The sequence below is a fragment of the Synechococcus sp. J7-Johnson genome, from assembly GCF_024345795.1.
Taxonomy (GTDB): domain Bacteria; phylum Cyanobacteriota; class Cyanobacteriia; order PCC-6307; family Cyanobiaceae; genus Regnicoccus_A.
On sequence record NZ_JAGQBU010000001.1, the window covers coordinates 107,770 to 162,750 of the forward strand.

The 54,981-nt window shown below is 67.4% G+C and carries 53 protein-coding genes (2 of these 53 cut by a window edge); 17 read left to right on the top strand and 36 right to left on the bottom strand.

The genetic code is table 11. The features are described from left to right. Positions 1-561, bottom strand: partial view of a tRNA uridine-5-carboxymethylaminomethyl(34) synthesis GTPase MnmE gene (gene mnmE, locus KBY93_RS00635; RefSeq protein ID WP_255092279.1) — the start only. The gene continues 792 nt to the left of window position 1, outside the view; only the first 561 of its 1,353 coding nucleotides appear in the window; its start codon is at positions 559-561; its stop codon lies off the left edge, out of view. Here mnmE and KBY93_RS00640 point away from each other — a divergent pair. Further along, positions 542-1,063, top strand: a complete 522-nt coding sequence (locus tag KBY93_RS00640) for a DUF2062 domain-containing protein (RefSeq protein WP_255092417.1) — start codon at positions 542-544, stop codon at positions 1,061-1,063. The genes mnmE and KBY93_RS00640 overlap by 20 nt on opposite strands. Before the next feature lie 4 nt (positions 1,064-1,067). On the opposite strand, the gene KBY93_RS00645 is transcribed toward KBY93_RS00640, so the two are convergent. Further along, positions 1,068-1,256, bottom strand: a complete 189-nt coding sequence (locus KBY93_RS00645; protein WP_255092280.1) for a hypothetical protein — start codon at positions 1,254-1,256, stop codon at positions 1,068-1,070. Between the two features lie 232 nt (positions 1,257-1,488). Here KBY93_RS00645 and KBY93_RS00650 point away from each other — a divergent pair, with 232 nt between their 5' ends. Together KBY93_RS00650 and KBY93_RS00655 are read left to right on the top strand one after the other, a co-directional pair. Continuing rightward, on the top strand, positions 1,489-3,144 hold the full coding sequence (locus tag KBY93_RS00650) for a hypothetical protein (protein WP_255092281.1): 1,656 nt from the start codon (positions 1,489-1,491) through the stop codon (positions 3,142-3,144). Further along, positions 3,144-4,889, top strand: coding sequence for a hypothetical protein (locus tag KBY93_RS00655; protein WP_255092282.1), 1,746 nt, complete (start codon positions 3,144-3,146; stop codon positions 4,887-4,889). The genes KBY93_RS00650 and KBY93_RS00655 overlap by 1 nt, the downstream gene beginning before the upstream one ends. On the opposite strand, the gene KBY93_RS00660 is transcribed toward KBY93_RS00655, so the two are convergent. After that, positions 4,835-7,228 (bottom strand): bifunctional (p)ppGpp synthetase/guanosine-3',5'-bis(diphosphate) 3'-pyrophosphohydrolase, encoded by a 2,394-nt coding sequence (locus KBY93_RS00660; protein WP_255092283.1) that lies wholly within the window; start codon positions 7,226-7,228, stop codon positions 4,835-4,837. The genes KBY93_RS00655 and KBY93_RS00660 overlap by 55 nt on opposite strands. A 105-nt stretch (positions 7,229-7,333) precedes the next feature. Here KBY93_RS00660 and KBY93_RS00665 point away from each other — a divergent pair, with 105 nt between their 5' ends. Together KBY93_RS00665 and KBY93_RS00670 are read left to right on the top strand one after the other, a co-directional pair. Next, complete coding sequence (locus KBY93_RS00665) at positions 7,334-8,953, top strand: ABC transporter ATP-binding protein (RefSeq protein ID WP_255092284.1); 1,620 nt, start codon at positions 7,334-7,336, stop codon at positions 8,951-8,953. 3 nt (positions 8,954-8,956) lie between these two features. Then, positions 8,957-10,267 carry a chloride channel protein gene (locus KBY93_RS00670; RefSeq protein WP_255092286.1) on the top strand — a complete coding sequence of 437 codons (1,311 nt, stop codon included), beginning with the start codon at positions 8,957-8,959 and terminating at the stop codon, positions 10,265-10,267. Here KBY93_RS00670 and KBY93_RS00675 read toward each other — a convergent pair. Genes KBY93_RS00675 through KBY93_RS00685 form a run of 3 tightly spaced genes read right to left on the bottom strand, consistent with a single transcriptional unit; the run spans position 10,218 to position 12,525 of the window. Next, a complete protein-coding gene (locus tag KBY93_RS00675) occupies positions 10,218-11,222 on the bottom strand; it encodes an RluA family pseudouridine synthase (protein ID WP_255092287.1) in 1,005 nt (334 codons plus the stop codon). The genes KBY93_RS00670 and KBY93_RS00675 overlap by 50 nt on opposite strands. Beyond that, positions 11,219-12,142, bottom strand: coding sequence for a ribosome biogenesis GTPase YlqF (gene ylqF, locus KBY93_RS00680; RefSeq protein ID WP_255092289.1), 924 nt, complete (start codon positions 12,140-12,142; stop codon positions 11,219-11,221). Before ylqF ends, KBY93_RS00675 begins: the two co-directional genes overlap by 4 nt. Beyond that, positions 12,142-12,525, bottom strand: coding sequence for a universal stress protein (locus KBY93_RS00685; RefSeq protein ID WP_255092290.1), 384 nt, complete (start codon positions 12,523-12,525; stop codon positions 12,142-12,144). Before KBY93_RS00685 ends, ylqF begins: the two co-directional genes overlap by 1 nt. Before the next feature lie 137 nt (positions 12,526-12,662). Between KBY93_RS00685 and KBY93_RS00690 the strand changes: the two genes are divergently transcribed. Then, the gene (locus KBY93_RS00690; protein ID WP_255092291.1) at positions 12,663-13,868 is read left to right on the top strand and encodes a phosphoglycerate kinase; all 1,206 of its coding nucleotides are present in this window, start codon (positions 12,663-12,665) and stop codon (positions 13,866-13,868) included. Between the two features lie 8 nt (positions 13,869-13,876). On the opposite strand, the gene KBY93_RS00695 is transcribed toward KBY93_RS00690, so the two are convergent. After that, the gene (locus KBY93_RS00695; RefSeq protein ID WP_255092292.1) at positions 13,877-14,323 is read right to left on the bottom strand and encodes a hypothetical protein; all 447 of its coding nucleotides are present in this window, start codon (positions 14,321-14,323) and stop codon (positions 13,877-13,879) included. A 72-nt stretch (positions 14,324-14,395) separates the two neighbouring features. Here KBY93_RS00695 and KBY93_RS00700 point away from each other — a divergent pair, with 72 nt between their 5' ends. After that, positions 14,396-15,292, top strand: a complete 897-nt coding sequence (locus KBY93_RS00700; RefSeq protein WP_255092293.1) for an NAD(P)-dependent oxidoreductase — start codon at positions 14,396-14,398, stop codon at positions 15,290-15,292. Here KBY93_RS00700 and KBY93_RS00705 read toward each other — a convergent pair. Next, a complete protein-coding gene (locus KBY93_RS00705) occupies positions 15,282-16,037 on the bottom strand; it encodes a hypothetical protein (protein ID WP_255092295.1) in 756 nt (251 codons plus the stop codon). The genes KBY93_RS00700 and KBY93_RS00705 overlap by 11 nt on opposite strands. Positions 16,038-16,109: 72 nt before the next feature. Here KBY93_RS00705 and KBY93_RS00710 point away from each other — a divergent pair, with 72 nt between their 5' ends. Beyond that, positions 16,110-17,195, top strand: a complete 1,086-nt coding sequence (locus tag KBY93_RS00710) for a glycosyltransferase (RefSeq protein ID WP_255092296.1) — start codon at positions 16,110-16,112, stop codon at positions 17,193-17,195. Here the strand turns inward: KBY93_RS00710 and KBY93_RS00715 are convergent. After that, entirely contained in the window at positions 17,192-18,313 is a 1,122-nt protein-coding gene (locus tag KBY93_RS00715) for a histidinol-phosphate transaminase (protein ID WP_255092297.1), read from the bottom strand. The genes KBY93_RS00710 and KBY93_RS00715 overlap by 4 nt on opposite strands. 172 nt (positions 18,314-18,485) lie before the next feature. On the opposite strand from KBY93_RS00715, the gene KBY93_RS00720 reads away from it, so the two are divergent. Both KBY93_RS00720 and KBY93_RS00725 read left to right on the top strand, forming a co-directional pair. Continuing rightward, positions 18,486-18,782, top strand: a complete 297-nt coding sequence (locus KBY93_RS00720) for a hypothetical protein (protein ID WP_255092298.1) — start codon at positions 18,486-18,488, stop codon at positions 18,780-18,782. Positions 18,783-18,807: 25 nt separating this feature from the next. After that, complete coding sequence (locus KBY93_RS00725; protein WP_255092300.1) at positions 18,808-19,629, top strand: pentapeptide repeat-containing protein; 822 nt, start codon at positions 18,808-18,810, stop codon at positions 19,627-19,629. 24 nt (positions 19,630-19,653) lie between these two features. Here the strand turns inward: KBY93_RS00725 and KBY93_RS00730 are convergent, their stop codons facing one another. The 6 genes from KBY93_RS00730 to KBY93_RS00755 all read right to left on the bottom strand — a co-directional run bounded on the left by KBY93_RS00730 (position 19,654) and on the right by KBY93_RS00755 (position 26,943). Beyond that, positions 19,654-22,374, bottom strand: a complete 2,721-nt coding sequence (locus tag KBY93_RS00730; protein WP_255092302.1) for a secretin N-terminal domain-containing protein — start codon at positions 22,372-22,374, stop codon at positions 19,654-19,656. A 70-nt stretch (positions 22,375-22,444) separates the two neighbouring features. Continuing rightward, positions 22,445-23,287 (bottom strand): hypothetical protein, encoded by an 843-nt coding sequence (locus KBY93_RS00735; RefSeq protein ID WP_255092303.1) that lies wholly within the window; start codon positions 23,285-23,287, stop codon positions 22,445-22,447. After that, positions 23,284-23,997: a PilN domain-containing protein gene (locus KBY93_RS00740; RefSeq protein WP_255092306.1), complete on the bottom strand. Its 714-nt coding sequence runs from the start codon at positions 23,995-23,997 to the stop codon at positions 23,284-23,286. Before KBY93_RS00740 ends, KBY93_RS00735 begins: the two co-directional genes overlap by 4 nt. Positions 23,998-24,069: 72 nt before the next feature. Further along, entirely contained in the window at positions 24,070-24,918 is an 849-nt protein-coding gene (pilM, locus tag KBY93_RS00745; protein ID WP_255092308.1) for a type IV pilus biogenesis protein PilM, read from the bottom strand. 94 nt (positions 24,919-25,012) lie between these two features. After that, complete coding sequence (locus KBY93_RS00750) at positions 25,013-26,218, bottom strand: quinone-dependent dihydroorotate dehydrogenase (protein ID WP_255092309.1); 1,206 nt, start codon at positions 26,216-26,218, stop codon at positions 25,013-25,015. Continuing rightward, positions 26,215-26,943: a ribonuclease H gene (locus KBY93_RS00755; protein ID WP_255092310.1), complete on the bottom strand. Its 729-nt coding sequence runs from the start codon at positions 26,941-26,943 to the stop codon at positions 26,215-26,217. The genes KBY93_RS00750 and KBY93_RS00755 overlap by 4 nt, the downstream gene beginning before the upstream one ends. A 77-nt stretch (positions 26,944-27,020) precedes the next feature. Here KBY93_RS00755 and KBY93_RS00760 point away from each other — a divergent pair, with 77 nt between their 5' ends. Next, positions 27,021-27,731, top strand: coding sequence for a DUF3747 domain-containing protein (locus KBY93_RS00760; protein WP_255092311.1), 711 nt, complete (start codon positions 27,021-27,023; stop codon positions 27,729-27,731). A gap of 252 nt (positions 27,732-27,983) precedes the next feature. Here the strand turns inward: KBY93_RS00760 and rplL are convergent, their stop codons facing one another. The 8 genes from rplL to gloA all read right to left on the bottom strand — a co-directional run bounded on the left by rplL (position 27,984) and on the right by gloA (position 34,989). Next, a complete protein-coding gene (rplL, locus tag KBY93_RS00765; protein ID WP_255092313.1) occupies positions 27,984-28,367 on the bottom strand; it encodes a 50S ribosomal protein L7/L12 in 384 nt (127 codons plus the stop codon). A 62-nt stretch (positions 28,368-28,429) separates the two neighbouring features. After that, positions 28,430-28,960, bottom strand: a complete 531-nt coding sequence (gene rplJ / locus KBY93_RS00770; RefSeq protein WP_255092314.1) for a 50S ribosomal protein L10 — start codon at positions 28,958-28,960, stop codon at positions 28,430-28,432. 288 nt (positions 28,961-29,248) lie between these two features. After that, positions 29,249-29,956, bottom strand: coding sequence for a 50S ribosomal protein L1 (rplA, locus tag KBY93_RS00775; protein WP_255092315.1), 708 nt, complete (start codon positions 29,954-29,956; stop codon positions 29,249-29,251). Positions 29,957-30,076: 120 nt separating this feature from the next. Then, the gene (rplK, locus tag KBY93_RS00780; protein WP_255092316.1) at positions 30,077-30,502 is read right to left on the bottom strand and encodes a 50S ribosomal protein L11; all 426 of its coding nucleotides are present in this window, start codon (positions 30,500-30,502) and stop codon (positions 30,077-30,079) included. A 123-nt stretch (positions 30,503-30,625) separates the two neighbouring features. After that, a complete protein-coding gene (nusG, locus tag KBY93_RS00785) occupies positions 30,626-31,309 on the bottom strand; it encodes a transcription termination/antitermination protein NusG (RefSeq protein ID WP_255092317.1) in 684 nt (227 codons plus the stop codon). A gap of 63 nt (positions 31,310-31,372) precedes the next feature. After that, entirely contained in the window at positions 31,373-31,621 is a 249-nt protein-coding gene (gene secE, locus KBY93_RS00790) for a preprotein translocase subunit SecE (RefSeq protein ID WP_399212388.1), read from the bottom strand. A 68-nt stretch (positions 31,622-31,689) separates the two neighbouring features. Further along, complete coding sequence (locus tag KBY93_RS00795; protein WP_255092318.1) at positions 31,690-34,527, bottom strand: ATP-dependent Clp protease ATP-binding subunit; 2,838 nt, start codon at positions 34,525-34,527, stop codon at positions 31,690-31,692. A gap of 54 nt (positions 34,528-34,581) precedes the next feature. After that, positions 34,582-34,989: a lactoylglutathione lyase gene (gloA, locus tag KBY93_RS00800; protein ID WP_255092419.1), complete on the bottom strand. Its 408-nt coding sequence runs from the start codon at positions 34,987-34,989 to the stop codon at positions 34,582-34,584. Between the two features lie 139 nt (positions 34,990-35,128). Between gloA and eno the strand changes: the two genes are divergently transcribed. The 3 genes from eno to KBY93_RS00815 all read left to right on the top strand — a co-directional run bounded on the left by eno (position 35,129) and on the right by KBY93_RS00815 (position 38,192). Next, positions 35,129-36,424: a phosphopyruvate hydratase gene (gene eno / locus KBY93_RS00805; RefSeq protein WP_255092319.1), complete on the top strand. Its 1,296-nt coding sequence runs from the start codon at positions 35,129-35,131 to the stop codon at positions 36,422-36,424. Positions 36,425-36,485: 61 nt separating this feature from the next. Then, positions 36,486-36,965, top strand: a complete 480-nt coding sequence (locus KBY93_RS00810) for a hypothetical protein (RefSeq protein ID WP_255092320.1) — start codon at positions 36,486-36,488, stop codon at positions 36,963-36,965. A 165-nt stretch (positions 36,966-37,130) separates the two neighbouring features. Beyond that, a complete protein-coding gene (locus tag KBY93_RS00815; RefSeq protein ID WP_255092321.1) occupies positions 37,131-38,192 on the top strand; it encodes an autotransporter outer membrane beta-barrel domain-containing protein in 1,062 nt (353 codons plus the stop codon). Between the two features lie 14 nt (positions 38,193-38,206). Here the strand turns inward: KBY93_RS00815 and KBY93_RS00820 are convergent, their stop codons facing one another. Continuing rightward, positions 38,207-39,343, bottom strand: coding sequence for an FAD-binding oxidoreductase (locus tag KBY93_RS00820; protein ID WP_255092322.1), 1,137 nt, complete (start codon positions 39,341-39,343; stop codon positions 38,207-38,209). Positions 39,344-39,521: 178 nt separating this feature from the next. Between KBY93_RS00820 and KBY93_RS00825 the strand changes: the two genes are divergently transcribed. Beyond that, on the top strand, positions 39,522-39,857 hold the full coding sequence (locus KBY93_RS00825) for a YidB family protein (protein ID WP_255092323.1): 336 nt from the start codon (positions 39,522-39,524) through the stop codon (positions 39,855-39,857). Position 39,858: 1 nt separating this feature from the next. Here KBY93_RS00825 and KBY93_RS00830 read toward each other — a convergent pair whose 3' ends face one another. The 6 genes from KBY93_RS00830 to argJ all read right to left on the bottom strand — a co-directional run bounded on the left by KBY93_RS00830 (position 39,859) and on the right by argJ (position 45,920). Further along, a complete protein-coding gene (locus tag KBY93_RS00830; protein ID WP_255092324.1) occupies positions 39,859-41,541 on the bottom strand; it encodes an AarF/ABC1/UbiB kinase family protein in 1,683 nt (560 codons plus the stop codon). Further along, positions 41,541-41,882: a hypothetical protein gene (locus KBY93_RS00835; RefSeq protein ID WP_255092326.1), complete on the bottom strand. Its 342-nt coding sequence runs from the start codon at positions 41,880-41,882 to the stop codon at positions 41,541-41,543. The genes KBY93_RS00830 and KBY93_RS00835 overlap by 1 nt, the downstream gene beginning before the upstream one ends. 36 nt (positions 41,883-41,918) lie before the next feature. Continuing rightward, positions 41,919-42,428: a hypothetical protein gene (locus KBY93_RS00840; protein WP_255092327.1), complete on the bottom strand. Its 510-nt coding sequence runs from the start codon at positions 42,426-42,428 to the stop codon at positions 41,919-41,921. Positions 42,429-42,476: 48 nt separating this feature from the next. Beyond that, positions 42,477-42,611: a hypothetical protein gene (locus KBY93_RS00845; protein WP_255092328.1), complete on the bottom strand. Its 135-nt coding sequence runs from the start codon at positions 42,609-42,611 to the stop codon at positions 42,477-42,479. 176 nt (positions 42,612-42,787) lie between these two features. Continuing rightward, positions 42,788-44,503, bottom strand: coding sequence for a solute carrier family 26 protein (locus tag KBY93_RS00850; protein WP_255092329.1), 1,716 nt, complete (start codon positions 44,501-44,503; stop codon positions 42,788-42,790). Between the two features lie 148 nt (positions 44,504-44,651). Beyond that, complete coding sequence (argJ, locus tag KBY93_RS00855; RefSeq protein WP_255092331.1) at positions 44,652-45,920, bottom strand: bifunctional glutamate N-acetyltransferase/amino-acid acetyltransferase ArgJ; 1,269 nt, start codon at positions 45,918-45,920, stop codon at positions 44,652-44,654. Between argJ and coaE the strand changes: the two genes are divergently transcribed. Beyond that, positions 45,919-47,382, top strand: coding sequence for a dephospho-CoA kinase (coaE, locus tag KBY93_RS16105; RefSeq protein ID WP_315856370.1), 1,464 nt, complete (start codon positions 45,919-45,921; stop codon positions 47,380-47,382). The genes argJ and coaE overlap by 2 nt on opposite strands. Here the strand turns inward: coaE and KBY93_RS00870 are convergent. Genes KBY93_RS00870 through gatB form a run of 3 tightly spaced genes read right to left on the bottom strand, consistent with a single transcriptional unit; the run spans position 47,371 to position 49,756 of the window. Beyond that, on the bottom strand, positions 47,371-47,859 hold the full coding sequence (locus KBY93_RS00870) for a hypothetical protein (protein ID WP_255092332.1): 489 nt from the start codon (positions 47,857-47,859) through the stop codon (positions 47,371-47,373). The two genes, coaE and KBY93_RS00870, sit on opposite strands and share 12 nt — an antisense overlap. After that, the gene (locus KBY93_RS00875) at positions 47,849-48,259 is read right to left on the bottom strand and encodes a nucleotidyltransferase domain-containing protein (RefSeq protein WP_255092333.1); all 411 of its coding nucleotides are present in this window, start codon (positions 48,257-48,259) and stop codon (positions 47,849-47,851) included. The genes KBY93_RS00870 and KBY93_RS00875 overlap by 11 nt, the downstream gene beginning before the upstream one ends. 15 nt (positions 48,260-48,274) lie before the next feature. Further along, positions 48,275-49,756, bottom strand: a complete 1,482-nt coding sequence (gene gatB / locus KBY93_RS00880) for an Asp-tRNA(Asn)/Glu-tRNA(Gln) amidotransferase subunit GatB (protein WP_255092334.1) — start codon at positions 49,754-49,756, stop codon at positions 48,275-48,277. A gap of 136 nt (positions 49,757-49,892) precedes the next feature. Here gatB and KBY93_RS00885 point away from each other — a divergent pair, with 136 nt between their 5' ends. Then, complete coding sequence (locus KBY93_RS00885) at positions 49,893-51,125, top strand: FAD-dependent oxidoreductase (protein WP_255092421.1); 1,233 nt, start codon at positions 49,893-49,895, stop codon at positions 51,123-51,125. Here KBY93_RS00885 and KBY93_RS00890 read toward each other — a convergent pair. The 3 genes in view from KBY93_RS00890 to KBY93_RS00900 are tightly spaced (at most 38 nt apart) and all read right to left on the bottom strand, a layout consistent with a single transcriptional unit that may run on beyond the window. Further along, positions 51,022-52,905 carry an adenylate/guanylate cyclase domain-containing protein gene (locus tag KBY93_RS00890; protein ID WP_255092335.1) on the bottom strand — a complete coding sequence of 628 codons (1,884 nt, stop codon included), beginning with the start codon at positions 52,903-52,905 and terminating at the stop codon, positions 51,022-51,024. The two genes, KBY93_RS00885 and KBY93_RS00890, sit on opposite strands and share 104 nt — an antisense overlap. A gap of 15 nt (positions 52,906-52,920) precedes the next feature. Continuing rightward, positions 52,921-53,682, bottom strand: coding sequence for a FecR domain-containing protein (locus KBY93_RS00895; protein WP_255092336.1), 762 nt, complete (start codon positions 53,680-53,682; stop codon positions 52,921-52,923). A gap of 38 nt (positions 53,683-53,720) precedes the next feature. Continuing rightward, positions 53,721-54,981: the 3' portion of an adenylate/guanylate cyclase domain-containing protein gene (locus tag KBY93_RS00900; RefSeq protein WP_261355097.1), read on the bottom strand. 596 nt of this gene lie beyond the right edge of the window; 1,261 of the gene's 1,857 nt are visible here — the last part of the coding sequence; the start codon falls outside the window, past its right edge; it ends in the stop codon at positions 53,721-53,723.

Genomic DNA, 54,981 nt, shown 5'->3' on the forward strand with positions numbered 1-54,981 from the left:
CTGCAAATCCTCCTCGAAATCAACCCGCGCCTCCAGCTCCGCCAGCTGGTCGAGCAGGCGGCCGCGCAGAGCGCCGATCCGCCGCTGCAGGCCGCCATCGAGGCCGGCGACCGCCAGCTGGGCCGCCCGGCGGCTGCGGGCCGTGATCAGGTCGCTGATCGCCTCCGCACGGGTGAGATCGAGGCGGCCGTTGAGGAAGGCCCTCTGGCTGAACTCCCCCGGCCGGGCAAGGCGTGCCCCAGAGCAGAGCACCAGCTCCAGCACCCGCCGCACGGCGATCAGTCCTCCGTGGCAATGAAGCTCGACCACGTCCTCCCGCGTGAAACTGCGGGGTGCCTTCATCAGCAGCAGCAGGGCCTCATCCAGCCGCTCCGCGCTGACTGGGTCAACCACATGGCCATAGAGCACGCGATGGCTCCCCCAGGCCTGCTCACCGGGGGGAAGAAACAGATTGCGGCCGATGGTCTCCGCCTCGGGGCCGGAGATTCTTACGATCGCCACACTTCCCTCACCGGGCGCCAACGCCGTGGCGATCGCAGCAATGGTGTCGTCCGAATCCAAGGAGCCCAAAGGCCAAGGTCCACGCCAGTCTGGGTGGCGGCGCTGGAGTTCTGGCTTCCTGGCCAGGATCCGGCTCTGGATCCACTGGCTGTGGATGCAGGAGGGAAGCCATAGCCAGCGGGCCCGAGGGCTGGCGGCCGGGGTGTTCTGTGGATGCTTTCCTTTCTTCGGTTTGCAGACCCTGCTGGGGGTGGGGCTGGCCAGCCTGGTCAGAGGGAACCACCTGCTGGCGGCTGCCGGCACCTGGATCAGCAACCCCCTGACCTATGTACCGCTCTACTGGTTCAACTATCAACTGGGCTGCTGGCTGCTCGGCCCGGGGGAGGGCTGGCCCAGCCTTGACGCTCTCAAGGGTCAGGGCCTCTGGGAACTGGGCTGGTCGTTCTCGAGCCGACTGCTGCTGGGTTCGACGATCGTGGGCACGGTGGCCTCACTGGCGCTGGGCTTCGTTTACTGGCGCTGGTTAGAACGCCAGAGCGGCAGAAACTTGACCGGCAGCTGAGGGCTCAGCCGTTGCCGAACCCAGGGCAGAGCATCAGGTCGATGTGGCCTCCGCTCGGCTGACGCCACTCCCGGAACTCCTCGGCCAGTGCTTTGTGCTCACGCCGCTTCTGGACCGCATCAAGGGCCTGAAGCCTTTGATGCACCAGGTCAAGGGTGTCGTCGATCAGTTGGGCCGCTTGCTCGGAGGTCATGGCAGCACATGCCAGAGGGTCATCGATAGATGAATTCAGACAGAGCCCAACGGTGGACGCTGTAGCGCCGAGCACTCGGATCGTGCGCTGTGGCTGGATCCTCACTGGCCAACCAGGCGTCAGGCCAGGCCTGCCAGGCCGCCAGCGGCTCCAGGGCAGTCAAGGTGTTCCGCTAGGACCGCTGAAACTGCCCATCCATGCAGACTGTGCCCTGGACGACCTGCAGCGAAACTTGAGCAGACAACGCATCGTGCTGACGGCGCTGTGGCTGCTCACCCTGGTCAGCCTTGCCGTGCGTGTCTGGCGGGCCAGCACCATCTCCGGCAGTTACGATGAAGAGATCGATTCGCTCGTCTATCTCAGCCAGCGCTGGTTGCAGGGGGGGCTCCTTTACCAAGAAAGCTATCTGCGTCAGTGGCCGATCGTCCAGTTGCTCTACGCCCCCGCAGCCTGGCTGGGATCGATTCAGGCGCACCGGATCCTGGTCATGGGCCTCAACCTGCTCGGCGGCGTTCTGCTGGCCTCAGCGGTGCGGAAGTTCTCACGCGCTGGCCTCATCCAGCTGGGGCCCAAGTCCCTGGTCCCCCTGGCCAGTGGGGTCCTGCTGGTGATCCTGAGCCAGAAAATTCCTGGCGGGATAGCCGGGAGCCCGCACCAGTTCGCCAACACCTTTCTGGTGCTCGGCGTCTACATGCTGGGTCGGGGCCTGCCCGGTGCGAGGGAACTCCACGGGCGGCGGGCCTGGCTGGTAGCCACTGGGGCGATGGGGATGATGGCGGTGGCCTGCTTCTTCACCCTGATCTATCCCCTCACCCTGGTGAGTGTCCTGGTGCTGGTGCACCACCGTCAGCCGGGTCGGGCCGCAGGAGCCCTCGCTGGTGGCGCCGTCCTGGCAACAGCCCTGATGTTCCTGCCCTATCTGTTCGTGGCGGATGGGGCTAGCCACGCCTGGGCCGGCGCTGTGGCCCTGCCGCTGCAGTGGATCAGTCAGCAGATCTGGAGGGAAGCCGATGTGGGCTTCCTGTTCGGAGAACTGATCCGCACGCCGCTCGCAGGATTGCCGCTGTGGCTGCTTGCGCTGATGCCAGCGGCCGGGGTGGTCCTGATCGCCCGAAAGACGTGGAACGCGCCCGGGCGACGTCGCGAACGGTTGTTGCTGGTGCCTGGTCTGGCAGTGGTGTTCCTGCTCGAGCTCACCTGGTCGTTCCAGCGCACCGATTTCAACGGCCATGACGGCCAGTTGGTCGTGGTCCCCGTGGTTCTGTTCTTGGCCTCGGGGATGGCGGCTCTGGAGCGCTCCGGCCGACCCGCCGTTCGCCGGGCCGCCTTCAGTGGCACCTTGATCCTCTCGCTGATCCTGTTCAACAACATGTTCATCGCCGAGGTCTTCGGCGCCCCGTCACGACTCTCGAGCCGGGTGATCGCGCTGGAGCAGGACCGCACCATGCTGCGCACCTACCTGGCCTCCCTTCCCGCTGAAAACCGCGGCTTCACGGCGCCTCAGGATCCAGCTCTGCAATGGCAGTTGAACGTGCCGGCCACCACCGTGGGCATCGGCCCCGACTGGAGCCTCAATCCCCAGGGGATGAAAGCGTCCTGGGCCACCACCGTTATCGGCCTGCCGGTGGGGGCGGCCCAGACCTGCGCCCAGCTGCTTAAGCCCGCCAACGCTCACCTGGTTTGGAAGCGGGTCGATCCGGAGGGTCCGAACACCGAGGCCTTCATGCGCCAGTGCCTCAGCCAGGAGCCCGGGCGCTGGGAAGAGCTCACCCAGGATCTGGGGCTGCGCACCGGCGAATTCAAACTGTTCCGCCGCCAGGGCGACCCCATTTCGGGTTCGGCCCCTTCTGGCTTGACACGATCATCAGCGCGGCAGGATCCGCGCTGATGGACCACGGTGCAGCTCCGCATCGCCAATGGCTGGGGCTACTGGCCGTCACCTGGCTCCTGATTCTGGTCGGGATTGGCCTGCGGGTCTGGAATGCTCCCAGCAGCGTGGGGAGTTATGACATTGATATCGACACGTTCTTCTTTCTCGGCTGGAAGTTAACGCAAGGCAGCCTTCTCTACACCGATCACTTCGATTCGAAGTGGCCGATCGTTCAATATCTCTTCGTTCCATCGGCCCTGCTTGGTTCGATCCGCTCGCACCGGGTTCTGGTGGTCCTGCTCAATGCCGCGACGGCAGTGGTGCTGGCCCGCAGCGTCGGGAGCCTCAGGCGCAGCGGCTGGATCGCAGCTGCCCATGGGTACCCCCTGCCCTGGGTGGCCGCTGCGCTCTATCTCCTGCTCAGCCAGAAACTTGTCGGGGGTCTATCAGGCCACATCCATCACTACGCCAACTCGTTTCTGGTGTTCGGCCTCGCCTGCCTCAGCCGTGAGGTGGCACGGCGTGCGGATCTGCAGGCGCCGCCGCGAGCGGCCCGAGGCTGGCTGGTGGCGGCAGGGTTCTGGTTCTTCCTGGCTGCCGCAGTTCGCCCCAACCTGATCGCTCCGCTCCTGCTCACCACCCTGGCCTGCCAGTTGTGGCGATTCGCCAGTGGCCGGCGTCGCGGTCTGTCCACTGGCGCCCTGTTGATGGAGTGCATGGCCATGGTCGGTGGCGGTCTGCTCGGTGCCTTGCTGGTCTTCGCCCCCTACGCGTTCGTTCCCGATGGCCCTGCAAGAGCCTGGGCCGGAGCGGTCGAAGTCCTGCTGGAGTGGAGCGGTCAGGCGATGCAGGACCAGGGCACGATGCTCCACTTCCTGCGGCAGATGTCAGTGGTAGGCATCGCCGGCATTGAGGTCTGGATCCTGATGATCCTGCCCCTGCTGGGCATCGCCGGCTGGGTGCGTCGGGCGAACCGCCATGGCAGCGGCGGCCGCCTTCTGCTGCTGCCGGCACTGGCCACTCTGTATCTGGTGGGACTGGCGCTCTCTTTTGAGCACACCCACTACTGGGGGCACTACGACCTGATGAGCGTGCTTCCGTACACGCTCTTGATCGTCAGCGGCATCGGCCTGCTCACTGCCCAGCAACGGCAGGCACGCAGCCAGGCCTGGAGTGAGGCAATAGTTCTGGTGCTTTCGCTGATCCTGGCTTACAACATCGTGAGCGCCGAACTCTTGACGCCCTCACCCACAGGCCAGAACAGCCGCAAGCAGGCCGCCTCCGCCCGACTCGCAGGCGAATGGAGCCTGGTTCGGAACCACCTGGCAGCGCAGCCGCCGGAGCAGCGAGGATTCATCTCCCCTCAGGACTTCTCCCTGCACTGGCAACTTCACCAGGACGCCTCCACAGTCGGCAGCCATCCCAGCTGGAGCCTTGAGCCCTATGGCCTGACCGCCTCCTGGGCCACCCGCCGCCTCGGCCTTGCCATCACCGACGCCCAGGCTTGCGACCAGCTCGTCGCTGCTGAAAATCACACGATCGTCTGGAAGGCCACCGATCGCGGTGGGCGCCATTCAGAGAGCTTTCTGAAGAAATGCCTGGCCAGCCGAACGTCGCAGTGGACGGAGATCACCGCCAGGGTCGGCCTGAGCGGAGAGATCTACAAGCTGTTTGAACGTCACCCAGGTCCGAGGCAGGCACCCCCTGATCAGCCGATGCCGGTGCGGCAGAGATCGAGCACGTCGGCCATGGAGCGGATCTGATCCATGGTGGTCGCAAGCTGGCTGGCGCTGACGAGCTCCACCTTGAGATCGATGCGGGCGGGCTTGCCGTAGGCCGTGCGCACCCGGGCATCACTGACGTTGATGCGGCTGTCGGAGAGGCGCGTGAGGATGTCCTTGAGCACACCGACACGATCGAGCACCTCGATCCGGATCTGAACGGGGTAGCGACGACGCTGCTGGTCAGCGGCCGGATTCCAGCGCACCGGCAATCGCCGCTCCACCGGAACGGCAGCCACATTGGCGCAGTCCTGACGGTGAATCGTGATGCCGTGGTTGCCCAGGGCGACGCTGCCGACAATCGCTTCCCCGGGCAGGGGACAGCAGCAGCCTCCCAGCCGGTACTCCAGGCCCTCCAGCCCCAGGATCGGACTGCCGCTGCCATCCGCCGAGGATGGCAGCGGCAAACTGGCCTGATCAGACACGCTGCGGGCGAGGTCCTCGTTGCTGAGCACCGGGGCTGCCGCCGCTGTAGCGAGCCGGACCTCCTCACGCAGGCGGTTGACCACCTGCTGCAGGGTGACGCCACCGAAGCCGAGGGCCGCCAACAGATCCTCGGTGCCCACCAGGTTGCAGCGGCGGGCCACCTTCGCGATCGCCTCTCCGTTGAGCAGGGCATCGAAGCCGTCTCGGCCCAGCTCCCGCTCCAGCATGGAAGTGCCCCGCTGGATGTTCTCCTGGCGATGGCTGCGTTTGTACCACTGCCGGATGCGGTTGCGGGCGGTGGGGGTAGCAACGAAGTTGAGCCAATCGAGGCTCGGATGGGCCGACTTCGCAGTGATGATCTGAACGAAATCACCGTTGCGCAGTGGCGTGGCCAATGGGCAGAGACGGTCGTTGATGCGCACGCCCTGGCAGTGGTTTCCCACTTCAGAGTGAATGCGAAAGGCGAAATCCACAGCTGTGGATCCCTTGCGCAACCCCACCACATCCCCCTGGGGTGTGAACACGAAAACCTCCTCATCGAAGAGATCTTCCTTGATCGAGGCGAGATAATCGCTGCTGTCTTCGCCTCCATCGTCCTGCTGCCAGTCGACCAGCTGGCGCAGCCAATTGAAGCGATCGGCGGCACCGGCTGAGGCGGGTGAGCCTCCCTCCTTGTACTTCCAATGGGCGGCAATGCCGTACTCCGCCACCTGGTGCATCTCCGTGGTGCGGATCTGCACCTCGATCGGCCGATGACGGCCGATCACGGCGGTGTGCAAAGACTGATAGCCGTTGGGCTTTGGCAGACCGATGTAGTCCTTGAAACGGCCAGGAATCGGGCGGAAGGTGTCATGAACCACCGCCAGAGCGCGATAACAGCTCTCGAGATTGGGCGTCAGGATGCGCAGGGCCGCCACATCGAAGATTTCGTGGAAGGCCTTCTGCTGCATCTGCATCTTGCTCCAGATGCCATAGAGATGCTTGGGCCGGCCGCTCACCTCACAGTCGTGCAGACCCGCGCCCTGAAGCCGTTGCACCAGCAGGGCCACCGTGGCAGCCAGTCGCTCCTCACGGTCACTGCGTTTGCTGGCCACCTGCTGCTTGATCTCGCCATAGGCCTCTGGCTCGAGGATCTTGAAGGCGAGGTCTTCGAGTTCCCACTTGAAGCGGCCGATGCCGAGCCGGTTGGCGAGGGGTGCGTAGATCTCGCGGGTTTCACGGGCAATCCGCTGCTGCTTTTCGGGCTTGAGGGCCCCGAGGGTGCGCATGTTGTGCAGCCGGTCCGCCAGCTTCACCAGCACCACGCGGATGTCACTGGCCATGGCCAGGAACATCCGCCGCAGGTTCTCCGCCTGGGCTTCGGTGTGATTGGTGAAGTGAATGCCTCCGAGCTTGGTGACCCCTTCCACCAGAGCGCGCACCTCGGCGCCGAAGTGAAGCTCAAGCTCCTCGGAGGTGACGTCGGTGTCCTCGACCACGTCGTGCAGGAAGCCGGCGGCGATCACCCCGGCGCTGGCGCCGATGTCGCGCAGCAGATCAGCGACGGCGACCGGATGGATGATGTAGGGCTCGCCTGTGGCTCTTACCTGGCCGTCGTGGAGCTGGAAGGCGAAATCAAAAGCTGCTGCCAGCAGGGCTTCAGGGTCGGTAGGGCAGGTCTCCCCGTCGCCGGGGGGCACATGCACGATGCACTCCCTGAGCCAATCGGGGAGCTTCACCCCGTAGTCGTCGGGGGAGCGGATCGGCCGCCGTCTCAGAGCTGGGACCGCGTCGACCACCAGGGACGGCGGATCGCCACAGTCCTCAGCCAGGCCAGGGCAGTGGCCGACAAGCGTCCCGGCCTCCAGGCTCTCGCCCGCAACGTTGTCCTTGATTCCAACGGCGGTATCGAGCATCACCGGACACTTCTGACTCCATCGTATGCAGATCACGCAACAAAACCACGAGTGCACCCGCACGCCCCCCATGCTGTGCCAGCACGTCCTGATCCGCCGCGTCCCATGGCCGACACGCGTGCCGCCGAGCCGGTGCTGGAGATCAGCGACCTGGTCGTGAGCTACCCAGGCGGCAGCGCGGCCCCCACCCTCAATGGCCTCAACCTGCGCCTCTGCTCCGGTGACACCCTTGCCCTGGTGGGACCCTCCGGCTGCGGCAAAAGCACAGTGGCGCGGGCGGTGCTGCAGTTGCTGCCACCCGGCAGTCACTGCAGCGGACACCTGAGCCTGTCGGGCCAGGACCCCCGTGCTCTGAAGCGTCCGGCCCTGCGCCAGTTGCGGGGGGAAGCCGTTGGGCTGGTGTTCCAGGACCCGATGACAAGGCTGAACCCGCTCCTGCGCATCGGTGAACACCTCAGCGACACCATCTCGGCCCATCGTCCCGGCTGGGAGCGGGAACGGGTACGCCAGCGAGCGGAGCAGCTGCTGCAGCGGGTTGGCATCGGCCCGGATCGCTACAGCAGCTATCCCCATGAGTTCAGCGGTGGCATGCGCCAGCGGCTGGCGATCGCCCTGGCCATGGCCCTGGAGCCGGCCCTGGTGATCGCCGATGAGCCCACCACCAGCCTGGATGTGGCCGTGGCGGCCCAGGTGATGGCCGAGCTCACCGACCTCTGCCGCGAGAGTGGCAGCGCCCTGCTGCTGATCAGCCACGACCTCGCCATGGCGGGGCGCTGGTGCCAGCGCATCGCCGTGCTCGACCATGGGCAGGTGGTGGAGGAGGGGCCCGCCATCGAACTGCTGCGCTCTCCCAAGGCACCGCTCAGCCAGCGGCTGGTGGCGGCGGCCCGTGCCCGCGAAGGCAGCCACACCCCGGCCAGCGCCGAGGCGTCGCTGCTGCTGGAGGTGGAGGAACTCCGCTGCTGGCATCCGCTGCCCTCAGCGCCGTGGCGGCGGCGCTGGCTTAAGGCCGTCGATGGCGTGAGCCTGCGCCTGGGGCCGGGGGAAACCCTCGGGGTGGTGGGAGCGTCCGGTTGCGGCAAGAGCACCCTCTGCCGCGCCCTGATGGGGCTGACACCGGTGCGGGGTGGCCGGGTGAGCCTGGAGGGCCGCGACCTGCTCAGGATGGGCGGGGGGGAGCTCGCCAGAGCCCGCCGCAGCCTGCAGATGGTCTTCCAGGATCCGCTGGCCTGCCTCAATCCGAGCATGACGGTGGGGGAAGCGGTGGCGGATCCGCTGCTGATCCATGGCCTCGCCAGCAGGCTTGAGGCCCGCGCCAGGGCCCGAGAAGGGCTGGCCACCGTGGGACTTGAGCCGCCGGAGCTCTACGAGAACCGCATGCCGCGGCAGCTCTCGGGAGGCCAGCAGCAACGGGTGGCCATCGCCCGCACCCTGGTGCTGGAGCCGAAGGTGCTGCTCTGCGATGAGAGCGTGAGCATGCTCGACGCCGAAGTGCAGGCTGAGGTGCTGGCCCTGCTGCGGCAACTGCAGGGGCGCCTCGGTCTGGGGTTGATCTTCGTTACCCACGACCTGGCTGTGGCCGGCGGCTTCTGTCAGCGATTGATCGTGCTCGACGGGGGGCGAATCGTGGAGGAGGGGCCAGCTGGAGCGATGCTCGAGCGGCCCCAGGCCGTGATCACCCGCCAGCTGGTGGAGGCCTGCCCACGGCTGCCAGCGCCCGCCTGAACCATGCCCTTCCTCCGCCGGGTGTCATTGCGGAAGATCGCGAGCCTGCTGCGGCTGTTCCTGCTGGTGAATGCGATCGGCATCGGGGTGGCCCTGGCGATCTGGGTCTACGGACTGGAGATCCAGGCGGTGAATGCCCTGCGCCTCCAACTGGCCAATCACCTGCCCCGCTGGTTCGTGCTGCCCATGATGGGCGCGCTGGGGGGCGCCATCGCCGGAGGCCTTATCAGCGCTGTGGAGCCCGGTGCCAAGGGATCGGGGATCGTGCAGGTGATGCTCTGGCTGCGAGGGGTGCCGGTGCCCATGGGCTGGCGGGTGGCGGTGGTGAAGCTGCTGGCCAGTGGCGTGGCGATCGGCGGCGGCATCCCGGTGGGGCCTGAGGGGCCATCGATTCAGATCGGTGCCTCCCTGGCCAAGGAAGCCGCTGGTGGGATTTACCCCCACGACCACCAGCAACGTCTGGCGGTGGCCATCGGCAGTGGCGCGGGATTGGCTGCCGTGTTCCACTCCCCCCTTGGTGGAGCGCTGTACACGATCGAGGAGTTGCTCAAGCGCTCGGACGTGCGCACCAACGCCATCGCGGCCTTCGCCACCTTTGCCACCATCGCCTGGACCCGCCTGCTCTCGGCGGCTCCCGTGGGACCGGCCTGGCTGCGTGATTTGTTGCCGATGATCCTCTATCCCAGCCGCGTCGATGATTTCCGCCTGGTGGATGTGCCGATCCTGCTGCTGCTGGGAGTTCTCGCCGGTGGTTTGGCGGTTTTTTATCAGCGTGGCATCCTGCGCCTGCGCCTGGCCCTGAGGCAGCTGAGGCTGGAGGCCTGGCAACTGCTGCCGCTGGTGGGGCTGACGATCGGCCTGGGCTGGTCGCTCCTGCCCGGCAGCTTCGACAACCCTGACCGTCTCGACTTCGACGCCCTGCTGGGGCTAAGCGGCCCGTCCACCGCCCTGCTGGCCCTGGGGGTTCAAGGAGTGGGTACAGCCGTGGCGGTGGCGGCGGAGGCACCAGGGGGGTTCCTGGCACCGGCCCTGGTGGTGGGCGCATCCCTGGGCACCCTGGTGCAGCAACTCTGCCTGCTGCTGTTCTCCTATGCCCCGGCCACCCTGCTGTTCGCCGGGGGCGGCGCCTTCCTGGGCGCCCTCACGCGCACGCCGCTGACGGCGATCCTGCTCAGCTTCGAGCTGAGCAAGAACTACGCCCTGCTGCTGCCGATCGGCTTTGCGGTGCTCACCGCGATAGCCGTGGCCGACCAGCTCGAGCGCCTCACTCTGTTCGATGTGATGCTTGAGGAAGCCAGCCCTGGCTCCCGCTGACGGCTGGGTTGAGGCGCTGGCGCAGGGCGGTGAGCAGGGCCTCGAACACTGGCGGCAGTGGAGCCGCGAAAGCCAGCCGCTTGCCGCTGATCGGATGATCGAGACCCAGGGCCACCGCATGCAGGGCCTGCCCGGGCAGCTCCAGCGGCAACTTGCGGCAGCGGCTGTAAGTGACATCGCCCACGATCGGATGGCCGATGTGGGCGCAGTGGACGCGAATCTGATGGGTCCGGCCGGTGTCGAGCCGGAAGCGCAGCAGGGAGTAATCGCCGAGGCGCTCGATCAGGGTCCAGTGGGTGCAGGCGAAGCGACCCTTCTCATCGGCCACCACGGCGTATTTCTTGCGATCGGCAGGATGACGGCCGATCGCCCCCACGATCGTGCCGCTCTCGGCCGCAGGCGCCCCATGCACCACCGCCAGGTACTCCCTTGAGGCCACCCGCTTCTGGATCTGCACCTGCAGTCGCACCAGGGCCTCCTGGCTCTTGGCGACCACGATGCAGCCGGTGGTGTCCTTGTCGAGGCGATGAACGATGCCGGGGCGCATCTCACCCCCGATACCGGGCAGATCGGGGCAGTGGTGCAGCAGACCATTCACCAGCGTGCCGTCGCGGTTGCCCGGCGCCGGATGCACCGTGAGGCCGGCCGGCTTGTTGAGCACGATCAGGTGGGCGTCTTCGTAGAGCACATCAAGGGGGATCGGCTGGGGCAGCAGGTAGGGCAGCGGCTCAGGCGGCGGCATCCACAGCTGCACTTCGTCGTGGAGCCGCAGGGGAGTCTTGGCCCGGCCCGTGACGCCATTGACACGCACGTAGCCGGCATCGATGAACTTCTGGATGCGGGCCCGGCTCTGCTCCGGCCGCTGGGCCACCAGCCAGCGGTCGAGGCGCATCGGCAGCGGCTTCGGGTAGTGGAGCTTGACCAGTTCACCCTCTCCTTCGCCGAAGCCCGTCATGCCGGCTCAGGCGGCAGCTCGAGGGCGATCGGACCCAGGATGGAGCGGCGGAAGTCGTCAAGCAGGCGCTGGGCCATGCGGGCTGTGTCGCCACTGGTGTGGCGGGCGGCGGCGGCCTCCAGCCAGCCCCAGCCATCCACCACGTTGTCCTCCAGGCGTGTGATCGGCACGCCATATCGCCCAAGTACGCCGCTGGAGGAGATCCCAGCCGCCGGATGGACCTGCAGACCATCAAGCAGGCGCAGGAAGGCCACGGCCACGGCCTCGCCGTCGTAGGCGGCCTGGCCGATGTCATCGCAGAGGGCGAGCAGCAGGGCGGCGCGCTGATCATCCAGGCGCGGCGGCAGCACCCCGGGGGCATCGAGAAGATCCAGCTCCTGGCCAAGTCGCACCCAGCGCAGGGTGCGGGTCACCCCGGCGCGGCGGGCGCTGTCGACCACCTTCTGACGCACGAGGCGGTTGATCAGGGCCGACTTGCCGACGTTGGGGAAGCCGAGCATCAGGGCGCGCACCGGGCGCGGCCGCATGCCCCGTCCCGCCCGGCGGGCGTTGAGCTGCCCCCCAGCGCGGATGGCCGCCTCCTGGAGCTGCTTGACGCCGGTGCCCACCTTGGCGTCGCACCACCAGGGGGTCTCGCCGCGTTCACGCAGCCAGTGGTCCCAGGCCTGGCGTGCCGCTTCGTTGATCATGTCGCGGCGGTTGATCACCAGCAGACGCGGCTTGGCTTTCATCCAGCGCTGCAGGCGGGGGTGGCCGGTGGCCCGGGGGATGCGGGCATCTCGCACCTCGATCACCAGATCCACCTTGGCGAGCTGGGTGAACAGCTGCCGCTCCGCCTTGGCGATGTGCCCCGGATACCACTGGATCGCGGGGGCCGACTGGCTCAGACCCTCTCCGACGGGGGTGGCGATCCCCTCCATCAGGGCACCACCAGCACAGGGCAGGGGGCCAGCTGGATCACCCGCGACGCGGTGCTGGGCTGATCGGCATCGAGGGAAAGGCCGCGGGTGCCCATCACGATCAGGTCAGCATTGATCTCATCGGCCACATCCCCGATCACGAAGGCGGGCCGCCCTTCGCGCTCGATCACCTCGCAGGTCACACCGGCCTGCTCGAAGTGGCCGCGGGCCTGCTCCAGAAGCCGCGCCACGGCGGCGGCATCGTGCATGACACCCTCCTCAGGCTCCACCACGGAAAGCACCACCAGGCGGCTGCCGTGCTGGAGAGCCAGCTTCAGGGTCAGGGCCGCCGTGTCCATGGTCTGGCGGCTCTGGTCGATCGGAAACAGAACGGTGTTGAACATGGGTTCGCCATCAAGTGGTCGCCATCCCGGCGCAAGGGTCAGACAAAAGGTGCCGCCCCACTTGTCCTAGCGCCCGCCTCGAACCTGGGCCGAGGGCTGCGGGTTAATCTCGCCCATCCTCGATCACCCAGACCCCCATGGCGAAGCGATCCCTGACCAGCCTGTCCGCTGCCGATCTGCAAGGCAAGCGTGTTCTGGTGCGGGTCGACTTCAACGTACCTCTGGATGAGAGCGGTGCCATCAGCGATGACACCCGCATCCGCGCGGCCCTGCCGACCATCACCGACCTCACCGCCAAGGGCGCCAGGGTGATCCTGGCCGCCCACTTCGGCCGGCCCAAGGGCGAGGTGAATGAAGCGATGCGCCTCACGCCGGTTGCTGCCCGCCTGAGCGAGCTGCTGGGCAAGCCGGTTGTGAAAACTGAGAGCTGCATCGGCCCCGATGCCGAGGCGAAGGTGTCGGCCATGGCCGACGGTGATGTGGTGCTGCTGGAGAACGTGCGCTTCTTCGCCGACGAAGAGAAGAACGAGACCGAATTCGCCAGGAAGCTGGCTGCCCTGGCCGAGGTCTACGTGAACGACGCCTTCGGCGCCGCCCACCGGGCCCATGCCTCCACCGAAGGCGTGACCGAATTCCTCACTCCCAACGTGGCCGGTCACCTGATGGAGAAGGAGCTGCAGTATCTGCAGGGCGCCATCGATGAGCCGAAGCGCCCCCTGGCGGCGATCGTGGGCGGCTCGAAGGTGAGCAGCAAGATCGGCGTGCTCGAGTCGCTGATCGACAAGTGCGACAAGGTGCTGATCGGCGGCGGCATGATCTTCACCTTCTACAAAGCCCGCGGCCTGGCGGTGGGCAAGAGCCTCGTTGAGGAAGACAAGCTCGAGTTGGCCAGGGAGCTGGAGGCCAAGGCAAAGGCCAAGGGCGTGCAGCTGCTTCTCCCCACCGATGTGGTTCTGGCCGACGCCTTCTCCCCCGACGCCAACACCCTCACCACCTCGGTGAATGAAATTCCCGATGGCTGGATGGGCCTCGATATCGGCCCGGATTCGCTCAAGGCCTTCCAGGCCGCCCTGGCCGACTGCAAGACCGTGATCTGGAACGGCCCCATGGGCGTGTTCGAGTTCGACAAGTTCGCTGCCGGCACCAATGGTGTGGCCCACACCCTGGCCGAGTTGAGCGCTCAGGGCTGCTGCACGATCATCGGCGGCGGTGATTCCGTGGCAGCGGTGGAGAAGGTGGGGGTGGCCGAGAAGATGAGCCACATCTCCACCGGGGGCGGCGCCAGTCTCGAGCTGCTGGAGGGCAAGGTGCTCCCAGGCGTCGCCGCCCTCGACGACGCCTGAGGCCCCGCTCAGATCTTGTCGGCAGGGTCGCCCCAGCCCCCAGGGCCGCCCTTGCCACGGGAGCCCTCACCCCAGCCACCCTTGGGGGCCGGCAGTCCCAACCTTTGATGCAGGGCCCGGGCCTCCTGGCGGTTCCGGTTCATCAGCTCGCGCCTGGCCTGGCGTTCAGTCAGGCGGCAGCTACTGAGGGCCTTCAGGTCCTTGGCCTCGCCCAAGCAGCGCTCCCCCGTGCGAAGGATGGCGATCTGGTCGGTATGGGCCCGCAACGAGAGACTGCGCTGCCCCTTGAACAGCTCGCTTTCCTGGTTGGGGGTGAGCTGGATGCGGGCTGGAGCCTGCCGGGTGCTGGGGGCAGTGCCGGTCTGGGCCTGGCCCGAGCCCACCTGCAGCAGCATCGCCAGGGCGGCCGCGGCAGGAGGAATCAGCACAAGCTGGGCATTCCGTATGAACGACATGGCGGAAACGGTTCAGGCTCAACCATGCTCCCGTAGCCGGATCACCAGATCACAACTGAATCGGCAGGACTGATGACCAGATCTTTCGTGGCCTTCCTCGGTCTTGGAGCACTCGGGGCACCGATGGCAGCCCGTGTACTGGCGGCGGGGTTTCCCCTCATCGTCCACAACCGCAGCCGAGGGGCGGAAGAGCCGCTGGCCGCCTCAGGGGCCACCAGAGCGGCAACAGCGGCTGAAGCGGCGGCCTCAGCCGAGCTGATCGCCGTCTGCCTCAGCGATGACACCGCCGTTGAGGAGGTGCTGTTCGGCCCAGCCGGGGTTGCCGAAGGCGTGGCCCCAGGCTCCCTGGTGATCGACTTCTCCACCATCGCGGCAGCCACCAGCCAGCGTCTGGCCGCCCGCCTGGGCGAGCTGGGGGTGGGATATCTCGATGCCCCGGTCACCGGCGGCACCGAGGGGGCTCGAGCCGGCACGCTCTCCCTGCTGGTGGGAGGCTCCAGCAACCACTTGGAGCGCGCCCGCCCCCTGCTGGAGGTGGTGGGTGGCCGGATCAGTCATTTCGGGCCGGTGGGATCGGGCCAGCAGGTGAAGGCCGTCAACCAGATCCTGGTGGCCGGGAGTTATGCCGCCCTGGCGGAAGGCCTGGCCCTGGCCAGGGCCCTGGGGCTGCCGCTGCAACAGGTCTGCGCCGCCCTCGAGGGTGGCGCCGCTGGCTCCTGGGCCCTGCAGCACCGCGCCGGAGCGATGATCGAGAACTGCTATCCCCTCGGCTTCCGCCTGGCGCTGCACCGCAAGGATCTGGCGATCGCCCTCGAGACAGCCGCCGCGGCCGGTGTGACCCTGCCGATCAGTACCAGCGTGGCCGGGATCGAAGATGCCCTGATCGCCGCCGGTCACGGCGACGAGGATGTATCAGCTCTGGCGCGTTGGTTCAGCCCAGACCAGGCCCCAGGTTTGCTCAGGGAGTGAGCGCGGCCTTATCGGCCACAACCCGCACCCGCTTGGTGGTGCTGATGATGCCCTTGGGGTGGACCAGCAGCACGGCCCAGGTCTGGCTGCCGGGCTTGAGGGGTGCCTGCACCGACTTGAACAGGCCCCCACCGCCGAGGGCCGCCAGCTCCAGATCGGGGGTTTCCAGAGCGCTGATCTGCTCGGGCGTGATGGCGGCGATGCCACCGGCTGCCACCGCCCCATCGAGCGGTTCATCGAAGACCACATCCACGTCGTAGCGCTGGCCCGTGAGCACCGCGTCCGGAATCAGCACACTCACCGGCAGGCTTGCCTCACCGCTGCGCAGGGTGGTGGTTTCACGGATCAATTCCTGGCCGTTCAGCCTTGTGCCGCTGGCGCTGAGGGCCAGCACCTGCTCGGCCTGCAGGCTGTAGCGGAAGGGGCCCTCCGAGCGGCTGCCGGTAACCGCGATCGCCACGGTGGGGCGACCATCGCGCAGGGGAGCTCCACTGCTCACCGTCCAGCGAGCATCGGGGAAGCGATCGCGCAGAAGCTTGTAGCGGGCCTCCAGGCGAGCGGGATCCAGGCCGGGGCCAGCTTCCACCATGGCGGCCAGGTTGGAGGAGTTTCCGCTGTTAAGGGCGCCCTCCAGGCTCTGGAGCAGGGCCGGAGACGGTGGGGCGGCCTTGGCAGCCGGCAGGCTGACAACCACCGTGGCCGCCAGCAATGCCAGAAGGAACGGGTGGAGGGGCGACTGCGGCATCGGGGATGGCCATGGCGGCCCTTTTAAGTTAGGCGCGCCCAGGTCAAGCGCCGTGCCCGTCAGTGAAGGTCCATGTCCAGGCTCCTGATCGCGGCCAGCGGCACCGGCGGGCACCTGTTCCCGGCCCTGGCGGTGGCGGAAGCCCTGCCCGACGGCTGGCAGGTGCAATGGCTGGGGGTTCCCAACCGCCTCGAGCGGGAGCTCGTTCCCAGTCGCTATCCCCTGCACACGATCCGGGCGGGAGGGTTGCAGGGCCGGGGCTTGCGCAAGCTGTGGCAACTGCTGCGCCTGATCGCTGCCAGCGTGGCGGTGCGCCGGCTGATCCGGCGTGAGGGCATCGGCCTGGTATTCAGCACCGGGGGCTACATCGCCGCACCGGCGATCCTGGCGGCCCGCTGGTGCGGGGTGCCGGTGGTCCTGCATGAATCCAACGCCATCCCAGGGCGGGTCACCCGCCTGCTCGGTCGGCACTGCAGCCAGGTTGCGGTGGGGCTGCGGGCGGCGGCGGAACGTCTGCCCAAGTGCCGGCCCCTGGTAACGGGCACACCGGTGCGCGCCGACTTCCTGCGGCCAGCCCCCCTGCCCAGCTGGGTGCCCGATGGAGATGGCCCCCTGGTGCTGGTGATGGGCGGCAGCCAGGGTGCCCTTGGCCTCAACCGCATGGTGCGCCCCCTGGTGCCGAGGCTGGTGGCCGCCGGCTGCCGAGTGGTGCACCTCACCGGCAGCAGCGATCCGGACAGCGGCAGCCTGCGAATCCCCTCCTACATCGAGCGGCCCTTCAGCGACGAACTCCCCGGCCTGTTGCAGCACGCCCAGCTGGCCATCAGCCGTGCGGGGGCCGGCAGCCTCAGCGAACTGGCTGTCTGCTGCACCCCCACGATCCTGGTGCCGTTCCCCCAGGCGGCCGACCATCACCAGGACGCCAACGCCGAAGCCGCCGCGGAAGCCGGAGCCGCCGTGATCGTGTGGCAGCACGCCCCTGAGCATGCGGCCCTGGAGCAGGCGGTGTGGCGGCTGCTGGGGCCACGGCTACGCGGAGCAAGCGCTGGCCTCGATCCGCTCCACACCCTGAGGGCGGGCATGGAGCGCCTGGCGGTGCGCGACGCCGATCAGCGGCTGGCGGAGCTACTGATCGAGCTGGTGAGAAAACACAGCTAGCGGCTGATCTCCTGCCGCAGGGCCCGCAGCAGCCGTCGGTTGTTGCGGCGGTTTTGCAGGGCGATCCGCAACCAGCGCTCGCCCAGGCCAGCAAAGGAGCGGCAGTCGCGCAACAGCACGCGATGGTGCCGCTCCAGCCGCTCGCGCAGCGGCACCAGGGAACTCTCCGAGAGCACCAGCAGGAAGTTGGCGGCCGAAGGCAGTGGCGTGAGACCTGGCAGCTGCTGCAGGCCCTGCTCCAGCCAGGGACCCTCCGCCGCCACCCAGCGCTGCACCCGCTCCTGCCAGCGCCGATCGCCCACCACTACCTCCCCCACGGCGGCGGCCAGACCATTCACCGGCCAGGGGTCGCGCCAACAGGCCCAGCGCCGCAGCCTGGCGGGATCGGCCAGGGCGTAGCCCAGACGCAGGCCAGCAATCGCCAGCAGTTTGGTGAGGCTGCGGATCACCACCAGCTGGGGGTGGTCTTTGAGCAATGGCACCAGCGACTGCTCCTCCCCGCCAGGCACCAGGGGCAGAAACGCCTCATCCACGATCACCAGCTCAAAGCGCTCCAGCAGGGGCTCAAGGGAGCTTCGGCTCCAGAGCTGGCCGGTGGGGTTGTGGGGATTGGTGATCCACACGGCCTGATGAGCACCTGACGGAGCTGGCGGCAGTGGCTGAGGCCAGGTCAGCGCTCCCGGCAGCGGCAGCTCGAGGGGCCAGGCGCTCCAGGCACCGCCCCAGCAGGCCAGGGCCCGGGGATAGTCGGCAAAACCCGGGGCAGGCAGCAGGCTGGCGCCCGCCGCGGCCGCATCGCGGGCCAGCCAGGTGAACAGCTCGGCGGCCCCGTTGCCGGGCAGCACAGCGGCCGGATCGAGCTGGTGGTGGGTGGCGATGGCCTGGCGCAAGCGCAGATGGTCACGGTCGGGGTAATCCCGCAGGGGGGAAGGCCGGCCTGCTGGCGTGCGCACCACCGCCGCCAGAACCCGCCGCACCGAAGCCGGCGGCCCAAAGGGCACCAGGGAGGCGCTGGCATCGAGCAGATCGGCCGGGCGGCAGCCCAACCGCCTGGCCACGGCCTCCAGGTTGCCGCCATGGCGATCGGGCATCAGCAGATCCAGAGGGGCATCGCCCATGCCAGCTCCAGCAGTCCCCCCAGCGTGAACGCCAATGGCCCCCAACATGGACCAGGCCAGTCCTCAGCGGCTGATGGTGCTGGCGAACGACCCCCAGGTGAGGAGGTCGCCATAATCGACGCCCTGAAGAGAAAGAACGGTGGGCAAGGGCTGGGGCACGCCAAACGGGGTGATGGTGGGCCTCACTGCGGCGGCAAGCCTGCTGGCTCCAATGGCCCAGGCAGCCCCTTACTGCCTGGCGGAGCAGCGTTTCTTCAGCCAGGGACCGCAACCGCCCGATGCCTCGGTGGAGCGGGTGAATGGGCTCAACATCCAGAGCTGCTCCAGCGGCCAGCCCTGCCTCAACCAGCTGATCGCCGGAATGGTGGGACTGGAGCCCTTGCCGGCGGCCTACGAATGGAAGAAGATCGGCCCTCGCTGGTGCATCGAGCCCCGCGATGTGAAGGCGTCCCCTGCGGCTGCCCGCTGAGTCCACCCCCATCACCCCCTCCGGCATGGCGCCCCCGCTGCAATTCCATGGCCCCCTCCTGAGGGGATCCCTGCTGCTGGTCACCGGCGCCCAGCTCCTGGGCGGAGCGGGGATGGCCGCCGAAGCCAACGACGTGATGCGCCTGCTCGACAAGCGGGCCTGCGCCAGCTGCCGGCTCCAGGACGCGGATCTGGTCCATGCGGACCTGCGCGACGCCGACCTGAGCAAAGCCCAGTTACAGCGGGCCAACCTCAGCCGCGCCCAGCTTGATGGCGCCAATCTCCAGGGCGCCAACCTCACCTTCACCTCCTTGCTGGGGGCCTCCCTGCGCGGCGCCGACCTGCGTGGTGCCCAGCTGGAGGGCACCGATCTGCGCGAGGCCGACCTCAGCGGCGCCCTGCTGGATGTGGACGGCCTGGCCCGCAGCCACTGGAAGCGGGCAGTGGGGGTGAATCCCAGCGCCAGCAGCTACGCCGATCTGCACAATTCTGGTGTGGAAGCGGCCCTGCAGGGCCGGGCAAGCGAAGCGGAAACCTATTTCAACCAGGCGATCCTGAAACAGCCTGATGCAGCCCTGAGCTGGCTGGCGCGGGGCATCAGCCGGGCTGAGCAGGCCAAGCGGGAGCAGGCTGCTGCCGATTTCACCTATGCAGCCAGCCTGTTCGAGCAGCAGGGCAACACGGTGGTGGCCAAGCAGGTGCTGCAGGGCGCCGAACAGCTCAAGAAGAACTCCCAGGGCAACGCCGGGGGCAACGGCTGGGGTGGACAGTTCATGCAGAGCGCCACATCGATTTTCCAGCAGCTGGCACCGCTGGCGATCAAGTACTTCGCTCCGCTGGCCTTCTGACCACAGGATCTGTGGCCCCTGGGCTCAGGGGCTGTAGATCAGGCGGCGGGCATCCGGGGTGGAAGGGTTGTAGCCGTAGCCGTAGGTCCCCCCCTGCTCGTCATCGATGATGCGGGGGGTCACGAGGATCACCAGCTCATTCTTGAGGCGGGCGCCATTGGTCCTGCGGAAGAACTGACCCACGATGGGCAGATCTCCAAGGATTGGCCATTTCGATACTTCCTGATTGTCTTCATCGGAGATCACACCTGTGAGGATAAGGGTCTGACCATCGTGAACGCGCACGCTGCCGGTGTCGAGACGGCGCAGGCGCAGGATGTCGATGAAGCCACAGCCTGGCACCGGTTGCTGGTCCACCACGCCGGAAATCGCCGGAGAAAGAGTGAAGGTAACGAAGCCATTGTCGTCGATTTTCGATATCCGCGCACCAAAGGTGAGGCCAGCCGTGCTGAACGTGGGTTCGCAGCTGGTGCCCACATCGGCGGTGTTGGTGACTTCATAGGCCGACACGACCTGGCGACCCACGGTGACGAACGATTCATTGGCCCGTGAGCGGCCGATGGTCGCTGGGCTGAGGCCAGAGGTGTCGCCAGCATCCCCACCAAGACCACCCCCGCCAACATTGGCACCGCCCTCAATCAGCTCAGGGTTCTCACTGAGAATAAGGGTGGGACTGGCCAGCACCTTGGCATTGCGCGACACAATCTGAGCCTGCAGGAAGCTGAAGAATTCGTTGTCGGGATAGTTGAGGCCGGGGTTGCGGCGCCGTGAGCCGGAATATTTCTGGAAGGAATCGGTCACCGTGTCCGAACCCGAACGTGAAGTCCTTGAGCCCGTGTTGCCCGAGCCCGACTGACTGGTAGAGCCGGAATTGCTGAAGCCCCCGCGGCTGCGAGCGATGTTGACACCGCTGTTCACCTGGGATGAGACGATCTGAGAGATCCGCGAGGAGAGGTCATCGGTGATCGTGCGGGTGGTCTCTCCAATCGGGACGATGCGATACTCTGTATCGGTAACGGTGATGAAGCGATCACCAGGAGTGGCTGCTCCGGGATTGAAGTTAGGATTGGGAATAAATCGTTCCACCTCAAACGGGTCAATCCGCGTGCCCGTTTCGCGGAACAACTGGCGGTTCACATCGCTAATCTGGCTTTGATCCAGCGAACGGCCGTTATTGAGCGAGAGCGTGAGATCCTCCCTGAAAGAGGAGTCGTTACCCGAGCCGGAGTTGTTCTGAGATTGGGAATTGGAACTTGAATCCGAATTGGAACTGCTACCGGAATTTCCCACCGTTCGCGAGGAGCTGCCAAAGGATTCCCGCGTGTTGGCATCACTGAAATCACTGGCATTCGCCGGAAGATTGCGGCCAAAAGCTGCCAGCAGTCTGCCACCATCGTTCACGATGAAATTGTTGCCAAAGCGAAAGGCAAAACTGTTGTCAATCTCGGTGTCATTCGTGAGGGTTACGTCGAGAATCTTCACCGACAAAGCCACCTGACGCTGGCGCAGATCAAGCTGCTTGAGGTATTGCTCTCCGATCGCCACCAGCGCGGGCTCCCCCACGATCGTGATCGTGCCCAGGCGTGGATCGGTGGTGGCGCGCAGGCCCACCAACGGGCCACTCGAGGCTCCGAAGGCCTCCACGGTCTGTTGGGTGGAGGTGGTGCTCTGGGAGGTGGCGGTGAGGCCGCTGCCGGCAGGCTGAGCTCCAAGGGGGACACCCTGGGACACGGCCGTGGTGACGGACGTGGTTTTGGTGACCTGGGCCCCGAGGTTGGCGAGATAATCCGCCGCTGAATTAGGTGCCACCTGGTTGAGCCGATACACCTTCGACATCTGCGGGCCGATCGTCTTGCCCAGCACATCGGAGCCCACCAGGATGGTGTTGCCCTCTTTGCGCGCCTGCAGGCCGGAGGAGAGGAGCACGAAGTTGAACGCCCGCTCGTAAGGCTCGTTCTGGAACGCCACCGTGACCGGGGCGGGAGGCCTGGCCGCAGACGGGGAATTCACTCCCCCCAGCAGCGAGGCATCGGAGAAAGCGAAGCCATACCCCCCCATCTGCGAGAGCACCATCAGCACGTCGCGCGGATTGGCCGCCCGGGTGGTGAGCGTCACCGGCGGCCCGTAGAGGCTGAGGTAGCCGCGGTTGCGGATTGTCATCGTGCCCACGGCGATGTCGCCCGAGGGAGGCGCCACGGCCCGCGGCCGCAGGGGTGGCACAAAAGGCATCGTGGGTACCCGCGCCGGCGCGCGCAGATCCAGATCCACCCTGGCCGTCCGGCTCACGGCCAGCTCCGGGGCGCTGAAGCGCACCGTGAGATCACGGCCGTCGCTGCTTACAAGCGGTGTGCCCAGGTTGCGCCCGGGCATCGGCGTCACCTTCAGCTGGAACTCCGTGCCGGTGCCATCGAAGGTGATCGAATCCACGCCGGCGTCAGTCATCGACAACGACTGGGGGCCGGCCTTGAGACCGCGGATCTGCGAGGTGCGCAGCTCACCCAGCCACGTCTGACCCTGCATCTGCTGGCGCAGGTCGCTGCCGGTGCCCGCATCCTGGATCACCAGCTCCAGGGCATCGGGCAGACGGCGCAGCTTCAGCTGCAGGCCATCGGAGCGAATGGCCGCCTGGGCCAGGGCTGGAGTGGGCGTCAGGGGCAGGGGCAAGCTCGCCTGCAGAGCGCTGGTGGTACCCAGCCATAGACCGGCGCGGAATCCAAAACCAGTTGAGCCCATCAACACCTTCATCACGCCGGAATGGTATTGGGAGTGCTCTGTAAAAACCAGTTGACCAAATGCAACTGTGACCCCTGCCCTCTCATAGGGGTGGAGCCGGAGGCGGCGCTGTGGGCTTGGGCTGGGGAGCTCGCGGTGAGACCGGCTCAGCGGGGCTGGCCTCTGGTGGCGTATCAGCAGAAGCTGGGGCGACGGTGGTGTTGGCTGGTTTGTTGGCCGGTTTGCCGGCGGGCTTGACGGCTGGGCCTTCGCCGTAGAGCGCCAGGTTCAGCTTCAGCACCACCTGGGGAATGGGCGGCGCCTGGGCTGCGGGCCTGTTGGCGACCGGCTGGGCCTGGGCACGGATGGCTTCCAGATCAAGGTTGAGATCGCTCTGGGCCACCAGCAGGGTGAGACGCTCCAGCCGCCGCAGGAACACCAGCAGGTTCGGGTAGCGACCACGGGCGCTCAGCAGCAGCGTCGTGCGGCGCAGGCCATCGGCTTCGAGCGGATCCGGCGGGGGAGCGGCCTCCTTCTCATTTCCGCCAGCAGGCGCTGGAGCGGCAGCGGGCTTGGCCTCCACGGGCTCGAACACATCGAGCTGAACTCCAGTGGCTGCGGCTTCCCGGTTGAGCTGGGCAAGGAAGGTGCTGATCTGGCCGCTGCCGGCGATCAGCTTCAGCAGGCTGGAGCGCTGACCATCAACGGTCTTGACCTCGTCAAGCTGGCGCACCCGCTGGGCCCGCAGCAGCGGCAGCCGCTCATTCATGCCCCGAAGCTCATCAAGCTGGAGCTGATTGCGGCGCAGCTGATCCCAGGGCTGAAACACTCCCCCCAGGGCCACCAGGCCGGCCACCACAACCCCAGCCGCCACAGGCACGCCGATCAACACACCATTTCGCAGAAGCAGGGACCGGGGTGGCGCGCCCTGCTGAAGATTGGTCATCGCAGCAAGCCCTCCTTCTGCAGCAGCTCAAGGCGGCGTGCCATGCCGCCGGCACCCAGCTCCTGCAGCTGGGTCAACTGGGCCGGTCCAGACGGTGGAGGGCTGAAGGCCGCACTTACTTCAAACTCCACGACGCCACCTTCGGGGCCCTTACTGGGCTGGTTGGGGTCTGTGTCGTTGCGGATAGCGCGATTGAGATTCACGCTGGCAGGGTTGATAAGTGGCGAGCCCTTCAGGCGCAGCACCAGGGCGTTGATCCGCTCAAAGGCCCCGGGGTCGCTGGTACGGCCCTTGAGCTGCAGATCGTCCTTGCCAACCTGAACCGACGTGAGCTGCAACTCAGCCGGTGTGCGGCCGGCCAGGTCGGTCATCAGCGCTGAGCCTGAGCGCACTGCCACCAGGCCAGTCACCAGCTCAGCATTTCCTTTGCTCTTGCGCTCCAGATGCCCCTTATCGGCGGCGAGTTCAGCCTCCAGCGTCTCCACCTGGCCCCGCACCGGAGCCAGCCTGGCGAGTTCCTGCTCCAGCAACATGGCCTGCAGCTTGAGCAGCAGCGTCGCCCCCAGGGCGCAGAGCACGAGGCCAGCTCCGATGGCCGATCCGATCAGCAGCAGCCGCCTGGCGTCGGGCGGCCTGGGCGGCTCCGCGGGCAGGCCCAGCTCGAGGCGGCGTTCACGCAGCAGGTCAAGACCAGGAAGCATCGGGCTCATGAAGCCAGCTCCGCTTGCATCAGCCCATGCAGAGTGAGCAGAGCCGGGCCGAGGGGCAGCTCCTCTTCGCCGTCATCGGGGGGGGAGAGCGATCCAGCCCAGGGACACCGGATCGAGGATCTCCACGGGCCAGTCTCCGCTGCGGCGCAGGTTCTCGGCCAGCAGGGGCAGATCGGGGCTGGCTCCTGCCAGCCAGATGCGAACGTCCGTCGCGCCGGGATCCCGGCTGCGCCAATAGGCCAGGTGTCGCTCCAGCTGATCGCCGAGGTCGTCCATGGAGCCGTTCAATTCCTGCCCATACTCCGGCAGGCCATGGCGCACCAGGGTGAGACGTGCGCCCCGCTCGTACGGCACCAGCAACGCGTCTAGCCGATCAGGCTCGGCCCCGTCCAGCAGAGGGGCCAGGGCCCGCAGTTCACACACCTGGGCGGCTTCCAGCCTCTCCAGCTCCACGCCGGCGATGTCGAACACCTCTATCCAGTTCAGCACCCGCTGGCGGGGTGCGGTCACCAGGAGGGAGGAAAAGCCAGTGGCCTGGGTTCCATCAGCCTCCAGAGGCTGCAGGATGATTGTGGCCTGGGACAGCTCATAGGGCAGAGCCAGGGCGGGATCGATCAGGCGCAGGGCCTCGCCCGGCTCTTCGGGCCATTCGTCGAAGGGCCACTGAAGCACCCTCCAGGCACAGGCTGCAGCCGGCAGTACCGCCACCACCTCAGCCCCCACCAGACCCAGCTCCACCAGCAGATCGCCGATCAGATCACCCAGGGCCATCACCTGCTGGGGATCGCCGCCGGAGCAGGCACCGGCGGGCAGGGACACCCGCCGCAGGAGATCCAGCTGCACCGGCTGGCCGCGACCCTTGGTGGTAAGCACCGTGACGGATCGATCCTCCAGAGCGATCCAGACCCGGCGTGGAAACAACCTTGCGATGAGTGGCTGGAGTTGTTGCCGCGCAACGGCAAGGACCAATCGACTCTTCCTGGATTCCGCAGGCAGCGTATCGGCCTACAGGCGTTTACGCACCTACCCAGGGCAGACCGCTGCCCACGACCTCACTGAGGTGGCTGCAGCCATGACGATCCAGCTGGTCGCCCAGGCCCTCGAGAATCGCTGGCACCAGGCCCGGACCCTGGTAAATCCAGCCTGTGTAGAGCTGAATCAGCGAAGCTCCCGCCGTGATCCGCTCCCAGGCGGCCTCGGGGGAATCGATCCCTCCCACCCCGATCAGCGGCAGGGCTGGACCGGCCGTGGCCCGTAGCCGCCGGATCACTTCCAGAGCCCGACCGCGCAGGGGGGCACCGCTGAGGCCACCGGCCTCCTGGGCGAGGGTTTTCCCGGTCTGGGGCAGGCGCCGGTTCTCCAGCCCCAGTCGGTTGACGCTGGTGTTCACCGCGATCACCCCGGCCAGCCCTTCCTCATAGGCCAGTCGGGCAATCGTGTCGATGGCGTCGTCTTCGAGGTCGGGGGCGATCTTGACCAGCAGGGGCGGGCAGGCCGAGAGACGCCGCAGCCGCTCGACCAGGCGCCGCAGCTGCACGGCGTCCTGCAGGTCGCGCAGGCCCGGGGTGTTGGGCGAACTCACATTGATGACCACGTAGTCGGCCAGGGGCGAGAGCAGCTCCAGGGAGGAGGCGTAGTCGTCGGGGGCCAGCTCCAGCGAGGTGATCTTCGACTTGCCCAGATTGAGACCCAGCACCGCAGGCCGCTGGCCCGGCAGGGGCAATCGCTGGCGCTCCAGGTTGCGCTTCACCCCCAGGGCGCCGTCGTTGTTGAAGCCCATGCGGTTGAGCGCGGCCCGCTCCTTGGCCAGGCGAAACAACCGCGGCCGCGGGTTGCCCGGCTGGGGGTGCCAGGTGATCGTGCCCAATTCAGCGAAACCGAACCCGAACAGGTGCCAGATCCCTGCCGCCACCGCGTTCTTGTCGAAGCCGGCGGCCAGGCCCACTGGATTGGCGAAGCGACAACCGAACAGCATCTGCTCGAAGCGATGGTCTCGCCGTTGCAACTCGGCGCCGAGTCCCGCCAGGCTTCCCGACACCAGGGGCCAGTCGCGGCGCAGGGAGGCCTGAGCCAGGGCCGCGAGGGTGAGGCTGCTGAGCTGCTCTGCATCGGCGCCCTCATCCCTGGCCAGCAGCGGGCCCACCCAACGGCGGTAGAGCGAACCCGTGCTGGTGCCGCTGCTGGCGATTGATCTGGCGTGATCCGGATGCTCCAGAATCATGGGGACTCCTGCAGGGCGGGCTCGGTGCGCTCCAGACGCCAGCGGCCATCGCTGGTGGGACTCACCCGCCAGTCACGCCAGATCCAGGGGCCCTGCCGCTCTTGCAGACGGGCCAGGGGCTGCTCCACCAGACGGGCAAGTTCGGCGGTCGTCAGGGCGTAGCCGCCGCTGGCGAGGCGGTCGGCCACCTCGAGGCGGGTGAGCAGTTCGCCAAGGGCAGCGGGGGCCGGCTGATCGAGCCCCTCCCCCTCACTCTGGGCCAGCTCGGGGGAGCTTCCGCGCGCGTAGGCCACGGCGATCGCATCGCAGCGGTCGTTGTCGGGATCACCGCTGTGCCCTTTGACATGGGCCAGGCTCAACCCCGGCAGCCGCGCCCGGTCCAGCTCCTCCCAGAGGTCGCGGTTGAGCACGGGGCCGCCGGAGGCGGTCCGCCAACCCTTGCGCTTCCAGCCCGGCATCCACTTCGTCAGACCATCAATCAGATAGCGGCTATCGGTGCGCAGGCGCAGATCGGGATGAAGGGGCAGATTCCGTAACTCCTTCATCAAGGCCAGGGCCGCGGTGAGCTCCATGCGGTTGTTGGTGGTCGCCGCGGCTGAACCCCCCAGTTCGCGCACGCTGCCGTCCTCGAAACGCAGCAGGCAGCCCCAGCCACCCGGGCCAGGATTGCCGCTGCAGGCGCCATCACAGGCGGCAGCCACCACCCGCACCGGCTCAGCTGCCACTGGGCAATCCGGCCATTGTTCGGTAGACAGTGGTGCCGTAGACCTTGGCGAAGATGTTTGGACGCATAAATTCCACCATGCAGCGAACCTACCTGGCCCTTGCTGGGGCTGGGCTGGCCGCCACCGCGCTCCAGGCCGTCACGACGCCCCTGGCGGAAGCCGCCGGAGTCTTCGACAGCCAACCGGTGGAAGAGTCCCGCTTTGCTGTGCTGGCCAAGCCGGTGGGCTTCGCCGACTGGTCATTGGTGCTGATCGAGCAGACGGCCAACGGCCAGCCCTGCTGGCAGGCCAGGCCCGACGGCCTGGTGGATGCCTCGATGAACCGCTTCGACTCCAAGGGGATCTGCACCAGCTACGCCGGCAGCAACGCCTACTCCCTGCGGGTGGCTGGCCAGGACCTGGCCAGCCGCTACCGCCTTCGCCTCGCTCAGGTGGGCAACGAGCTCCAGTTGCAGGCCATGACCCCGGCGGACACCACCCTGCTGCTGGTGGGCCGGGGCCAGATGGGCCGCCGCGATCCCGATGGATTCGTTCCGATCAAGCTCGAAACCGACTGGCAGCTGAACCGCCGCGTCTTCGGCCTGCAAACCCTCAACCACATCTATTTCGCTGCCAGCAGCCCCCTGGAGCAACTGATCGCCCAGGCCGGCGGAGGCAGCCTCGAGAGGGTTCAGCCCATCGCCAGCGCGGGGCCGAACAACCTGGGACGTGCCATGGAAACCATGGCCAGAGGTGGCGAGCTGGAGAGTGGTCCGATCGCCCTGCAGGTGATCCCCTTCCGGGAGTGACAGTCGACACAGCGGCCCTGGCGGCTGGCACCCTACGGATCCTTTCCGTATCTTTGACTTGTGTGAGGAGTGCAGAACGCTCTCCCGGGGTCGAAACGAGGACAGACTCCCGGCATCGTTCCACCTCAAAAGCCTGCCTTCGGCGGGCTTTTTTTTGGCCTTGTCCGTCCCACCAGCAAAAAGCCGGCCCCTGGAGGCCGGCTGAGATGGGTGGGGTGGTGCTGGCGGAGGGAAAACCTCCGCCGGGCGCGATCACTTGATGGTGACTTTGCCGCCCACTTCTTCGATGGACTTCTTGAGGGCTTCGGCTTCGTCCTTGGTGATGCCTTCCTTGACGGCCTTGGGAGCCGCCTCAACGAGGGCCTTGGCTTCGCCCAGGCCGAGGCCGGTGGCCTCGCGAACGGCCTTGAGCACCTTGATCTTGGCTGCGGCATCGAAGCCGTCGAGAATCACATCGAACTCGGTCTGCTCTTCAGCGGCCTCAGCGGCAGCAGCAGGAGCAGCAGCCATCATCACGCCGGCGGAAGCGGCGGCGGACACACCGAAGGCCTCTTCGATCTGCTTGACGAGCTCGGAAGCTTCCAGCAGGGAGAGAGTCTTCAGTGACTCGAGAATGTCGTCAGTTTTGGTGGTCATGGTTGAGAATCAGCAACAGATCTGTGGAATGGAACCGGCCGAACCGGTGGATTTCGAGGGGCTCAGCTGGCGTCGCCGCTTTCGGCATGCTGCTTGAGGGCCCGGGCGAGACCGGAGGGAACTTCGTTGATGCCAACAGCCAGCTTGGTGGCCACCGCATTGATCGCACCAGCGATCTGGGCGATGAGCACCTCTTTCGAGGGCAGCTCACCAAGGGCCTTGATGTCGTTCTGAGAGAGGAGCTTGCCTTCGAAAAGGCCGCCTTTCACATCCGACTTCTTGGTGTCCTTCTGGAAGGCCTGAATGGCCTTGACGGCGCCACTGACATCGCCACTGATCAGGACGAAGGCGTTGGTGCCGGTGAGCAGGGAATCGAGTTCCGACCAGGCACTGTTTCCATCGATGGCACGGCGCATCAAGGTGTTCTTGGTCACCTTGCAAATGCCGTTACTGGCCTGCAGACGGGTCCGCAGATCAGTCATCTCCTTGATGGAAAGGCCCTTGTAATCAAGGACCAGTGCCATTTCGGCCTCACCGAGGAGCCCCTTGAGCTCTTCGATGATCTGTTGCTTGTTCTCCAGCGTGCGGCCCATGGGTTTGGTACGGAGTTGGGGGGAACAAGCCGGGACGCGGCCGCCGACTCTCCAGCCGGTGTGAACCGAAGGGGGAGCATCGAGGCCGCTGAACGGTGATCTGCCCGGAGAATCCGAACCGAAAAGAGTCGCGTGCACCTCGGCAGGGTTTACAGGACTCGAGCAACTGGGATCTCCCACCGAAGCGGGGAACCCGAAGCCGAACCACTGACCTGCTGTCTTGGGCCGGGCGCGTGCCCGATCCATGAGCCTACACGGCAGGTTGCGCCCTCACTCCACGCCCAGTGCTCAGCCCTCCAGCTTGATGTCCTGCAGGGCGGTGAAATCGACGGATACGGAGGGGCCCATCGTGGAGGTGAGGTAGAGGCTGCGCCAGTAGCGGCCCTTGGCACCGCTGGGCTTCTGGCGATCGATCGTTTCCTGCAGGGCCTTCAGGTTTTCCAGCAGGTCGTCGACTGAGAAGCTGGCCTTGCCGAAACGCACGTGCACGATGCCGGTGCGATCGGCGCGAAATTCCAGCTTGCCCGCCTTGAATTCGTTGATGGCCCCCGCCAGATCGGTGGCCACGGTGCCGGCCTTCGGGTTCGGCATCAGACCACGGGGACCGAGCACCCGGCCCAGCTTGGCCACCTTGGGCATCATGTCCGGGGTGGCGATCAGCAGGTCGAAGTCCATCTGACCGCCGGCGATGGCGTCCACCAGCTCGTCGTCACCGGCAAGGTCGGCGCCGGCCGCCTTGGCTTCGGCCACCTTCTCGCCACGCGCGATCACGGCGATGCGGATGGTCTGGCCGGTGCCCTTGGGCAGGGCCACGGTGGTGCGCAGTTGCTGGTCGGTGTACTTGGGATCGATGCCGAGGCGAACGTGGGCTTCGATCGTTTCATCGAACTTGGCGTTGGCGTTGGCCTTCACCAGCTCAAGAGCCTCGAGCGGGGTGTAGTCGCGGTCCTCGATCGTCTCGAGCAGAGCGGTGAAACGCTTGGATTGTCTGGGCATGGGTTTCAGCGGGGTTCAGGCGACAGGCTTTGCGCGGCCAGGGCCGGCGGTGACTGTCTCCCCCGGGTGGGGTGATTGGGGTGGATGAAGCAGGAGGGGCGGAGCTTGGCTCCAGCGGGATCAGTCGCTGATGGCGACGCCCATGTTGCGGGCGGTGCCTTCGATGATGCGCATGGCCGACTCCAGACTGGAGCAGTTGAGATCGGGCAGCTTGGTGCTGGCAATCTCCTGGAGCTGGGCACGGCTGATGGCGCCCACACTGCCCTTGGCCGAGGTGGCGGCACCCTTGTCGATGCCTGCGGCCTTGGTGATCAGCACCGAAGCCGGAGGGGTCTTGGTGATGAAGGTGAAGCTGCGGTCTTCGAAGACCGAGATCTCCACCGGGATCACATAGCCGGCCTTGTCCTGGGTGCGGGCGTTGTACTCCTTGCAGAACGCCATGATGTTGACCCCGTGCTGGCCGAGGGCAGGGCCCACCGGTGGTGCGGGGTTGGCTTTGCCGGCGTTGAGCGCCAGCTTGATTACGGCAACGACTTTTTTGGCCATCGGCTGGTCTACGGAGGGAAGCGCTGCGGATCGCCTGACCCTTGGGTCAAGGCGTTGGGCGGCGACACCGGAACGATGCCGCCAGGTCGGGCCACCCTCCGCAGGGAGGCGGCCCCGTGGCGATCAGCTTTGCTTGCTGATCTGGGCGAACTCAAGTTCCACCGGGGTTTCCCGGCCAAAGATCGAGAGCAGGGCCTTGAGCTTGCTGCGCTCGCCGGAGACCTCGATCACCTCGCCCTGGAAGTCCTTGAAGGGACCAGCCGTGACCAGAATCTGATCGCCCTCGGCCAGATCGACCTTGACGACGGGCTTCTTCTCGGCGGCGCGCTTGAAGATCCGATCGACTTCCTGACGGGTAAGCGGCTTGGGCTTGATGTGACCACGGGCCCGGCCGGTGGAGCGACGCTCCTCCTGGCCCACGAAGTTGATCACGTTGGGGGTGCTCCGCACCGCCATCATCGTGTCTTCATCGAGCATCATTCGCACCAGCACGTAGCCGGGGAAGACCTTTTCCTCGGCGGCCTGGCGGCTGCCGTCTTTCTTGAGCTTCACCGCCGGGGTCTGGGGAATCTCGATCTCGAGAATGCGGCTGTCTACCCCCAGCGTGATGGCACGTTGCTCCAGGGTGGCCTTCACCTTCTTCTCACAGCTGGAGGCCACCTGCACCGCATACCAGCGGGCCACCATCGGCTTGCCTTCGCGCTCGGCCGCCGGGGCGGGGGCTTCAAGGGCGGGCCCGTCAAGGCTGGCGGCGTCCTCAGGGGCGCCGTCGAGGCTGGCGGCAGTGACGAGATCGGCTTCGGACACGGGGACGGAGGAGTGGGTGCTCAGAACGAACGGGACGGGGAGAGTGGAGGAGCCAGCGGAACCTCAGGGGAAGACCTGGCTGGAGGCCCAGCTGTAGAAGCGATCGACGGCCGCGATGGTGGCGGCCGAGAGGCTCACCATCAGGATCACCGCCACCGACTCGCTGAAGAGCTGCTGACGACTGGGCCAGACCACCTTGCGCAACTCCTCCAGGGTGGAGGAGACGAAACCACCGACACCAGTGGGCTGGGCAGGCTTGGTCTCCGGCTCAGCGATGTCGTCGGGGGCGTTAGTGCGGCTGGGAGAATCCACGGGCGCGGGCGCACCGGACGGCAAGGCGAACCGGCAAACGAACACCCTACCGGACACCCTTTCAACCCTTACTCCAGGGGAAGGAAGCGCAGACTGTCGGCACCGCCGGGGCCGGCTGGATCGCCGAGGCATACGCGCACGCCTCGGGCCGCACGGAAGTGGTCTTCGAGCAACTCGGTGGCCAGGGGATTCTCGATGCGACGGCGCAGCACCCGGCGCAGGGGCCTGGCGCCGAATTCCGGCTCATAGCCCAGCTCCGCCAGCCGGCTCACCACCGCCTCATCGATCTCAAGCTCCAGCCGTTGCTCCCGCAGCAGCGCCGCCAGCTCCGCCACCTGCAGGCGCACGATGCGTTGCAGGTCGCTCGGCGCCAGGGGCCGGAAGCGGATCACCTCGTCGATGCGGTTGAGGAACTCCGGCCTGAACTGTCCGGACAGGGCGCGCTCCACCGCCGCCTCAAGGCCGGATTCGTCGCCGCTGCGCGCACTTTCAAGGATGGCTTGGCTGGCCAGGTTGCTGGTCATCACCACCACGGTGTGGCGGAAATCGACCGTGCGGCCCTGGGAATCAGTGAGGCGGCCGTCGTCGAGCACCTGCAGGAGCAGGTTGAACACCTCGGGGTGGGCCTTCTCCACCTCATCGAGCAGCAGCACCGCGTAAGGACGGCGGCGCACGGCCTCGGTGAGCTGCCCCCCCTCCTCGTAGCCGACATAGCCGGGAGGTGCCCCCACCAGCCGGGCCACGGCGTTGCGCTCCATGAATTCACTCATGTCGAGCCGCACCAGGGCGTCCTCCTCATCGAAGAGAGCCGCCGCCAGGGCCTTGGCCAGTTCGGTCTTGCCCACACCGGTGGGGCCGAGGAAGAGGAAGGAGCCCACGGGCCGGCGCGGATCCTGCATGCCGGCCCGGGCCCGGCGGATCGAGGCGGCCACCGCCGCCACCGCCTCTGGCTGGCCGATCACCCGCTCCGCCAGGCGCTGCTCCAGTTCCAGCAGCTTCTGGCGTTCCCCAGCCAACAGCCGCTGGATCGGGATGCCGGTCCAACGGGCCACCACATCGGCGATGTCGCCCTCCTCCACCTGCTCGCGCAGCAGGGAGAGACCGCCGCGCTGATCATCGAGCAGTTCCTGCTCCAGGTCGGCGCGGCGCTGTTGCACCAGTTGCAGCTGATCCACCTGCAGGCGAGCCGCTTCCTCGAACTCGCCGTCCCGTTCGGCCTCGGCGATCGCCAGCCTCAACTCGTCGTCCTGCTGCAGCAGCTCCCTGAGCTCCGCCAGCTGATCGCGCTCCGCCTGCCAACGCCGCTGCAGCTCCTGCAGCCGCTCCAGGGCGGTGCGCCGCTGCTCCTGCAGGGCCACCCGCTCGTCCTGGGAGGAGGCCTCAGCCCCAAGCAGGGCCAGCTCGATACGGCGCAGGTCGAGTTCGGCGGCCTCCACCACCTGGGGCTTGGAGGTGACCTCCATGCGCAGCTGGGCGGCGGCCTCATCGATCAGATCGATCGCCTTGTCGGGCAGGCAGCGGTCGGCGATGTAGCGCTCGGCCAGACGCACCGCCGCTTGCAGAGCCCCATCGGTGATGGTGACGCCGTGGTGGAGCTCATAGCGCTCCTTCAGGCCCCGCAGGATCTCGAGGCTCACTTCCTTGCTGGGTTCACGGATCACCACCTGCTGAAAGCGGCGGTTGAGGGCGGGGTCCTTCTCCACCGTGCGGCGGTAGTCCTCCGGAGTGGTGGCGCCGATGCAGCGCAACTCACCCCTTGCCAGGGCCGGCTTGAGAATGCTGCCGGCATCGGCACTGGAGCGGTCGGTGCTCACCACGGCGTGCAGCTCGTCGATGAACAGCACCACGCCACCATCGCCAACCACACCAGCGCGGCCCTGCTCCGGCTCCTTCACCTCAGCCAGCACGCTGCGCAGGCGTTCCTCGAACTGACCACGGAACTTGGCGCCGGCGATCAGGGCACCGAGGTCGAGGGCGATCAGGCGCAGGCCTTTGAGGGAGTCGGGCACTTCGCCGCTGGCGATGCGCTGGGCCAGGCGTTCAGCGATTGCCGTCTTGCCGACACCGGGCTCCCCGATCAGGACCGGATTGTTCTTGCCGCGGCGGGAAAGCACCTGGATCAGCCGGCGGATCTCGGTGTCGCGGCCGATCACGGGATCGAGCAGGCCCGCGCGAGCGGCGGCGGTTAGGTCGCGGCCGTACTGCTCCAGGGCGCTGGGCTCAGCCTCCAGTGTCAGCGGCTGATCAGGGGCTTGCGCCGGAGTTGCAGCCGCCGGGCCGGGCGCCGGGGCTGGCCTGGAGCGGCGTTGGAGGGGAGCTGCCGCAGGGCCGGGAGGCGGTGAGCCCGCCGCGGGCTCCTGGGACGGGCTGTCGATCCAGTCATCCGCTGGGGCCACTGGAGCCGAGCTGATGGCGGGCGGGCGGGGGGCGGGGGCCGCAGCGGGCCGCAGCTGGCGCAGCAGCTCCGGCTCATTCAGCCCCTCCTCCGCCAGCAGCGCGCCCCCCAGGCGAGGTTCATCGAGCAGGGCCAGCAGCAGATGGGGAATGTCGAGCAGGCGCGACCCCCAGCCGGCGCGGCGGCGATCGGCCTCCTCCAGCAGGTCTTCGAGGGCATCGCCGATGTAGAGCTCGTCGCCTGGGGACGAGGGCTGCTCGGCGCAGAACGCCTCCAGACGATCGAGCAGGCGCTCGCGCTCGATCGGCAGGGGATCCACCCAGGCCGCGAAGCGCGGATCCTGCAGGAGAGCCTGGAGCAGGTGCTCCACATCCATCTGGTCGTGGCGCCAGCGGCGGGCCTGATCCTGGGAGGCCAGCAGCAAGTTCCAGGCGGCCTCGCTGAACCGGTCGGGATCGCTGGTGAGGCTGACGGGCTGGGGGGTGCTCAAGGGCAGGGACTCAGGGCGCATCGGACCGCGAGGCCATCGGACTCAGTTCAACCCATCTTCATGCGCCGCTGGCGCTCAAGCGGCGCTCCGCTCGGGACTGGACGACAACTGGATCAGCTCCACCTTGTAGCCGTCGGGATCCTCCACGAAGGCGATCACGGTGCTGCCGTGCTTCATCGGGCCCGGCTCCCGCACAATCCGCCCTCCCTTGGCGGCAATGGCGGCGCAGGTGCCGTGGATGTCATCGACGCCGAGGGCGATATGGCCGTAGCCCTCGCCCAGCTCATAGCGCTCGATGTCCCAGTTGTGGGTGAGCTCCAGCACGCTGGTGTCGCTCTCGTCGCCGTAGCCCACAAACGCCAGGGTGAAGCGGCCGGTGGGGTAATCCTTACGGCGCAGCAGACGCATCCCCAGCACCTCGGTGTAGAAAACGAGTGAGCGTTCCAGATCGCCCACCCGGAGCATGGTGTGCAGCAGGCGCATCGCGTTCAGCAGGGCAGGTCGAGTCAACTCTGGCGGCAGGGCCGACCCAAACGACTGGTCCGTCGGTACCGACCGTCACATCGGAGCGCCCCGGGGCGGCCCATAGGATCCCCGCAAGCCCTGACCGCCTGCAGTTTTCGTGTTCGACTCCCTCGACCTCGTGATCGATTCCATCGTGGCTCGGGAGGTGCTCGACTCCCGCGGCACCCCCACGGTGGAGGCGGAAGTGCGGTTGGAAGGGGGCGCTCAGGGCCACGCCATCGTGCCCAGCGGCGCCAGCACCGGCGCCCATGAGGCCCATGAGTTGCGCGATGGCGGCAGCCGCTACGCCGGCAAGGGCGTGCTCCAGGCGGTGGCGAACATCGAGGAGAAGATCGCCCCGGTGCTCTGTGGCCTCACCGCCATCGAGCAGGTGGCGGTCGACACCGCGATGATCGAGCTCGACGGCAGCGACAACAAATCGGCACTGGGGGCCAACGCGGTGCTGGCCGTGAGCCTGGCGGTGGCGCGGGCGGCCGCCGATGGAGTGGGCCTTCCCCTTTACCGCTACCTCGGCGGTCCGATGGCCACCCTGCTGCCGGTGCCGCTGATGAACGTGATCAACGGCGGGGCCCACGCCGCCAACAACCTGGATTTCCAGGAATTCATGCTGGTGCCCCACGGCGCCCCCAGCTTCCGAGAGGCCCTGCGCATGGGCACCGAGGTGTTCCACACCCTCAAGAGTCTGCTGAGCGCCCAGGGCCTCTCCACCGCCGTGGGTGATGAGGGCGGCTTCGCCCCCAACCTGGAGAGCAACGATGCGGCCGGCGCCCTGCTGGTGGCAGCGATCGAGAAAGCCGGCTACAAGCCCGGCGAGGAGATTTCCCTGGCCCTCGATGTGGCCAGCACCGAGTTCTATGCCGAGGGCCGCTACGCCTTCGGCGGCGGCAGCTACAGCTCCGCCGAGATGGTGGATCAGCTGGAGGCGCTGGTGAGCCGCTACCCGATCGTCTCGATCGAGGATGGCCTCGCCGAAGATGACTGGGAGGGCTGGGCGCTGATGACCGAGCGCATGGGCAGCCGGCTCCAGCTCGTGGGCGACGACCTGTTCGTGACCAACACCAGCCGACTGCAACGGGGCATCGACACCGGCACCGCCAATTCGATCCTGATCAAGGTGAACCAGATCGGCTCCCTCACCGAAACCCTGCAGGCGATCGATCTGGCCGGCCGGGCCGGATACACCAGCGTGATCAGCCACCGCAGCGGCGAAACAGAGGACACCACCATCGCCGACCTGGCGGTGGCCACCCGCGCCGGCCAGATCAAGACGGGCTCCCTCAGCCGCAGCGAGCGGGTGGCCAAGTACAACCGGCTGCTGCGCATCGAGGACGAACTGGGCAGCCAGGCTCTTTATGCCGGAGAAGAAGGACGGGGACCCCAGGGGAAAGGCTGAGCCGCGGCCCCGCCGTTCGATTCCAGGGGCGTACGATCCCGCCACCAGTGTTGGCTCTCCCGTGATCCCTTCCACTCCGGCGCGTCTGACCCATGCCCTGGCAGTTCTGACGATCGGTGTGATGGCTGGGGGACCATCACTGGCCCAGCCCGCTCCCACTTGCACGTTCCTGATGCCCATCGGCGGCTCCGAACCGGTGGTGAGCAAGCGGATTGGACGAGGACGACTGCTGGGGCGCAATAACTGGAACACCGATTTCATCGTTGATCAGCCCTTCACCAGCTACCGCTTCTTCTTCACGGCCACGTCCACCGATACAGCCAGTTATCCAGTGCAGGGTTTCATGCGGTTCACCGACGGGACGAGCCTGCAGCTGTTCAACGAAACGATCACGCCACCCCAGGGCACCGGACGGATGTGGGGCCCCTTCGCCACCGTGCCGGGCAAGCGCACCAGCCTGATGAACTTCAGGATCGGTTCCTCCAGCCAGCCAGGAGCGCTGGGGTTCAGCTATCGGATCTCCGTTCAGGGCTGCAACTGAGATCCAAAGCCGATCGAGCCGATCACCTACCTCACCACCGACGATCTGGAGGACATCGAGCCAGTTCAGGTCTGGTCGAGGCATGGATCCACGTCAGGGCGTGACTCTGCGTCAAGGAACACATCCATTGGTACGCTCCGCCTGCAACATTCGAAGCCGCTATCCGTGGACTCCAGCCTCTCGCCGCTCCTGACTATTCAGACCGTGGCGACTGGAGCGGGCCTGTTGATCAGCGTCATGAGCTCGCTGCTGGCACCTTCAGCCGCGCGGGCCGCTGAACAGTCTCCAGCGGAGCCAACCTCCATGGAGCCGATCCAGAGGGAGGCAGACCAGACAGAACCTGCTGAACCAACCTCCGCTCAACCCAGTTCCGACGAACCATCTCCGTCGCCCTGGGCCGCCACTGTGGAGCTCTACGGCTTCTTACCGCTGCGCACCTACGGGACCACCACTGTCAGAGGCTTCAGCACCGACCTGGATCTGGACCTCGATCAGGTGCTCAGGCCCCTCACCTTCGCGTCCTACATGCGAGGGAGCGTCGAATACGGACGTGTCGGACTCCTCACCGATATCAGCTACGTCTCCGTCAAGGGGGAAGAGGGAAGGCTCAAGGACATCAAGACACGCAGCATCGAAGGCCCTCGCGGCGAGCGCAGCCTCACTCTTACTCCTGATGGCCAGGGCAGCCTGAACGCCAAAGTCGGGAACATCCAGGGGATCTACGACCTGGCCCTGCGCTACCGCTTCGGAGACCGCGAATCCGCCGTGGCACGCTCCGGCAGCTTCACCGTCATCCCCTATGCGGGAGTGCGGTTCGTCAACATGCAGTACGACCTGGATGTGGAGGGCCAGGGACCTGGCCGGACCTTGACCTTCCGGGGGCCGAATCTGGAGGTATCCCGGACACTGCCGGGGTTGAATGTGCGGCGGCAGCAGTCGTTCGGCGGCACCGTGGTCCAGCCCCTAGTGGGAACTCAGGCCATGGTGTTTCTCTCTCCCCGCCTGAGGCTCTTCGCCCGCGCCGACATCGGCGGCTTCGGTGTGAACAACTCCGATGATTACTCCTGGAACGCCCAGGCGGGCCTGGGCTATGCGATCGGCAACTCCACCCAGTTCAACCTGTCCTGGCGCTATCTTCACCTTGGGGGAAGCAATGATCGAATCCCCGAAAATGCCTACAGCATCAATCAAAATGGCGTGGAAGCCGGTGTGAAGTTCTTCTTCTGACTCAGTCGCCGGCTTCAGCCCTGAGCTGAACCCGGCAGGGCATAGAGCTCGGCGAAACCTTCGAAGATCCGCGTCTCCGCTGCGGCGTCAAACGTGGTCGTGTCATCGCCATGGTCATAGGTGCCCCCCAGCAGAATTCCCTCGGAGCGGGGATGGAGATAAAGGGATCCGGCTGAGAGCGTGTAGCGCAGGCGCGGATCGGGAGGGAGCATGGTCAGTTGACCCTTGATGGGCACCAGGTCCGTATCGCCGAACAAGGCGGCGCTGCCGAGCCCGGTGCAGTTCACCACCACGGTTTCCGGCAGCACAGCGATTTCGCCAGGCGCTTCGAAGCGCCGCTGCACCAGCTCCACGCCCAGGCGCCGCAGATCCCGCTGGATCGCCCGCAGGTACACGGGCATGTCGATCAGCATCCCCGGCGCGGCCCCCACCCAGGCCGCCTGAAAGGGCAGGCCACGATCCGAGAGATCCTGGAGCGGCGGAATCAGATCGGCCAGCAGTGCGTCGGCCCAACCGGATGTGGGCGCCTGCGAGCCCAGACGGAGGTGGGGGAGAACCGCCACGCCATAGCCTCTGCCGATCAGCCGCCGGAAGCGCTGATGCGAGAACAGCAACGCCTCCCGCAGCCGGTCCTCGAGCTCAGGTGTGCGGAAGCCGGCGTCCACCAGCTGGGAGGGGAACCAGCGCGCCGCCGCCACATCCGAGGTGGTGTGCGGGGAGAAGCGCTCGGCATACAGCCGCACCGGGCGGCCCCGCTCCCGCAGCAGCCAAGCGGTCGCCAGGCCCACCGCGCCGCCGCCCAGCACCGCCACCGGCCCCCGGCCTGGTGCCGCCAGCGCCAGGTCCACCGCCTGCCGGGCCGTCCCCCAGGAGAGGGTGACGCCGGAGCCGCCGTGGCCGTAGTGGTGGATCAGCGTGGTGCGACCGATCGCTTCCGCCTCGAGCCGGACACCCATGGGCCGGAACGGTCTCAGGCCCACCAGCCGCCGCACGATGCGCTCGGGTGCGAGGTCCGGCACCGCAACGGTGAAGTCGGCGGGGAGGACTGATCCTTCCGGTGTAGGAGCCGAAGCGACGGGTCTCCAGGCCCCGGCCAGGACGGAGCCGGCCAGCGCCGTGGATCCAAGCAGGAACTGACGGCGCGACGGCATGGGCCTCGGATCCCTCCTCAAAGAGTGTCAGGATCGCGCAGACGCTGCCGCGGCAGCAGAGAGGCGCCGGAGCTGCCCGGGTCCTGAAGCAGGCCAACCGGATTGCGAAGAACCTGACGAAGAATCTGCGGGGCCGCTCGGCTTCCGGCCAGGTTGAACCTGTAAGCACTTCGCCTGTATGGACCTCCTTAACTCCCTGATCGGCGGCGTCGTCTCGGCCGTGGCCGGCGATAAAGCACCGGCCCTCAACCAGTTCATCGAGAGCAATGGCGGCGTGAATGGACTGTCAGAGAAATTCCGCAGCGGAGGACTGGCTGAAACCTTCTCCAGTTGGGTGAGCACCGGCGATAACGCCGCGATCACAGCCCAGCAGGTGGAGGCGGTGATGGGGAATGCCCAGGTTCAGGAGATGGCCAGGAAGATGGGCGTTGATCCAGCGATGGCCTCCGAGTTCATCGCCAAGGCCCTGCCGCAGGTGATCGACCAGCTCACCCCCCAGGGCAAGCTCAACTGAATCAGTTGCCCCCTCCGCCGGTTCCGGGCAGCTTCTCCAGGTGTGCGTCGCGGCGCAGCCGTCCCTGCAGCTTCAACCAGCTCAACACCACCGGTGCGGCCAGCACCAGCGGCACGGCCACCAGGGCCGGGATCGGGCCGGTGGCCAGGAGCGCCGCCGCCACGGCGAGGCCGCCGAGCAGGAATGACTGGCCGGAGACCTGCTGGGCCAGAGCCAGACGCCGCAGCAAGCGGTCGGTCTCACCGGCGCGGATCTGCACCTGAAGATCACCCTGCTCGATCCGGGCGAGGCTGTCGTCGAGCCGCCGCGGGATGCCGAGCGCGCGGCTGCCGAGGTCGCCGGCCTGGCGCCCGAGTTCACCTAGAAAATCATTCGGTCCATTCCCGCTGGCAGTCATCAGGGGCAGCAGGTAGGGGCGGGCAATCGAAACAAGACTAAAGCCGGGATCGAGGCTGCGGCCGACGCCCTCGAAGGTGGAGAGGGCTCGCATCACGAAGATCAGCTCAGATGGCAGACGGAACGGCTGGCCATAGACCAGGTCGTAGAGGTCACCGGAGAGCTTCTCGAGGATGTTGGCGGAAAACGGCGGCGTGAGCGCTTCGGTGAGCATCACCCGCACCAGCCGTCGCACCGGGCCGGGGTCGATGCCGGCCGCGATCACTCCGGCCCCCTGCAGTTCCACCACCAGGGCCGAGGCATCCCGTGCCGCCGCGGCCCGCACCATGCGGCCCAGCCGGCTGCGCAGGCGCTGGGAGATCTGCCCCATCATTCCGAAGTCGTAGTAGATGAGGGCACCATCAGCCGCCACGGCCAGGTTGCCGGGATGGGGGTCGGCGTGGAAGAAGCCGAAGCGCACCAGTTGCTGCAGATAGCTGGCCGCCCCCTTTTCGGCCACCGCTGCCGGATCGATGCCTGCCTCCACCAGGGCGCTGCGATCGGTGATCTTGATACCGGGCAAAAAATCGAGGCAGAGCACGCGGCGGGTGCTGAGTTCCCAGATCACCGAGGGGATGCGGATGCCGGCGTCGTCAAAGAACTGCTGGCGGAAGCGGGCGGCATGTTCAGCCTCGAGGCGGAAATCCAGCTCCCGCAACAGCACCCGTCGACACTCCTGGGCGATCGACACCCAGTCGCGGCCCTCACCCCAGCGCGGATGGCGCTGCATCACCGCGGCCACCTGCTGCATCACCTCCAGATCGAGGCGGAACAGCCGCTCCAGCCCAGGCCGCTGGATCTTGAAGACCACCTGGCGGCCACTGCGCAGGCTGGCGCGGTGCACCTGGGCGAGGCTGGCGGAGCCGAGCGGCTGCTCCTCGAGATCGATGATCTCGGCGCAGCGCTCCCCCAGTTCCTGCTCCAGGAGAGCCTGCACCGTGACGAAGGGGAAGGCCGGCACCCGGTCCTGAAGATGGGCCAGTTCCTCCACATATCCCGCTGGCAACACATCCGGGCGGGCCGAAAGCAGCTGGCCCAGCTTGATGAAGGCGGAGCCGAGGCTGATCAGTTCATTCGTGAGCCAGCGGGCGCGCCGCTGCTGCCGCACCTGCCGCCGCTGCTCGCTGACGCCACCTGGATAGGTCCAGTCCTTTCCGTCCCACCAGAGCCCCGCCACCAGGCTCAGCACGGCCGACCAGATGCGCAGCGAACGGGCCAGGGCACGCCACTGTTGGCGCAAGGTCCCCATCAACCCCGGTCCTCGAGTTGGCGGGACAGGGTGGCCACGCGGGCCCGCAATTCGTCGATCTGGTCCAGTGGCGAAGCCGTGGACCATCCTCGGGCGCTTGAGCCTCCGGAGGATGGGCCAGTTTCATCGTCATCTGCGGCGAAACCAGCTCCAGCTTCGGTTTCCAGCCGCTGAGCCTCCTGTTCCACTTCACTCCAGAACAGTTCCAGTTCACGGCGAATACGCTCCGGGGCTTCCTGGGCCAGCACCGCCAGGCTGGCGGCCGAATCGGCGAAGCCGCTGCCAAGGCGGGCTCCCAACCGATTCAACGCAGCCTGCAGGAGGGATTGGGGGGCATGCATCGAATGGACCGTCCGCTCTGGCCAAACTGTGGCAGATCAGGGCTGGAGGTCGGGAGCCGGTGGAGGCGGCACTTCGAGCGAAGGCGGGCTTGGCTCTGGAATGGGTTCCGAGCGCGGAGCCTCAGCTGCGGCGCCGGAGTCAGCGGAGGAGGTGGGCTCCGCAGAAGTGCCGCTCGGGGTGCTGTTGGCCTTCGCCTTCTGCGCGGCAGTCTCGGCGGCCTCGCGCTTGGACTTCGCCGCAGCCTCCTGTTGCTCACGTTCCAGCTCGATCAGCTCGAGATCGCCGCGCAGCTCCTGGCGGTCTGCACCGAAGCGCAGACGCAGGCTCTCGAGGCTGGTTCCTGGAAAGGGCTTGGGATCAAAGCTCTGGTCCAGCTTGACCGGCTCGCCCTGGCCCAGGCTCAGCAGCCGGTCAGTGAGGCCATAGCCCACGCCAAAGCAAAGACCAGCCGCCAGGGGAAGCACCCAGGGGGCCCAGCGCTTCGGCGGTGACGGCGTCTCAAGGGTGGATCCACGGGATCGGCGCCGGGCTCCGGCCTCGGACATGGGGGCTGGCTGTGAACGAAGTCCCATCCTGCCCGCAGCCGCAAGCCGTCAGGTGGTGGTGAGCTTGTAGAGAGTTTCGGCCTGAGCACTGCCAGGCCAAGCGGCGCAGCCCAGTCCAAGGGCGGCAGCGAGGGGCATCAGGACGCGAAACCGTGGCTGGGACCGTTGCTTGAACCGTGTCATGGGCTGGGAAAGCGGAGCGGGGAGCATGACCTGGCTCTCTCTGAACTCTGTGCCTCGCCCATGTCTTCGCATGCAGACTCTTTACACACTGAGACCATCCCGCCTCGCCCCCATCTCCCAGCGGGGATCGCCCCAGCCCCGGTGGTGGTGAGCATGAAGGAAGTGATCGGAGGAGCTCATGGAACGGACCCAGCGGCGCCTCTCGAAGCCTGGTCCTGGAAGGCGGCGATCGCCGTCGGCAGGGTGGGATAAAAGTGCTCGGCGCCGATCCTCTCCGCCACGCCGGCTCTGACGAGCTGGAGGTATAGGTCCTGCTTGACCCGGGCCATGGCGAAGACGATGTGCCGCCCAGCCAGCTCCTGCTGCAACTCCTGCAACACATCTGCAGCGGTGATGTCGACCTCCACGATCGCCTCCGCATTGAGCACGAACCAGTCGACGGCAACGGTTTCGGCATCTATCGCCAGCAGGGCGCGGCGGCGGAAGTCCTCGGCATTGGCGAAGCAAAGCGGCGCGTCATAGCGGTAGAGCACCAGCCCTGGGATCGTGCTGGTGCCCTCCCAGTCCTCGACGTCGTGGAGGCCGGCCAGGTTGGGCGCATTACCCAGTACCGCGTCATGGGGGCGCACCAGGCGGGCAAACAGATCGATCACCGACAGCGCCACCGCCAGCGCCACGCCCATCAGGAGGTCGGTGAGCAAAACACCCGCGAAGGTGACCAGCGCCAGGCGGAACTCACTGAGCTTGAAGCGCCGCAGGCGCTGGAACTCGGAGATGTCGATCAGGCGCAGGGCGGCATAGATGACGATTGCGCCCAGGGCCGCCTTCGGGAACAGGGCCAGCAGCGGCCGCAAAAAGAGCACAACAAGCGACACCGCCACGAAAGCCACCAGCGAAAACAGCTGGGAGCGGCTGCCAAGCGCCTCACCGATGGCCGTGCGGCTGCCGCTGCTGCTGACCGGAAAGCCCTGCATCAGACCGTTGCCCAGATTCACCGCCCCCAGCGCCAGCAGCTCCTGGTTGGCATCGATGCGGTAACCGCCTCGGGCCGCGAAGGCGCGGGCAGTCAGCACGTTGTCGGAGTAGCCCACCAGGGCGATGCCCACAGCAGCAGACAAAAGGAATCTGAGCTTCTGAGGCGCAACGCCCTCCGGCAGGTGAAAGCTGGGCAGCCCGGCCGGAATATCCCCGATCACTGCGACGCCGCGTTGATCGAGCTGCAGCACCGACACCACCGCCACAGCCAGCAGCACCGCCAGCAGCGGTCCGGGGGCCATGGGAAAAAGGCGCTGCACCAGCAGCAGAAAAACCAGCACCCCGATCGCCAGCACCAACGTGGGCCCATGGATCTCACCGCTGCGGCCGGCCAGCTCGCGCAGCTGGTCCAGCAGCGACTCGGCCTGAAGATCCACTCCGCTGATCTTGCCGATCTGGCCACTGATCATGATCACGGCCACCCCGGCCATGTAACCCACCAGGATCGGCTTGGAGAGCAGATCGGCCAGGAAGCCCAACCGGCTCCAGGCCCCCAGCAGGCAGGCCAGACCGACGAACAGGGCCAGCAGGCTGGCAAGGCTGGCGTAGGCCAGAGGATCACCCCCGGCCTGCGGCGCGATCGCCACCGCCGTCATCACGGCCGTGGTGGATTCGGGCCCCACCGAAAGCTGGGGGGAGGAACCGAGCAGGGCATAGAGCAACATCGGCGGCAGGATCGCCCACAGCCCAGCGACCGGCGCCACACCGGCCAGTTCCGCATAGGCCATGCACTGCGGCACCAGATAGGCCGCCACGGTTACTCCCGCCAGCAGGTCCCCCCTGAGCCAGGCGGGTTGATAGGCGCGCATCTGCCGCAAACCGGGCAGGATCGATGTCAGAGAGATCGCTCGTACCAAGGCCTATTCAATCGGCAGGAGCCGCCCGGCAGCCGCCAACCGCCCGGTAGCCGCAACCGACTGGACGATTCGTGACTGGAGCGTTGCACGGAAGCCGGCGCAATCCTCAGCCGATCGGTGCTGCTGTCACCGCTTGGCACACCGGTGTTCAGGTGGTGTAGTCGGCGTTGATGCGCACGTATTGATCGGAGAGATCACACCCCCAGGCCAGACCCTGGCCGGGACCGTCGCCCACCACCAGGCGGATGGTCACGGTGTCGCCGCTGAGATAGGCGCCGGCAGCGCGCTCGGCCATGAAACGGGAAGCGGCCGGGCGATCGAAGGGCAGGGGCTGACCTGCGGCCATCAGCTGGTGCTCCCCCAGCCAGAGGGCCACCGCCTCGGGGTCGAACTCCACGCCGGCGCGGCCCGCCGCCGCCACGATCCGGCCCCAGTTGGGGTCACGTCCGTGGACCGCGCACTTCACCAGCGACGACCCGCAGATGGTGCGGGCGATGGCGCGGGCGCCGGCGTCATCCGTCGCCCCCTCCACCCGCGCTTCGATCAGGCAGGTGGCCCCCTCGCCGTCGCGGGCAATCGCCCTGGCCAGGTGCTGCGACACCGCCGTCAGGCCAGCCTCCAGCGCCTCGAAGTGCTCCGGGCTCAAGGGCTCGCCGGCTGCAAAGGCCAGGAACGTGTCGTTGGTGCTGGTGTCGCCGTCGACCGTGATCGCATTGAAGGAACGATCCACCGCCCGCCGCACCATCCCTTGCCACAGCTCCGCCGGCACACCGGCATCGCAACTGAGGTAACCCAGCATCGTGGCCATGTCGGGGTGAATCATCCCGGAGCCCTTGGCCATGCCGCCGAGGCGCACACGCCGGCCGCCCAGGTCGGCCTCCAGGGCGATCTGCTTGTCGATCAGATCGGTGGTGAGGATGGCCGTGGCGGCGGCGGCGCCCCCCTCGGGGCTCAGGGCCTCCACCAGGGGATCGAGGCCCGCCAACAGGATCTCCATCGGGATCGGCACGCCGATCACGCCGGTGGAGCAGATCAGCACCTCCTCAGCCGCCAGACCCAGGAGATCGGCGGTGGCCTGGGTGGCGCGCAGGCTGTCGATCAGGCCCAGATCACCCGTGCAGGCATTGGCCTGGCCCGAGTTGGTGAGCACCGCCCGGGCAAGGCCGCCGCTGGCCGCCAGGCGCTCGGCGCAGAGATCCACGCAGGCGGCCCGCACGCGGTTGGTGGTGAAGCTGCCAGCGCAGACGGCCCCTGCCGGAGCCAGCAGCAGCGAGAGATCAGGCTTGCCGGAGGCCTTGAGGCCAGCGGTGCTGCCGGCCGCCAGGAAGCCGGTGGGAGCGGTGAGGCCACCGGGGATCGGGTGCCAGGGAAGGGACACGGCGGCAGGATGACTCACACCATCCTGCCGAGCCGCCATGGCGGAGCCAACCACGCCCGAATCGCCGTCTCCGAGGGAAGTGGAGGCCCTCTGCTGCGAGCTGGCCGGCGTGCACTTCCCCTGGGACACCACCCGCTCCCTTGAACTGGCCCTGCTCAAGACCTTCTGCGTCCCCTCGATCTCCGCCCTGCTGGAGCGCACAGGTGAATTCACCCACAGACCGCGCAAGCGCTACGACGACACCGGCCTGATGGTGGCGGAGCTGTTGCGCTGTGGCCCCCGCAGCCCGGAGGGGCAGGCGGTGATCACCCGGATGAACCGGATCCATGGCGCTTATGCGATCAGCAACCGTGATTTCCTTTACGTGCTCTCCACCTTCGTGGCTGAACCGATCCGCTGGTTGGCCCGCTACGGCTGGAGGGCCATGAGCATTCGGGAGCAGACGTGTCTGTACCTGTTCTGGCGCCAGGTGGGCGAGGCGATGGGAATTCAGGCCATCCCTGACAGCCTGCCGGCGCTGATGGCGTTCAACAGCAGCTTCGAGCTTGAGGCTTTCCGGAGCGCCCCCAGCAACCGGCGGATCGCCGAGTCCACCCTGGCGATGCTTCTGGACGACTGGCCTGCTCCCCTGCGTCCGGCCCTACGCGGGGTACTGCTGTCGCTGGTGAGCCGCGACGTCTGCGGCAGCCTGGGGTGGACCAGCTCCCCCGACTGGTTGCAGCACTTGGTGCTGGGCGGCTTGCGCCTACGCAGCCGCCTGGCCCGCCGTTGGCCGCGGGGGCAGGGCAACACCCGCTTTTACTCCGAAAGCCCAACCCCCAGCTATGGAGCCCGCTTCCACCTGGAGCAACTGGGGCCTCCAGCCATGCTGGAGCGGCTGAATCGGCCCCGCTGGCGGGGGGGCCAGCGGCGGATCGGCCTCACCGGCGGCATTGCCAGCGGCAAGAGCAGCGTGGGCCGCTGGCTCGCCGAACGGCATGGGCTCCCGGTGCTGGATGCGGACAACTACGCCCGGGACGCCCTGGCGCCCGGCAGCACGGGGGAGCAAACAGTGCTGGAGCGCTACGGCGCGCGGGTGCGAGCGCCTGCGGGAAGCATCGATCGCGCCGCCCTCGGGCGGATCGTGTTCAGCGACCCAGCCGAGCGGGCCTGGCTGGAGCAGCTGGTGCATCCGCTGGTGCGGAAGAGGTTCGAGGTGGAGCTGAAGCGGTTGGCGGCCGCACCGGTGGTGGTGCTGATGATCCCCCTGCTGTTCGAAGCCGGCCTCGAGGGAATGTGCAGTGAGATCTGGCTGGTGGACTGCGACGCCCAGCAGCAACTGGAACGGCTCCGCCGCCGCGACGGCTTCGATCACGTCGAGGCCGAGGCCCGCCTCGCGGCCCAATGGCCCATGGGCGAGAAGCGCAACCGCTCCGATGTTCTGATCGACAACCGGGGAAGCGAGGAGGCACTGGCCGATCAGGTGGAGCAGGCTCTGCGCTCTGCTCCTTCAGTCGGCTGAGGCCCGCTCCGCCAACGCCGCGGCCCAGTCTTCGAAAGCCTTCAGGTCGGCCTCCAGCCTGCTCCAGACCTCAGGAAGCGCCTTGATCAGGGCGGTGATGGGTTCAGGGCGCAGCTCATCGGCGTAGAGGTTGCGCACCAGATGCCGGAAGCGCAGATACTCCTGCAGCGACGCCTGGGTTGTTTCGCGAAGCACTGCCGGACGTTGATCGGTGGCCATCGCCATCCGCTCCAGCAAGCGCCGATGCCAGCCATCCCCCTGGCGTGGCGTGCCGCCATTGAGTGAGCGGCTCACCAGCAGCAACACGCGCTCGATCCCGGTGTAGAAGCTGTGCAGACGCAACGCTGCTGCCTCCACGGTGTCAGGGCCTTCCCCCAGTCGAGGCAGGGTGCGGACCAGAGTCGCTACCAGGTTCTCCAGCCGCTGACGCTCGCGGCGCAGGTCGTCGCGGAGCTCGCGCAGATCCTCAGGCTGCATCGCCGCCGTTGCGACCCGATGCAAGGAGTCCTTGGGCAACCCGTGCGCCTGCCATCAAGGTTCGGCCGTGGCGCAGCAACCGCTCAGCGAGCTCAGGAGAAAGGTCTTCCAGGCGCTTGAGATCAACCGGCAGCGGCCCAGCCGCCTCGGCCAGAGCGATGGCCTTCAGCAGCTGATCAGCGGGCAGACCCTGCACGAGCAGATCGAGATCGGAATGCTCCTTGAATCCAGAGCCCAACAAGGACCCATGCACCCAGAGCCCGCTGAGCTGGGGCCAATGCTCACGTAAAACCTGCGCGGAGCACTCAGCCTGGCTGAGGCCTGCCTGGCGCCGCTGCTCCAGCGCCTGACGATCGGCCGCAAAGCGCTGGAGCCAGTAGGTCTCGGCGTGGAGCGTCATGGGATGAGTCTGCCTTCAGCCCTTCAGCTGCTCATTGAGGATGCGATTGGCCAGCTTGGGATCAGCCCGGCCACCGGTGAGCTTCATCAGCTGCCCCACGAAGAAACCCTGGAGCTTGGTCTTACCGCCGCGGAAAGCCTCCACCTCGGCCGGATGGGCCGCGAGCAACTCCTGCACCACCTGGGTGATGGCGCTGGGGTCACTGATCATGCCCAGGCCGCGCTCAGCCACGATCGCCTTGGCGGAACCGCCCTGCTCCAGCAGCTCCGGCAGGATCTCCTTGGCGATCTTGCCGCTGATCGTGCCGTCGTCGATCAGACCCACCAGCTCCGAGAGCTCCTCGGGTTTCAGGGGCAGCTCGGCGATCGAAAGCTTGCCCGAGTTGAGATAGGCGGCGATGTCGCCGGTGACCCAGTTGGCGACCGACTTGGCCTCGGCTCCGGCGGCCACGGCAGCTTCGAAGTATTCGGCCATCGCGCGCTCATCGGTGAGCACCCGGGCGTCGTAGATCGAGAGGCCGAACTCCTCGGCGTAACGGTGACGCTTGGCCGCCGGCAGCTCAGGCAGCTCAACTCGCCATCGCTCACGCCGCTCTGTAGTCACCTCGATCGGGCCCAGATCCGGTTCGGGGAAGTAGCGGTAGTCGCTGCTGCCTTCCTTGATGCGCATGCTCCTGGTGAGCTGCTTGGCCTCATCCCAGAGGCGGGTTTCCTGCACCACCGGCTCGCCGGATTCATAAGCCTTGATCTGGCGCTGGATCTCGTGGTCAATCGCCTTCTGGATGGCGGAGAAGGAGTTCATGTTCTTGATCTCCACCTTCACGCCGAAGGGGGCCTCAGGGCCGCGACGCACGGAGATGTTGACGTCACAGCGCAAAGAACCCTCCTGCATGTTGCCGTCGCTCACCCCCAGATAGCGCATAATGCGCCGGATCTCGGAGGCGTATTCGGCAGCCTCCCGGCCTGTGCGCAGATCGGGCTTGCTGACGATCTCGGCCAGGGCCACCCCGGCGCGGTTGTAATCCACCAGGGAATGGCTGCTGCCCGCCAGGCGATCGCTGCCGGCATGCACCAGCTTGCCGGCGTCTTCCTCCATGTGCAGCCGCTCGATGCCGATCGTCTTGAGGTAGGTGTCTTTGCCCTTCTCGGCAACTTCCACCTCGATCCAGCCGTTCTCGGCGATCGGTTGATCGAACTGGGAGATCTGGTAGTTCTTGGGCAGATCGGGGTAGAAATACTGCTTGCGGTCGAACTTGCTGTGCTCGGCCACCTGCAGGTTGAGTGCCAGAGCGGCCTTCACCGCATACTCCAGCACCTTCTCGTTCAGCACCGGCAGCGTGCCCGGCAGGCCGCAGACAACGGGGTCGATGTGAGTGTTGGGATCGTCGCCGAAGCTGGTGGAGGCGGCCGAGAAGATCTTGCTGGCGGTACCCAGCTGCACATGGGTTTCCAGGCCGATCACCGCCTCCCAGGCCCCATCTCCCATCGCCGCACCCATCCCGCTCTCCTGGCTTGAGCCGATCCTATGCAGAGGACAAGGCGCTGGCGCCGAAGCCGGGAGGCAGCCGCAGGCTCAGCAAGGCCTTCGCCCGCTGAAGACGCTTGGATAGCTTGAACCGATGGCACCCCGTCGCATGGATGGAGTCTCGGCAGGCAGGGCCCCATCCGAGTCAGGCCCGGAACCAGTGCTGATACTCGGCGGCGGCCTGATCGGCCTGGCGGTGGCCCACCAGTTGGCCCGCCGGGGCGAGAAGGTGCGAGTGCTCAGCCGGCGCCGCAGCGAGGCCGCCGGGTTCGTGGCGGCCGGCATGCTCGCTCCCCACGCCGAGGGGCTCTCGGGCCCGCTGCTGCAGCTGGGTCAGGCCAGCCTGGAGCGCATTCCGGCCTGGGTGGAGCAGATCGAAACCGACAGCGGCCTGAGTTGCGGCCTGCGCGCCTGCGGGATCGTGGTTCCCTTTGCCACGGCGCAGCAGCGCGACGACTATCCCACCGCTGTCTTCGGCGCACCCCTAACGCGCGCTGGGCTGGAGTTCGAAATCCCCGGCATCGGCCCGCGCTGGCAGGCCGGGCTGCTCTTCCCCCAGGACGGGCAGATCGACAACCGCCGCCAGCTGATGCGGGCCCTGGAGCGGGCCTGCGTGGAGCGGGGCGTGGCCTTCGAGGAAGGGGCCGAAGTGCTGGAACTGATCCGCCATCAGGGCGGAGCGCTCGAAGCGGTGCGCATCCGTCGCGCCCAGGGCGACGACGCCACGATCAGCTGCCGGCGCGCGGTGCTGGCCTGCGGCGCCTGGAGCGCCCGGCTGCTGCATGAGCTGTCGGTGGTTCCCGTCAAGGGCCAGATGCTCTCGCTGCAGGGGCCCCGAAACGCCCTCAAGCGGGTGCTGTTCGGCCCGGGCACCTATCTGGTGCCGCGCGAGGACGGTCTGTTGGTGGTGGGGGCCACCAGCGAACCGGACGCCGCCTTCAGCAAAGGGCTCACCCCGTTCGGGCAACAGCAACTGCAGGCGGGCATCGAGGCACTGCTGCCGGAAGCTGCCAGCTGGCCGCCAATGGAACGCTGGTGGGGTTTCAGGCCGGGCACACCTGATGAAGCGCCCCTGCTGGGGGCAGGCCCGATCCCGGGTCTGTGGCTGGCCACGGGCCACTACCGCAACGGCGTGCTGCTGGCGGCGATCACTGCGGAGCTGATCAGTGCGGCCATCCCCCGGGCCGGTGATCCAGATCTGGCGCCAACGGCTATCGAGCCTGAGGCGGCGGCCCTGCTCAGGACCTTCCGCTGGGATCGCTTTCCAGTGTGTAAACAGGAATCTCTCCCATTCCCTTCACCGGCACCGGGCCGAGCGAGCGCACGGTCAACTCCCCCCTGACAAGCTCGGCGGTGGCCGCATCGAAAACCACCGGCACCTGCAGCGGGCGGGTCTGGCCCTCCAGCCGACTGGCGAGATTTACCGTGTCACCGATCACGGTGAACTCCAGGCGCTGGGGACTGCCGATCTGACCCACCATCGCTGGACCACTGGCCAGGCCGATGCCGCTGTTGAGGGGCTCGATCCCTTCGGCCCGCCAGGCCACATTGAGCTCTTCGAGGGCATGGCGCATGGCCCGAGCGCAGTGCAGGGCGGCCAGGGCCTCCTGCCGCTCACCCCGTCCCAGGGGCGAACCGAACACAGCCATCACCGCATCGCCGATGAACTTGTCGATCGTGCCGCCGTGGTCGGTGATCACCGCCACCATGGCGCCGAGATAACGGTTGAGCTGGCGCACATGCAGTTCGGTGTGACCCTCCTTGCAGCGCTTCTGGGTGAGCTGGGTGAAACCGATCAGGTCGGAGAACAGCACCGTCACCGGCCGCAGGCGCCCGCGCAGCATGCCCTCCGCCGCTGCCGGATCGGCCAGGATCTCGGCCACCACGCTGGGGGCCACGTAGCGCTCGAAGGTGCGCCGCAGCCGGCGCCGCTCCGACTCCTCCCGTTGATAGGCATCACCGCCATAAAGCAGGCCCAGCAGCACCAGACCTCCGGCGGGCCCCAGCAGGGGCAGCCAGCGATGGCCGTGCAAGAAGGTAAACCAGCCCGCCAGGACCAGGGCCAGCAGGCCCACGCCCACCCAGCCGAGTCGCCAGCTCAGGCGTCTCCCCCGCAGGGCCACCGCGCTCACCAGGAGCAGGGGGAGCATGGCCAGCAGTGCCCGCCAAGGCGCAGCGGTGGGCCAGGGGGCCAACCCATCACCGCCCAGGGAGTTGGCTGTGGCGGTTGCCAGGATTTCCAGGCCTGAGAGACGGCCGAACGGCGTGGGGTTACCGGCCTCGCCCTGGGAAACCACAGGCCCGATCAGCACCACGGAGCCGCGGACAGCGGCGCGCAGGGGATGCCCCCGCCAACGGCCAGGATCCAGCACCTCCCAGGCCGGGATGCGCGGGAAGGTGCCTTCCGGCCCATAGACGTTGAGGGCCATGGCGGCGTCATGCTGCCGGCTGCTGCGCCCCGCCAGGCGCAGGGTCGTTGCCGAGAGCGAGGGGAACGGCTCCACCCCATTGGCCGGCAGCAGACGGCGGCCATAGGCCTCGGGGTGCCGCGGCGGCTCACCGGGTTCAGCCGGCAGGGTGTTGCCGAGCCCGAGGCGCTCCGGCCCGCCCAGGGCCTCCAGAACCGCCTCCGGGCGGATCAGGGTCAGACCGGAGGACCCTGTACGCGCATCCTCGGGCTCCAGCATTTCGGCCGCCAGGGCCACTCGGCCGGGATAGCGGCGAAGTTGCGCCGCCAGGTCCCAGTCGTCGGCGGGACCCCGGCCGCTGGGGCCAGCGAAGACCACATTGACGGCCACGACGCTTGCTCCGGCCTCGATCAGGCGTGAGGCCAGCAGGCCATAGGCCGCCCGGGGCCAGGGCAGGGTGCCAGTGCCCACCGCCCAGGCGGGCGGGCGTCCCTGCGGCTGACTCTGGTACCAGTCGCCCTGCTGAAGGGTGGCATCATCGATCGGCACCACCACCACCTGAGCCGGCGGCCGGCGCTGGCCACGCAGCGCCAGCAGCTGGTCTTCCAGGCCCCGCTCCCAGTCACGCCAGCGGCCGAGTGGCCAGCCGCTGATCACTCCCGCCAGCACGGCTACCCCGAGGGAAGCGGCAGCAAGGCTGCGGGTACGGGTCATGGTGGGGATCCCCTATCAGAAGAAACGCGGCAGACCGAACGAAGGAATCGAAGGCGCCGAAGGAGCTGACGGGACCGAGGGAATCGTCACCGAGGGCAGGTTGGAGCGCAGGTAGCTCTCCAGGGATCCGAAGGCCGGCAAGGGGATGGTGAAGCCCTGGAAAAGGGGGCCGCCCAGGATGGCGTTGTAGTCGCCGCTGCTGAGCTTGAGCAGGGCCAACACCACACCGGCCGGGGAAAGCTGCACTTTTTCGCCAGCATTCACGGTGGTTGAGCCACCAGGGGCCGGCTGCCCGTCGCTGAGGGGCTCGACCTCGACCGAGCCTTCCAGCACCGAGAGCTCGGTGCCGCCGCTCTCATCGACCGAGAGCAGGTAGTTGGTGCCCCGCACGCTCAGGCGCGAGGAGCGGGTGCAGCCGGCCTGTTTGCCGGAGACCAGCACCTGACCCTTGCTGAGCAGGAAGCAGTCCTGGCCCAGGCGCAGCAGGGAAAAACGATTAAGGCGGCCGGCGGCACCGGAGGGGAAGGCCAGCTGGCCGCGACTGTTCTGGGTGCTCACCTGCTGGGGCGTGACCGCCTTGTCGTTCACCTTGGCCTGACGGGTGTCGATGAACAGCTCCTTGCCATCGAGGATCTCCCGCACCGTGGCCGCTTCGGCGGCCAGCAACGGCGCAGGCTGCAACGGCACCACCAGGCTGGCGAAAGCCAGCAGCCGCAGCAGCGGTTGCCTCCAGAGCATCCCGACACCAACGGAGGCAGACGACGGCGACGGCGACATGGGCGATTCCGCAGAGGGACGATCAGGCAGGCCTGGACTCAGTCATGGACATTCTGCTGGCCCCCTGGCGCTGGACCACGCAGTCCCAGCAGGGCCAGCACCTCGAGCGGCTCCGGCCAGCCCTTTAGTTGGTGGGCTCCCAGGGGCTCCACCTCCAGCTCCCCGGGCAGCAGGGCCACCAGCTCGGCGCTGATCAGGATCGGATGCTGTGGATAGTGGCGGGTGAGACGCTCCAGGCGGTTGGCCACGTTGACGCTGGCCCCCACCACGGTGAATTCCAGCCGCTGAGATGCCCCGAGATTGCCGGCGATCACCTCACCCACATGCAGGCCGATGCCATGGCGCAACGGCGCCTGGCCCGCCGCCACCAGCTCATGATTGAGCCGCTCCAGGCCCCGCTGCATCGCCAGGGCCGCCCGTACCGCCGCGCGGCCCTCCTGGCGGTCACCCCGGCTGCGGGGCACACCGAACTCCGCCATCACCGCATCGCCGATGAACTTGTCGAGCAGCCCCTGTTCAGCCAGCACGGCAGCGGCCATCTCCTCGAAGTAACGGTTGAGCAGGGCGAAGAGCTGGTCGGGGGCCAGCCTGGCGCTCAGGGCGGTGAAATCCACCAGGTCGCTGAACAGCACGACGCAGCGAGCCCGGCTGCCGACCGACTGGGTCCAGATCGGCCCCGGATTGCGCAGGATGTCGCGCAACAGGGTGGGGGAAACGCGGCGGGCCAGCACCTGGTGCAGGTACGCCCGTTCACGGCTCTCCCCCAGGGCCTGAGCCACGGCCCTCCCGCCGCCGCCGAAGAGCACCGCCAGCACCATGGCGGCCAGGGGCAGGCGCAGCAGGGCACCCAGCCAGAGTCCCCAGCCGGCAAGCAGGGTCAGGGCCACCAGAGCCAGGACCACCAGCAGGGTGCGACCCGCCGTGGCAGCGCGGCCCAGCCCCCATGCCGCGCCGACCCCCCAGAGCAGGAACAGCAGGGCCTCGCCCCATCCCGGCAGGCGCCACAGGCCCTCGGCCTGCATCGCATTGGCCAGGGCCACCCCCTGCACCTCGGTGCCGCTCTGGGGACCGAAGGGGGTCTCCTGAAGGTCGCCCAGATTCGGGGCCGTGACGCCGATCAGGACGGTGCGGCCGCTCCAGAAGCCCGGCGGGGTATCGAGGATGTTCCAGGCCGGCACCTGGCGCAGCGCGCCCGCCGGGCCGAGGTAATTCAGGCCCATCGCGGCCGTCGGCACCGGCGTCCCGGCCGCCAGAAAGGCCATGGGCCGGGGATGGGGGCGGGGGAAACCGGCCAGGTTG

Excerpts from the sequence above, each read along its gene's own strand:
- KBY93_RS00640 (WP_255092417.1), top strand. The coding sequence starts at position 542 with ATGGTGTCGTCCGAATCCAAGGAGCCCAAAGGCCAAGGTCCACGCCAG.
- KBY93_RS00645 (WP_255092280.1), bottom strand. The coding sequence starts at position 1,256 with ATGACCTCCGAGCAAGCGGCCCAACTGATCGACGACACCCTTGACCTG.
- KBY93_RS00655 (WP_255092282.1), top strand. The coding sequence starts at position 3,144 with ATGGACCACGGTGCAGCTCCGCATCGCCAATGGCTGGGGCTACTGGCC.
- KBY93_RS00660 (WP_255092283.1), bottom strand. The coding sequence starts at position 7,228 with ATGCTCGATACCGCCGTTGGAATCAAGGACAACGTTGCGGGCGAGAGC.
- KBY93_RS00665 (WP_255092284.1), top strand. The coding sequence starts at position 7,334 with ATGGCCGACACGCGTGCCGCCGAGCCGGTGCTGGAGATCAGCGACCTG.
- KBY93_RS00670 (WP_255092286.1), top strand. The coding sequence starts at position 8,957 with ATGCCCTTCCTCCGCCGGGTGTCATTGCGGAAGATCGCGAGCCTGCTG.
- KBY93_RS00675 (WP_255092287.1), bottom strand. The coding sequence starts at position 11,222 with ATGACGGGCTTCGGCGAAGGAGAGGGTGAACTGGTCAAGCTCCACTAC.
- ylqF (WP_255092289.1), bottom strand. The coding sequence starts at position 12,142 with ATGGAGGGGATCGCCACCCCCGTCGGAGAGGGTCTGAGCCAGTCGGCC.
- KBY93_RS00685 (WP_255092290.1), bottom strand. The coding sequence starts at position 12,525 with ATGTTCAACACCGTTCTGTTTCCGATCGACCAGAGCCGCCAGACCATG.
- KBY93_RS00690 (WP_255092291.1), top strand. The coding sequence starts at position 12,663 with ATGGCGAAGCGATCCCTGACCAGCCTGTCCGCTGCCGATCTGCAAGGC.
- KBY93_RS00695 (WP_255092292.1), bottom strand. The coding sequence starts at position 14,323 with ATGTCGTTCATACGGAATGCCCAGCTTGTGCTGATTCCTCCTGCCGCG.
- KBY93_RS00700 (WP_255092293.1), top strand. The coding sequence starts at position 14,396 with ATGACCAGATCTTTCGTGGCCTTCCTCGGTCTTGGAGCACTCGGGGCA.
- KBY93_RS00705 (WP_255092295.1), bottom strand. The coding sequence starts at position 16,037 with ATGCCGCAGTCGCCCCTCCACCCGTTCCTTCTGGCATTGCTGGCGGCC.
- KBY93_RS00710 (WP_255092296.1), top strand. The coding sequence starts at position 16,110 with ATGTCCAGGCTCCTGATCGCGGCCAGCGGCACCGGCGGGCACCTGTTC.
- KBY93_RS00715 (WP_255092297.1), bottom strand. The coding sequence starts at position 18,313 with ATGGGCGATGCCCCTCTGGATCTGCTGATGCCCGATCGCCATGGCGGC.
- KBY93_RS00720 (WP_255092298.1), top strand. The coding sequence starts at position 18,486 with ATGGTGGGCCTCACTGCGGCGGCAAGCCTGCTGGCTCCAATGGCCCAG.
- KBY93_RS00725 (WP_255092300.1), top strand. The coding sequence starts at position 18,808 with ATGGCGCCCCCGCTGCAATTCCATGGCCCCCTCCTGAGGGGATCCCTG.
- KBY93_RS00730 (WP_255092302.1), bottom strand. The coding sequence starts at position 22,374 with ATGAAGGTGTTGATGGGCTCAACTGGTTTTGGATTCCGCGCCGGTCTA.
- KBY93_RS00735 (WP_255092303.1), bottom strand. The coding sequence starts at position 23,287 with ATGACCAATCTTCAGCAGGGCGCGCCACCCCGGTCCCTGCTTCTGCGA.
- KBY93_RS00740 (WP_255092306.1), bottom strand. The coding sequence starts at position 23,997 with ATGAGCCCGATGCTTCCTGGTCTTGACCTGCTGCGTGAACGCCGCCTC.
- KBY93_RS00750 (WP_255092309.1), bottom strand. The coding sequence starts at position 26,218 with ATGATTCTGGAGCATCCGGATCACGCCAGATCAATCGCCAGCAGCGGC.
- KBY93_RS00760 (WP_255092311.1), top strand. The coding sequence starts at position 27,021 with ATGCAGCGAACCTACCTGGCCCTTGCTGGGGCTGGGCTGGCCGCCACC.
- rplL (WP_255092313.1), bottom strand. The coding sequence starts at position 28,367 with ATGACCACCAAAACTGACGACATTCTCGAGTCACTGAAGACTCTCTCC.
- rplJ (WP_255092314.1), bottom strand. The coding sequence starts at position 28,960 with ATGGGCCGCACGCTGGAGAACAAGCAACAGATCATCGAAGAGCTCAAG.
- rplA (WP_255092315.1), bottom strand. The coding sequence starts at position 29,956 with ATGCCCAGACAATCCAAGCGTTTCACCGCTCTGCTCGAGACGATCGAG.
- rplK (WP_255092316.1), bottom strand. The coding sequence starts at position 30,502 with ATGGCCAAAAAAGTCGTTGCCGTAATCAAGCTGGCGCTCAACGCCGGC.
- KBY93_RS00795 (WP_255092318.1), bottom strand. The coding sequence starts at position 34,527 with ATGCGCCCTGAGTCCCTGCCCTTGAGCACCCCCCAGCCCGTCAGCCTC.
- gloA (WP_255092419.1), bottom strand. The coding sequence starts at position 34,989 with ATGCGCCTGCTGCACACCATGCTCCGGGTGGGCGATCTGGAACGCTCA.
- KBY93_RS00820 (WP_255092322.1), bottom strand. The coding sequence starts at position 39,343 with ATGCCGTCGCGCCGTCAGTTCCTGCTTGGATCCACGGCGCTGGCCGGC.
- KBY93_RS00825 (WP_255092323.1), top strand. The coding sequence starts at position 39,522 with ATGGACCTCCTTAACTCCCTGATCGGCGGCGTCGTCTCGGCCGTGGCC.
- KBY93_RS00830 (WP_255092324.1), bottom strand. The coding sequence starts at position 41,541 with ATGGGGACCTTGCGCCAACAGTGGCGTGCCCTGGCCCGTTCGCTGCGC.
- KBY93_RS00835 (WP_255092326.1), bottom strand. The coding sequence starts at position 41,882 with ATGCATGCCCCCCAATCCCTCCTGCAGGCTGCGTTGAATCGGTTGGGA.
- KBY93_RS00840 (WP_255092327.1), bottom strand. The coding sequence starts at position 42,428 with ATGTCCGAGGCCGGAGCCCGGCGCCGATCCCGTGGATCCACCCTTGAG.
- KBY93_RS00845 (WP_255092328.1), bottom strand. The coding sequence starts at position 42,611 with ATGACACGGTTCAAGCAACGGTCCCAGCCACGGTTTCGCGTCCTGATG.
- coaE (WP_315856370.1), top strand. The coding sequence starts at position 45,919 with ATGGCGGAGCCAACCACGCCCGAATCGCCGTCTCCGAGGGAAGTGGAG.
- argJ (WP_255092331.1), bottom strand. The coding sequence starts at position 45,920 with ATGGCGGCTCGGCAGGATGGTGTGAGTCATCCTGCCGCCGTGTCCCTT.
- KBY93_RS00870 (WP_255092332.1), bottom strand. The coding sequence starts at position 47,859 with ATGCAGCCTGAGGATCTGCGCGAGCTCCGCGACGACCTGCGCCGCGAG.
- KBY93_RS00875 (WP_255092333.1), bottom strand. The coding sequence starts at position 48,259 with ATGACGCTCCACGCCGAGACCTACTGGCTCCAGCGCTTTGCGGCCGAT.
- gatB (WP_255092334.1), bottom strand. The coding sequence starts at position 49,756 with ATGGGTGCGGCGATGGGAGATGGGGCCTGGGAGGCGGTGATCGGCCTG.
- KBY93_RS00885 (WP_255092421.1), top strand. The coding sequence starts at position 49,893 with ATGGATGGAGTCTCGGCAGGCAGGGCCCCATCCGAGTCAGGCCCGGAA.
- KBY93_RS00890 (WP_255092335.1), bottom strand. The coding sequence starts at position 52,905 with ATGACCCGTACCCGCAGCCTTGCTGCCGCTTCCCTCGGGGTAGCCGTG.
- KBY93_RS00895 (WP_255092336.1), bottom strand. The coding sequence starts at position 53,682 with ATGTCGCCGTCGCCGTCGTCTGCCTCCGTTGGTGTCGGGATGCTCTGG.